The sequence below is a fragment of the Streptomyces sp. SYP-A7185 genome, from assembly GCF_046103685.1.
Lineage (GTDB): Bacteria > Actinomycetota > Actinomycetes > Streptomycetales > Streptomycetaceae > Streptomyces.
Genome location: NZ_CP122310.1, coordinates 688,233 through 745,697, shown reverse-complemented (window position 1 = coordinate 745,697; position 57,465 = coordinate 688,233). Strand labels below are relative to the sequence as shown.

The following is a 57,465-nucleotide window of genomic DNA, read 5'->3' as shown; positions in this document are numbered from 1 at the left end:
GTCCACACCTCGCCCAGCGGCAGGCTGCGGTAGCCGCCCGGTGCGCGCCGGTGCCGCGCCCGGTCCGGCGCCTCCGGTCCGCCCCCGCGCCCGTCGTCGGGGGAGGTCGCGATGCGGGCCGCCTCCGCGGGCGGCACGCCTTGGCCGGTCAGGTGGCACATGCGCTCGAGCCGGGAGATGTCCTCGGGGCGCCAGCGGCGGTGCCGCCCCTCCTCGCGGCGGCTGGGCCCGATGCCGTAACGGCGCTCCCACGTGCGCAAGGTGCCCGGGGCCACGCCGAGCTTGCGCGCCACGGCGCCGGTCGTCAGCGAGGCGTGCTCCGGTCCGGGCCGACGCGTGTCGACGGCGATCACGTCGTGACCACTCTGGGCGTTCATGAGCGCCTGCCTTGGATCCGCGGGGGAGAGGTGATCTTGGTCATCATATCGCTGCACAAACGGCTCATCCTGCGGTGGGCGCGGGCCGGGGCGACGGTGAGAGTCCCACTGGTGCCTAGCGGGAGGAGCAGGCCATGGACCTGCGGGACGAACTACCGGTCGATCATGGGCTCAACCGTGTCTATCGCGTCGGCGCGGCCCTGTGCGGTCTGATCCTGATCGTCTTCGGCTGCCTGGGCCTGGCCGACCAGCTCGCCTTCTTCGACACCGACGGCGCCGAGGTGGCGGCGATGAGCACCAACGGACTCCTCAGCGTCCTGTCGCTCGCCTCCGGTGGTGTCCTGATCACCGGTGCGGTGATCGGCGGCAACACCGCGTCGACGATCAACATCGCCGTAGGGGGCCTCTTCGTCCTCAGCGGCTTCTACCACTTGTTCGTCCTGGACCGCCCGGCGAACTTCCTGGACTTCAGGATGTCCAACGTGATCTTCAGCTTCGTCGTGGGACTGCTCGTGGCGACGTTCGGCATGTACGGACGCGTCAGCGGCGGCCTGCCCCACGACAACCCGTACTGGCGCAGCCGGCACGGCAACGCACGCGACACCGGGGCCCGTCTGGCCCTGCCCGAGTGAGGGTGCGCGAGGCGCCCTTCGTTCAGTCGCTCTCCGGCCGCCCGGCCCGTCCCATGGTCCGCTTGACCACCGACCAGACGCGCTCGGGCGGCCGACGCGGAATGTCCGCCGGTGAGCCGGCGCGCGCGCCGGCGACCACTCTCATGAAGGCGTCGAGCTCCGCGGCGCAGACACGGCAGTGTGCCAGGTGCGGTCCGCAGTCCTCGCGGCCGTCCTCGCCCAGCGCGATCGCCGCGAGCACCTGTTCCTCGATGTGCTGCACGTCAGCCCTCCGTTCCGGTGATCCTGCCGGCCGCGGGCGCGTCCCCGCGTGCGGTTCGCGCACGGACGCCGATGGTGACCGGCAGACACTATTCCGCCGCTCGGGGCCGCTCGGTTGCACCTGGATCTCCCCGGCCGGCGGCAAAACGCCGCACTAACGATTCAAGTTGGCCCGGGGCCGGCAACGCTTCGAGACTCCCCTTGTCGAGACGCCGCCCGCGCGCCCTTCGGGGCGCCGTGGGCGCGCTTCAGCCACCGAGGAGTGACTCCCATGTCCACGTCGGCTCCCGTATCGAGCGCCGCGAGCACTGTGGAGGGTGCAGGAAAGCACGTGCCGCACAGGGAATCCGACCACGACGACGAGGCGTTCGTGTACGCGCTCTACGAACGCTGGTCCTCACTCGTCTACACCACCGCCTGGCGGACGCTGGGGGACACCTTCGAGGCAGAGGACGTGACCCAGCAGGTGTTCCTCGCCGCCTGGCGCGGCCGCAGCGGCTACAGCGCCGAACGGGGCAACCACGGCGCATGGCTGGTGGGCATCACCCGGCACAAGATCGCCGACGCCCTCACGGCCAGGACGCGCCGCGCCAACGTGATCGCGGCCCTTCAGCAGCGCCACGACCCGGCCATCGGCCCGCGGAGCACCACCCAGACCCAGGAGACACTCGACCGGGTACTTCTCCAGCACGAGCTGAACCTTTTGCCGCCCGTCCAGCGCGAGGTCCTGCGGATGGCCTTCTACTCCGACCTCACCCACACCCAGATCGCCGTGCGGACGGGCATGCCGCTGGGCACGGTCAAGAGCCACGCCAGGCGGGGACTGATGGCCTTGCGCGGCCGGCTGGAGCCCGTCGCCGACTGACCGGACACGGCGATCCTCGGCCACCGGCGAGCGGTTCGCGCGGGGCAAGTGGTGGGATGGGCCCCAGGGCATGACCACGGCGTCAACCCATGTGCGTCCCCGTGCATCCACGGGCGCCGTGCGGCCCGAAGAGAACCGAACGAACAAGTCCTCTCCACCAGAGCTCCGGAGTGAGCGTGAACACCGACTGCCCGCGTGCCGCGCTAGCGCGTACGACCTCCGACGGGACGCCGGCCTCCGAACGGCCCGCCCGGTGAACCGGCCCGCACCCGGCCGCCCCACGTCCGACGCGTCCGACGTGGCCATCGTCGGCGGCGGCGCGGCCGGCCTCAGCCTCGCCCACCGCCTGGTGGACACCGACGTGTCGGTGACCGTCGTGGAACCGCCCGAGGGCCACCACCGCCCGCCGGAGCGGACCTGGTGCTACTGGGAGCAAGGCGCCAGCGACTTCGAGGCGGCGGTCACCGCCGAGTGGTCACGGCTGCGGATCCGCGGCGCCGACGGCGGCGACGTCACCGTCGAACCGGCGCCGTTGCGCTACCGCATGCTGCGATCCCCCGAATTCGAACGACTCGTGCACGCCCGGCTGGCCCGTGCCCCGGGCGTGCACGTCCTGCGCGCGACTGCGCACGCGGTGCGCGGCGTGCCCGAAGGAGCGGAAGTCCACTGCGAGCAGCCCGACGGCCGTCAGGTGACGCTCCGCGCCCGGCACGTCTTCGACTCCCGGCCGCTGCGCGCCCAGCCGCCCGCCCGCACGCATCTGCTCCAGCACTTCCGCGGATGGTTCGTGCGCACCGCCGCGGACCGCTTCGACCCCGAGGTCGCCGAGCTGATGGACTTCCGGGTGCCCCAGCCGCGCCACGGGCTCGCCTTCGGCTACGTGCTCCCGCTGGCCCCGGACCGCGCCCTGGTCGAGTACACCGAGTTCTCCGCCCGGCCGCTGACCACCGAGGCCTACGAGGCGGCGCTGGACCACTACTGCCGCGACATCCTGGGCCTCGGCGCGTTCGTCGTGGAGCGAACGGAGCAGGGAGCGATCCCCATGACCGACGCACGCCACCCCCGGCGCGTGGCGCCCGGCGTCTTCCGGATCGGGGCCGCGGGCGGCGCCACCCGCCCGTCCACCGGGTACACCTTCGCCGCGGTGCAGCGCCAGAGCAGCGCCATCGCCGCCGCGCTGGGGCAGGGGCGCGCCCTCGCGCCCGCCCCGCACGGGCGGCGGTCCATGGCCATGGACTCGGTGCTGCTGCGGGCCCTGGACACCGGACGGATCGATGGCCCGTCCTTCTTCACCGACCTGTTCCGGCGCACGCCCGCGGAACGCCTGCTGCGCTTCCTCGACGGCGCCACCTCCCCGTGGGAGGAATGGGGCATCGGTCTGCGCACGCCCGTCGGCCCGATGCTGCGGACCGCCGTCGAACTGCCCTTCCTGCCCCGCCGTGCACGCCCTTCACCATGAATCGGAGACAGCCACCGATGACGCTCCTGCGCGACCACGAACTGGCCCGCGCCTTCGACCACGCCTCTCGTTCCTACGATCGCCTCACCGCCCTCAACCCCGGCTACCGCAGGGACTTGCTCCGCTCGGCGCGCCGGCTCAGGCTGCCGGACGACGGGGCCGGACTCCAGCTGCTCGATCTGGGGTGCGGCACCGGCGCCTCCACCCGGGCCCTGCTGCGGGCGGCGCCCCGCGCCTGGATCACCGCGGTTGACGCCTCGGCGGGCATGCTGAAGCGAGCGCTCGAAAAGCCCTGGCCCGCCCGCGTGCGCTTCGTCCACCTCGCCGCCGAGGACGTGCTGAAGGCCGGGGAGGGGCCCTTCGACGCGGTGTTCGCCGCCTATCTGTTCCGCAACGTCACCGAACCCGACCGGGTGCTGTCGAGCGTCCAGAGCCTGTTGCGGCCCGGCGGGCGCCTCGCCGTCCACGAGTACAGCCTCAGCGGCTCACCCGCGCACCGCGCGCTGTGGACGGCCGTGTGCCGGGGCGTGATCATCCCGGCGGGCACGGTCAGCGGCGACGCGGACCTCTACCGCCACCTGTGGCACAGCGTCCTCGCCTTCGACACCGCACCTGATTTCACCGAGCGCCTGACGCGGGCCGGGTTCACCGGCGTGCGCTCCGCCCCGATGCCCGGATGGCAGACCGGCATCACCCACACCTTCCTCGCCCGCAAGGCCCTGGCCGGCGCGACCGGAGGTGCCTGGTGACCGCGCCCGCACGGCCCGGCGTCCGCCGTGGACGCGACCGTAAGGCCGAAGTCTTCATGCCCCGGCCCGGCCTGGCCAGGTTCAAGCCCGGCCAGGCGCCGTCCGTCGCCGTCGTCGGGGGCGGCATCGCCGGACTCGCCGCGGCCACCTCGCTGGCCGAACGCGGCGCCCGCGTGACCCTCTACGAACAGCAGGACGCGCTCGGCGGCCGCCTGGCCGGCCACCGCACCCGCCTGGCCGACGGCTCCCCGGCCACCATGAGCCGCGGATTCCACGCCTTCTTCCGCCAGTACTACAACCTGCGGGGCCTGCTGCGGCGCACGGACCCCGGCCTCGACCGGCTCACCCCGCTGCCCGACTACCCCCTGCGGCACAGCGGCGGCCTGACCGACAGCTTCGCGCGCGTGCCGCGCACACCCCCGCTCAGCGCGCTGGGATTCGTCGCCCTGAGTCCCACCTTCGGCTGGCGGGACCTCGCCGCGATGGACCCCCGGGCGGCGCTGCCGCTGCTCGACGTCCGGGTGCCCGAGGTCTACGAACGCTTCGACCACATCAGCGCCAAGGACTTCCTGGAAAGCGTCCGCTTCCCCGAGGCCGCCCACCATCTGGCGTTCGAGGTGTTCTCCCGCAGCTTCTTCGCCGACCCCGGCGAACTCTCGGCCGCGGAACTGCTCTTGATGTTCCACATCTACTTCCTCGGATCGTCCGAAGGCCTGCTCTTCGACGTGCCCAACGAGCCCTTCCCGCAGGCACTGTGGGAGCCCCTGGGCGCCTACCTCCAGCGGCTCGGGGCGGACGTGCGCACCGGCGCACCCGTGCACGGCATCCTTCCGCGCGACGGCGAAGACGGTGCGGACGGCGAAGGCGCCGACCTGCTCACCGACGCGGGAGTGGACCGCCACGACGCGGTGGTGCTCGCCCTCGACCCGGGAGGCCTCAGCCGCCTCGTCGCCGCGTCCCCGGGCCTGGGCACCTCCGCCTGGCGCGAGGACATCGCCGCGCTGCGCACGGCGCCGCCGTTCCTCGTCTCGCGGCTGTGGCTCGACCGGCCCGTCCGCGCCGACCGCCCCGGATTCCTCGGGACGAGCGGCTACGACGGCCTGGACAACATCAGCGTCCTCGACCGGTACGAGGGCGAGGCCGCGCGCTGGGCCGGCGCGCACCACGGCGCAGTGGTGGAACTGCACGCCTACGCCGCCGACGCCCAGCAAGAAACGATGCAGGACCGGCTCGTGGAGCAGCTGCGGCAGGTGTACCCGGAGACCCGCGAGGCGCGCGTGGTCGACGCCCGCCACGAATGGCGCGCGGACTGCCCGCACTTCCCGGTCGGCTCCCACCACCGGCGCCCGACGGTGGAGACACCGCACCCCTGGCTGGTCCTCGCCGGGGACGGGATCCGCTGCGATCTCCCCGTCGCCCTCATGGAACGCGCCGCCACCACCGGCTTCCTGGCGGCCAACTCCCTGCTCGCCGACCGCGGCGTGACGGGCCAGGTGCTGTGGACGGTGCCCCGGGCCGGCCGCTCCTCGATGCTGCGGGCCGTCAGCGCCCTCGACCGACGCCGAGGGCGCCCCTGAACAGACCGGGGGCGCCGACGGGGACGGGGGAAGGGGCGCGTCAGCCGGGGAAGCGGCCCGTGCTGCGCAGCGCCCAGCGGCGCTCGGCGTAGGCCAGGTCGTCGCGCCACAGCCGGCCCGCCGTGCGGCGCATGAACGGGCGCAGCACGGGAGCGGCGGCGCGGGCGACCTGGAAGCCGCGCCGGTCCGAGGTCGCCACCACGGCCTCGACGACCGCCGTGCGCGGGCGCTGGTCGGATGCCCGCGTCAGGGGCGTGGCATGCGTTTCCACCACCGAGGTGGCGCCCTCGCCGTCGGTGATGCGCATGACGATCGTGCGCGGCTCCGGCGCGGTGAACTCCGCTCGCACCGGCACCACCAGACGGTCCGTCACCCGGAAGGAGACGTCGACGACGAACGCGTCGTCCTCATCGCCCTGCGGCTCACGCGTCACGGTCAGATCCACGAACGAGTACGGGTGGAACCACGAACCGTGCCAGGGGTCGAGCCGGTTGGCGATCACGTCCTGCGGTTCGCACCGGCCCATCGCGGTGAACACCGCGTCCACCGCACCGCCCGGAGCGGGCCGCTCCGGCACCACGGGGCGCTCCAGCGGCTCTTCGCCGCCCACCTCGTCCAGGCGCACCCACACCAGCACGCCGTCGTCGTGCACGGGATAGGGCGCCCATCCGGCGAAGGGGGAGCCGGTCAGGGCCAGGCCGTGCCAGTGACACACCAGCGTGCCGCACACCACCCGGCTGTCGCGCAGGGGAGCGCCGAGGTGCGGGCAGGCACCCGGCCCCGCGCGCAGTTCGCCCTCCTCCGAGCGCCACAGCACGACCTCGGTGCCGCCCACGGTCCTGCCGTACGGCTTCGCGCCCACGCGGACGTCGCGTGAAGCGCCCACGACGAACCAGTTGCCGGAGGGACGCGCGCACGCCCGCTTGAGCGCGTCGGCGATCAACGCCGGCCGCGCCTGACGCCACGTGGACCCCTGCTCCGCCCAGCCCGGACCGCGCCGCCGGCGCAACGGCGGCCGCCAGCCGGGTCGGTTGCCTCGCTCGCTCACTGCTCTCGTCCCCTCAACTCTCGTGCGCCGCCCGGCAGCGGCCGCGGCAGCGGGCGGCGCGCACCCCACCGGGCGCCGATGACCCGGACCAGCCCGGCCCCGGCGGTCGCGGCCCGCCGCCTGCGCGGCACCACCGCGCGCCGATGCAAGACGGTGTAGTCGTGCTGTGCGATCGCGTCGAGAATGCCGCCGTAGAGGGTGAACGCGGTACGGATGCAGGGGCGCACCCGGGGGTCCAGCATCTCGATGCCGGGCTCCGCCGCCCGGTACACGTCCCGGGTCATGGCCTCGGCCGCGACGAACGCCGCGCGGATGCGCCGGTCACCGCGCCCGGTGCGCCGGCTCCATTCCATCAGCTCCCGGTCCACGCCGTGGGCGGCGAGCAGATCCGCCGGCAGGTACACGCGCCCCCGGTCCAAGTCCTCGCCCACGTCCCGCAGGAAGTTGGTGAGCTGGAACGCCACGCCCAGGTCCGCCGCGTACGGAGCCGCCTCCTCCTGGGGGACGACCGTGCCGAGCACCGGCAGCATCTGCAGGCCGATGACCGCGGCCGAGCCGTGCATGTACGACCGCAGATCGGCGTAGGTCGGATAGTCCGTGACGGTCAGGTCGTCGCGCATCGAGGCCAGGAAGTCCGCGAAGAGCGCGCTGTCGATGTTCAGCCGCTCGGCGGTGTCGGCCACGGCACGGACCACGGGCTCGTCACCGCCGCCGATCTTCAGCTGCTGGACGAGATCGCGCTCCAGACCGCTCAGGAGCCGGTCGCGCTCGTCCGGTGTCCTGCCCCGGTCCAGGTCGTCGACGATGTCGTCCGCCCAGCGCGCGAAGCCGTACAGGGCGTGGACGGCCGAACGGCGCTCCAGCGGCAGCAGACGGGTGGCCAGGAAGTAGGTCTTGCCGTGCCGCGCGTTGAGCCGACGGCATCGCGTGTAGTCGGCGCGGAGCCCGGGATCCGAGATCCCGGCCGCGTCCAGCTCACGACGCGTCATCGGCACCTGCCAAGGACGTGCCGACGCGCGGGGGAGCGGTGGCCGTGCCCGTGGGCCCGCGTGCGCCGCGGCGCAGGTCCCGGCCACCGGTGATGCGCAGGGCGGCGAGCTTGCCGCTGATGAGCACCGTCGGTACGCCCACCCCGGGGGTGGTGCCGCAGCCCGCCAGGACGGCGTTGTCCACGCCGCGCACGAGGTTGCGCGGCCGGAAGGGTCCCGTCTGGGCGAAGGTGTGCGAGACGGAGAAGGGGCTGCCCGCCGCGTGCCCTTGTGCCGTCCAGTCCAGGGGTGTCACGAGCATCTCCTCCTCGATGCTGTCCGCGAACCCGTCCAGACCGCGCCGCTCCAACTGGGCCACCAGACTGTCGCGGTAGCGCGGACCCAGATCCCGCCAGCTGGGCGCGGAGGGCCCGACGGTGGTGTTCGGGCAGGGGGCCAGGACGTAGTGGAGATGGCGGTTTCGCGGCGCGAGCGTGGTGTCGTGGGCGGTCGGGCGGGTGATCAGCAGGGAGGGGTCGCTCATCAGCGCTCCCGTGCGCGTGAGTTCGTCGAAGGTGCGCTCCCAGGCCGCCCCGAAGGACAGCGTGTGGTGGGCCAGGCCCGGCCAGGTGCGGTCGGTCCCGGCGTGCAGGATCACCGCGGACGGCGAGTGGCGCAGGCCCACCGCACGGCGCGGAGCGCGCCCCAGGAGCCGGTGCGCGGTGGACAGCTCACAGCTCAGGACGGCGGCGTCGCAGCTGATGCGCTCGCCCGAGGCCAGGTGCACGGCCCGCACCCGGCTGCCGGATCGCTCCAGCGAGGTCACCTCGGAGGCCCACCGGAAGTCGGCGCCGGCGTCGGCGGCCGCATCGGCCATGGCGCGCGGCAGGGCGTTCATGCCGCCCTTGGGGAACCACACGCCGGCGACCGTGTCCATGTAGGCGATCACCGCGTAGGCCGCGAGGGCGCGGGCCGGGGCGACCCCGGCGTACAGGGCCTGGAAGGAGAAGACGCGGCGCAGGCGTTCGTCGGAGAGGAAGCGTCCGATCCGGGTGTCCAGGCGGCCGAAGCCGCCCAGCGCCGCCAGGCGGGCCAGGTCCGGGTGGAGCAGTTGCAGGGGCGAGTCGAAGTTGGTGTCGATGAAGCGTCGCATCTGGGCCTGGTACAGGCGCTCCAGCCACTGCCTGAGCCCGCGGTATCCGGCCGCTTCGGCGGGTCCGGCGAAGCGGCGCACCTCCGCTTCCATCGCCTCGCCGTCGGTGTGCACGTCGAGCGAGGTGCCGTCGGCGAAGTTCGCGCGGTAGGCGGGGTCCAGGGGCAGGAGCTCCACGCGGCTGGCGAGGCTGTCGCCCACGGCGGCGAACGCTTCGTCGGCCAGGTGAGGCATGGTCAGCACGGTGGGCCCGGTGTCCACCTGGTATCCGCCCAGCTGTGCGCGGCCGGCCCGGCCGCCGGGTCCCTCGTCGCGCTCGACGACCGTGACCCGTCGCCCGGCGCCCAGCAGGTGCAGGGCGCAGGCCAGGCCGGACAGTCCCGCGCCCACCACGACGACATGATCGGTCGGTCCCGGTACCGCCTTCACGAAAGACTCCCGTCGGTGGGGACTTCGACGCCGGATGCCTGTGTGACCAGGGCGGCGAACTGTCTGCGGACGACGGGTCCGGCTCCGGTGGCCTCGAAGTGCCGCAGGCTCGCGGCCGCCAGTTCCATGATCTTGGCTTCCACCATGGCCTGGGCTCCGGTGCTCGCGAGCGCCGATCGCATGCGCTCGACCGTGCGTTCCGTGCGTGTGCTGGGGCCCGGGGCCAGGACGGCTGTCGCCATGGAGTCGTCGGCGTCGTCGGCCAGTTGCAGCGCGATCGCGAGGAGGTAGGTGAGCTTGCGCGACCGGAGGTCGTCACCGGCGGGCTTGCCGGTCAGTGCCGGGTCGCCGAACGCCCCCAGGAGGTCGTCGCGCAGCTGGAAGGCCAGCCCGGCGCACCGCCCGGCCGCCCGCAGCGCGGCCAGTGTGCCCTCGTCCGCCCCGGCCAGCGAGGCACCGAGGGCCAAGGGCCGCTCGACCGTGTAGAGGGCGCTCTTGAGGGTGGCGATGGTCAGCGCCTCGTCCGCGCCCGACGAGCCGTTGGCCTGCGCGTACAGGTCGCGGTACTGCCCGGCGACCATCTCCCCGCGCATCGCCTGCCACTCGCGGTACAGCCGCATGCCGTGCGGCGAGTCCAGCGCGGTCTCCGTCAGCAGGTCGTCGGCCCATGCCAGCGCCAGGTCACCGGCGAGCACGGCGGCGGACGTCCCGAAGGACTCCGCCGATCCGTTCATTCCCGCCGCCCAGTGCCCGCGGGCGAAGTCCACGTGCACCGCGGGGGCGCCCCGGCGCTGCACCGAACCGTCCATCACGTCGTCGTGTATCAGGGCGCACGCCTGGAGCAGTTCCAGCGCCGCGCCGATGTTCAGGGCCGCCGTGGCGTCGCCGGTACCGCCCGAGGCGCGCCAGCCGCACCACACGAACGCGGTCCGCAGCCGCTTGCCTCCGCGCCGCACGAAGGCACTGACGCGCGCGGCCACGTCACGCGCGAACACCGGATCCACGCCGTGGGCGCGGACCAGAGCGGTGTCGAGGACGTGTTCCAGGACGAGGTCCGTCGCCCTGACGACGTCCGTGATCGCGAGCGGGTCGTCCACGGGTGCGGTCGGCCCGCCCGATGTCGGCCGCAGTCCAAGCATGCGCAACCCCTTCTCACATCCGATCAACTGCACACCAGTGCTTCTGCCGGGTGCGCGGATACGGATGCGCTGATTTCTGCCCGGTGCGCGCCGGTTCCAGCGCCCGCTCACTCCGACGGCCCAGCGGCGCGCGGCCGCTCACGGGGGCGCGTCACCGCGGGCGCGCTCCTGTCGCAGCGCCTCGGGCAGGTCGGCGATCCGGTCGAGCTGGTGCACCGCCCGGGCCGTGCGGTGGTTGCCCGCCAGGCGCTTCTGGTGCCGGTCGATGAACATCCAGTAGCCCGCGGTGTAGGGGCAGGCGTACTCGCCCGTACGGTCCCCGGGCCGGTAGGCGCAGGGCCCGCACAGGTCGCTCATGCGGTTCACGTAGGCGCCGCCGGAGGTGTAGGGCTTGGTCGTCATGCGGCCGCCGTCGGCGTACTGGGACATGCCGACCACGTTCGGGACCATCACCCAGTCGTAGCCGTCCACGAAGCAGCGGTGGAACCAGTCCGTGACCGCGGCGGGGTCCCAGCCCCGCTGGAGCGCGTAGCCGCCCAGGATCATCAGGCGCGGGATGTGGTGGGTCCAGCCCGTGTCGCGTACCTGGGCCAGCGTGGTGCGCAGGCAGCGGGCCTCCAGTGCGTCGGCGTCCAGGTCGTTCCACCAGTCGGGCAGCGCGCCGGTGTGGCGCAGCACGTTGGAGTGCCGGTAGTCGTCGCCGAAGTACCAGTACAGCTGCCACACGTACTCGCGCCATCCGGCGATCTGCCGGACGAAGCCCTCCACGCTGTTGAGCGGGGCGTTCCCGGCGCGCCAGGCGGCCTCCGCCCGCTCGACGCACTCGGCGGGATCGAGCAGCCCCAGGTTCAGGGCGGCGGACAGCAGGCTGTGGCTCATGTGCGGGTCGGCGGCGAGCATGGCGTCCTCGTAGGCGCCGAACGTGGTGAGCCGGTGTGTGACGAAGCGTCTGAGGGCCGCTGTGGCCTCGTCGCGCGTGGCGGGGAAGAGGCGCGGCCCGTCCCGGCCCACGAAGGAGACGTCGCCGTCCTTCTCCCACCGGTCGAGGTCGTGGCGTACCTCGTCGTCGATCTCGCTCTCCCGCGGCCGGTACGGGCGGCCGATGTCCAGGACGGTGGCCTTGCGAGGAGGCGGTTCCCGGTTGTCGGCGTCCAGGTTCCACCGCCCGCCCACGGGCTGGTCCCCGTCCATCAGCAGGTCGTGGTCGCGCCGCACCCGGCGGTAGAAGTCCTCCTGCCGCAGCGACGTGCCGCCGTGGCCGTCCGCCCACGCGGTGAAGTCCGCCATGGGGGTCAGGAATCCGCGCGCCGGTGCGACCGTCACCTGCGGCAGGGAACGGACCAGGCGCAGGGCCGCGTGCGAGGTGGGGTGGTGCACGGAGACCGCACGTCCGCCGGCCGCGCGCTTCAGACCCTCGGCGTAGGTGTCGGCCCGGACGTAGGTGAGGCGATCGCCCAGTTCGGCCGCCCGGTGGCGCATCGCCGACAGCACGAGATGGGCCTTGGCCCGGTGGAAGCGGCGGCGGCGGAACACCGAACGCGCCTCGATCATCAGCAGGGGAGTGTCACGCCCGGGACCGCCCTCGCCCGGGGTCAGGAAGTGCGGACCGAGCTGGTCGCCGAAGAGCCAGTGCACAGCGAGGTGTCTCCTCCGTCAGATGAGTCGATTGAGATGAGTGATGAGCGAGGTGAGTGAGCCGGGGCCGCAGGCGTCACTTCTGGAGCGAGGGCGCCGGGGAGGTCGGTGCGGGGTCGGCCTTGGCGGCGGCCTGGGTGATGTTGCGGGCCATGCCGCCGAAGACGACGGAGTGGAACGGCCACACGGACCACCAGTAGGCGTGACCGAACAGGCCGCGCGGATGGAACAAGGCGCGCTGCCGGTAGCGCAGGCCGCCGTCGGGGTCCTTCTCGACGTGCATCTCCAGCCACGCCAGGCCCGGCAGTCGCATCTCGGCCCGCAGCCGCAGCAGACGCCCCGGCTCGATCTCCTCCACCCGCCAGAAGTCCAGCGAGTCACCGACCCTCAAACGGGCGGCGTCGCGCCGTCCGCGGCGCAGACCGACACCGCCGACGAGCCGGTCGAGCCAGCCCCGCACGGCCCAGGCCAGCGGGAAGGAGTACCAGCCGTTGTCCCCGCCGATGCCTTCGACGACCTTCCACAGCGCCTGGGCGGACGTCTCGACGGACAGCTCCCGTTCGTCCTGGTACAGGCTGCCGCCGGCCCAGTCCGGGTCGGTGGGCAGCGGATCGCTCGGCGCTCCGGGCACCGCCGCCGACGACCAGCGGGTGGCCACCTGCGCGTCGCGCACCTTCCGCAGGGCCAAGGCCAACGCCTCGTCGAAGGGCAGCGGCCGGCCCGGCAGGTCGGGCACGTAGGCGGCGATGTCGTGCTCGCGGCAGACGACTTCGTGGCGCAGCGACTCGGTCAGCGGCCGGGCGATGGACGCCGGGACCGGCGTGACCAGCCCCACCCAGTGGCTCGACAGCCGCGGGGTGAGGACCGGCACCGGCACGATCAGCCGACGCCGCAGGCCCGAGACCGCGGCGTACCGGCGCATCATGCCCTGGTAGGTCAGGACGTCGGGGCCGCCGACGTCGAAGGCGCGGTCGACGTCGGCGGGCATCGTGGCGGAGCCGACGAGGTAGCGCAGCACGTCGCGCACGCCGATGGGCTGGGTCCGGGTGTTCACCCAGCTGGGAGTGACCATGACGGGCAGCCGCTCGGTGAGGTAGCGCAGCATCTCGAAGGACGCCGAGCCCGAACCGATGACCACCGCGGCACGCAACACGGTGGCGGGTACCGGGGATTCGAGGAAGATGCGGCCGACCTCGGCGCGGGAGCGCAGATGCGGCGAGAGCGTGGACTCGGGCACGCCCTGCGGGGTGAGACCGCCGAGATAGACGATCCGCCGTACGCCGGCGTCGTGCGCCTGCTCGGCGAAGACGCGGGCCGCGCGGCGGTCGGTGGCCTCGAAGTCGGAACCGCCGCCGAGGGAGTGCACCAGGTAGTACGCGACGTCGATGCCGCGCATGGCCCGGGCGACGGACTCGGCGTCCGTCACATCCCCCCGGACCACCTCCGTCCGTGCCGCCCAGGGGTGGTCACGCAGGTTGCTGGGGGAGCGGGCCAGACAGCGGACCCGGTGCCCGGCCTCCAAGAGCTCCGGGACCAGCCGGCCTCCCACATAGCCCGATGCCCCCGTGACCAGGCAGTGCAACCCTTCGGCGTCCGACGCCTCGTCCGTGCTCACTTCGCTTCCTCCGCCTGTTCGTCATGAGACCCCATCTGTCCGATGAGGCCGCCCCGTCGGCACGGGGCCGCTGGTCCCTCGCCTCCCGCGTCGGCCCGCATGCCGCTCACGGCTGTAGGAGGGCGACTGTGCCCGTCGCCACCACGCGACCTGCGGCCGTCACCAGGAAGCGGGAACCGCCGGGCTCGGTCGCCACCTCCACGACGGCCCCCCGCGCGGGCACCGGTGCCAGCAGCCGTACCCCGAGCCCGGTCACGGCACCGGCCGTCATCCCGGAGTGCAGCAAGGTCGCCTGCCGTCCGGCTTCCAGTACCGCCGCCGCGGGCAGCCACGCCGGTCGGCCAGGGAGCAGCACCGGGTGGCCGGGGTCGCGCGGATGCAGCACGAGCCGCCCCTGCGGCGCCCGCGCCAGCAGCACGTCGGTGTCGGCCGCTGCGCCCACGGCGGCGGCGGAGGGGAACAGGAGCGCGTGCGCCACCGCCTCGTCCGGGATCGGGGTTCCGCCCTCCAGCGGCCTGGCGAACCCGATGGTGCACGAGGCGAACGGCGTGCCCCGCTGAAGGAACTCCGTCGTCGCACGGTAGGAGGCGAACTGACCGGCGTAGGAAGCGAGGTCGCTGAGCACGAGCCGCGCCTCCACGTCGGTCGCGCTGCCGTGTTCCGTGGGCCCCGGGGGCGGGCGCAGGCCGAGGCTGAGCGAGAGGGGTTCGAGCGCGGGGCGCTCGTCGGCGTACAGGTGGGTGCGCTCCACGGCCAGAGCGAGCTGGCGGGCGGACTCCACCATGATCAGCGGGTGGTGCCGCACGGCGGTCGTGCGCTCGTTCAGGGGGTGGCAGCGGGGCCACTGGCAGTGGGCGACGAAGCTGCGGCTGCTCTCGCGGCCGAGGGAGACCACCAGCAGCGACGCCATCGTCTCCAGACCGAGTGTGCGCCAGGTGACCGGGGCGCTCGGGCTCTCGGGCCACTGTCGCTCGACCCGGCGGTCTTCGGGACGAGCCCGCGTCGTCCGTGTCCCGTCCGTCGTCACACCAGTCATGCGTCACTCCCGCCGAGGCCGGCGTGAGCCATGATCACACCGGCTCACGCAAGGAATTCAGGCGGGCGGGCGGTGACGGATGCACCAAAAGCGCCGGATCCACCCGATCGGCCGGGGCGCGGGCCGCCTGCGGCGGCGCGTGGGCAGCGCTGCGAGAGGCGAACGTCAGAGCGACGGTTGGACATCCCCGGGAGGCGTCTGGCAGGGTCGCCGGTCCGTTCCCCCGATCCCGAAGGGAGAGACGCGATGATCGAAGTGAGCACCCGCAGCGTCAAGGAAGCGGCTGCCGCCGAGCAGCTGCGCGCGAGCACCACCACCTTGGACATTCCGAAGGGTTTCGACCTGTGGACGGCCGAGGAGGTCTCGGAGTGGCTCGACCAGGTCGAGGACGATCCTGAGGTGTCCGACGCCGACTTCTACGCGGCGCAGCAGGCGGTGCAAAGAGCGCTCGGCGTCGAGCGCGTCTGAGCGGGCGGCGGCGTCGCCCGACCGTGCAGGCGGTGCCAGCGGTGCCGGCGGTGTCGGCGCCCTTGCGTGTGCGCGCCTTCGGGCAGGCCTGAGCCCCGGACACCTCAGGTGCCGGGGCTCAGGCCTGCTTGAAGGGGACGCGGCTCAGTACGGGCCGTTCACGTTGTCGATCGAGCCGTAGCGGTCGGCCGCGTAGTTGCAGGCCGCGGTGATGTTGGCGACGGGGTCGAAGCTGTCCAGCGAGGTGCCGGGCACGTGGTAGGCGTCGAACGTGGGGCCTATGACCTGCAGGAGGCCCTTGGACGGGGTCCCGGCCGCCGCGTTGGAGTCCCAGTTGTTGGTGGCCAGCGGGTTGCCGGAGGACTCGCGCATGACGTTGCGGTGGATGCCGTCGTAGGTGCCGGGGATGCCGCGCTGGGCCATGATGTCCAGCGACTCCTTGATCCAGCCGTCGAGGTCGTTGGTGTACGCCTTCTTCGCGGGGGCGGCGGCGGGCTCGGCGGTGAGGGTGTTCCCCCGCTCGGAGCGGTCCGCCCGCTCGGCGGACGCGGTCCGCGCGGAGCCGTCCTGCGCCTTCGCGCCGAGCGTCAGCTTCAGGCCGGGGTGGATCAGCTTCGGGTTGTCGCCGAGGGCGCCGCGGTTGTCCTCGTACAGCTTCTTCCAGCCGCCGTCCAGCGAGTGCTCGCGGGCGATCTTGGAGAGGGAGTCGCCCGCGACGACGACGTAGGTGTTCGGTGTCGCGGCGGGCTTGGCGGCCGTGGCGGCCGTCTCGGCCGGTGCCGCAACGGCGGCGCTCGCACCGAGCACGGGGAGCACGAGCACGGCCCCGCCCGTTCCTGCGGCGGCGATACCCCGGGTGAGCGAGCTGGACTTGGGGCGGCGGTGCTTTCCCTTTGCGGGCATGACGCATTCCTCTCCGTCGCCTGCGAGGTGAGCTGTCGGGTTCGGACGGGAGATGTCCGGTCGCGCTGGGCGCGCGACTTCACCCCGAGCCGTTCCGTCATCCGGATCGGCGGCTTACCTGGGTCCCCCGCTCCTGCCGGGCGTGAGTGAGTGATGGAAGAGGTTTCCGGACAGCGGCAGGATTCGGCGTTCCATCCGGATTGACGGTGACGTTAGGCGAGAAAGCCGGAATGGAACAAGAGAGGAATTCACACAGGGGAATGCGCGAAGGCGATGTCCGGCGCCGCGTACCCCGGTCGATCGTTGATCGACAACTCCCAACTTTCTCTGCCTGGAACGGAAATGCGCTCCACGCCTTCCGGAAAGCCGGGTTTCCGGTGTGACGCATTCCACTGAAAGGGAATCACGTCATTTCATGCGAGTGGGCTGTAATGCGCCCAGTTATTTATATATGGCATAAAGAAGCAGAAGAAGGTTTTTGCGGGGCAAGATGGACATGACTAAGGCCCCTTTTTATGGCAAAAGGGGCACTTGTGCGTGCGAACGCCCTGCCCGAGACCGCGTGGGTCCGTGCAGGCGGGTGTTCTCAGATCGACCGTGTTCCGGGGGCGCTGCTGTGCCGTGGTGCGATGCGGGAATCGTTCGCCTGGGCCACGGCAGACGTGAGGTGTTCCCGTACGCCCTCGGGGAGGCCGGTTCCGCGGGTGGTTCCGACCACCCGCTTGGCCAAGTGGTGCACGTCGGTGCCTGCATTCTGCGAGGCGGTTACCAGAACTTCCCAAGAGGCTTCAGGGCTCAGGCCGTAGGCGGACATCAGGATGCCGCGCGCCAGATCAATGGTCGGGCGGATCTGAACGGCCTTTTGTGACTGGCGTACGGCGGTTCGCAGACTCTCCTCGTATTTGTCGTCGCAATGCTCGTCGGAAACTCCGTCAGATACGGCTTCTTCCTTCATCGCGCGCATTGCGTCATCGCCTTTGCCGTCGGGCGATTCGGAGGGGGCGAACAGCTTCTGAGTGCCGGTCAGGTCGAACACCCGCGCAACCGCGATGCTGTTGGAGAGCACCGTCACGGTCTTGCCCTGCCGCAGCCCCAGCCGACGCAGGTCGAGCAGGAGGTGGAGCCCGGAGCAGTCGCAGAAGCTCACATCGCTCAGATGCAGGTCGACGCCGTCGGTGGAGCCGCCGAGGGCGCGGAGCAGCTCGGGCCACAGGTGTTCACCCGTGTCGAGGTCGAGTTCGCCGCGCAGGATCACGCTCACCCGGGCGCCGTTCGGCACGGTGTCGAGCGAGGCCGGCAGCGGGCGCCGGGGCGGCGACGGCCGACGGGGTGGTGAGGGGTGGAGGCCCGGTGCGTGTTCGCCACCCTCCCGGGCGAGGGGCTTGTCCGAGTGTGCAGGCTCCGGCATGGCCTCTCCCTCACGTATCGCCTAGCGCCGCTTCTTAGGCTGCACTCCGCACCCCAAGCACGTCAACTAATACATGAAAAGCAGTACGTGTTTCTGGAAACGTGAACACGTGGTCGCTAGGGTTGCCGTATGGATGAAGTGCCCGAGCCCCACACCGGATGGACGTTCCTCACCAACCACGCGCGGGTCCTGGCGGCCATCGCCGACAACCGCAACGCCCGCATCCGTGACATCGCCGCGCACTGCCGGCTCACGGAGCGTGCCGTGCAGAAGATCATTGCCGACCTCGAACAGGGCGGGTACCTCTCCCACGTCAAGGAGGGGCGCAGCAACTCCTACCGCATCGAGCCCGGTGAGGTGCTGCGCCACCCGGCCGAGTCCGGCCTGGCCGTGGCCTCGCTCCTGTCCCTGCTCGCGCGGAACGAGGCCGGTCGCGCCACGCCGCCGGATGCCGGCGGCCGACGCCAGGCCCGTGTGTGACGAGGGCGGTTCTGCTGCGGAAGGCCCCGTCCGGAGGTGGGCGACGCTTCAACTCGCCCCGGAAGACGGGAAAGCGGGGCGGGACGCCGTTCGGCCGCCGGGAGCGTCCGTGGCGGCCGCAGGCGGCGGCACGGAAAACCGCACATCTATGGCCGTATTACTGACGGGTCAGTACGGTGCTGACCAACCCCCTATGCGCACAGGAGAGTTGGGAGAGCCGCATGATGCCAGCTTCACGCAGACGACCGGTGGCCGCGAGTGCCGTTCTCGCGGTGGCGGTGCTCGGGCTCCCCGGGTCCGCCGCGGCGCAGAGCACCAGCGCCCCGGCCGCTGCCCCGGACGCGACCCCCGCGGCCCGCTCCGCGCCACAGCAGGCCGGTGACGCCCCCGGCGCCACGGGGCAGAGCGGGGACAAGCGCGCCGGGCAGGCCGGGAAGAGCAAGGGCAAGCACCCGGGCAAGAAGCCGGGGAAGAGGACCGGACCGGGCAAGATCCTCAGCTCGGCGCCGTCCTCCTTCCAGTACACGCCCGGCGTCCCGACCCCCACCAAGGCCTGGAAGATCACCTACCGGTCGACCTCCGCGGACGGTGGACGCAACGCCGTCTCCGGCACCGTGATCGTCCCCGACGACGGCAGGACCGGCCCCCGCCCCCTGATCACCTACGCCGTCGGCACGGTCGGCCTCGGCGACAAGTGCGCGCCGTCCGCCGGATTCCCCGGCGGTACGACGGCCGAGGCGCCGCTCGTCAACGCCGCGCTGGTCCGGGGCTACGCCGTCGTCGTCACCGACTACGAAGGGCTCGGTACGCCGGGCGACCACACCTACATGGTCGCCAAGGCGCAGGGCAGTGCCGTACTGGACGCGGCACGCGCGGCCCAACGGCTTCCGGAAGCCGCGAAGTACGGCGTCTCCGCGGGCGCGCCCGTCGGGATCATGGGCTACTCACAGGGCGGCGGCGCCAGCGCGAAGGCCGCCGAGATGGCCGCGGCCTACGCTCCCGAGCTGAAGGTCAAGGGAACGGCCAGCGGTGGCGTTCCGGCCGATCTGACCAAGGTCGCCGCATCGTTGGAGGGCGGGGACAGCGCGGGTTACCTGCTGATGTCCGCGATCGGCCAGAACGCCGCCCAGCCGTCCCTGGCGCTCGGCAAGTACCTCAACAAGGAGGGCCGCAAGCTCGCCGCGGTGGTGCGCAACGAGTGTGTCGGGACGGTCCTGGAGGCCGGGCGCGGCAAGCAGATCGAGGACGTCACCACGTCCAATCCGCTGGACCGGCCGAACTGGAAGAAGGCCATCGCCAAGCAGCTGATCGGCACCAAGCGTCCGTCGGCGCCGGTGTTCCTCTACCACGGGGACGCGGACGAGACGATCCCCTACGCGGTCGGGCAGAAGCTGCGGGCCGACTGGTGCGCCAAGGGGAACGCCGTGGAGTGGAAGTCCTTCCCCGGCCAGTCCCACGTGGGGACGGCCATCCAGGGCAACGGTCCGGCCCTTGAGTGGCTCGGCCGCCGCTTCGCCGGCGAGCCCACGTCGGGCAACTGCGGCGCCTGACCGGTCGCTCACCCCTGCCCCTCTCGCCGCCGTCCAGGGGCGGCGGCGAGAGGACATCCGTGCCGTGGGCCGGGCGGGCGCGCGAGGTGCGTGGGCCCCGCGGGCGCCTGCGTGATCGCGGTGCCGGGGGACGGAAACGTAAGCTGGCAGGCATGCGGACGCGACCCACGCTGACCTGGGAGCCCACCGGCGGCTCGCCCCCGGCCTCGACCGACCTCACGGCTGTCGTCGACGCGGTGCGCACGGGCGGGGTCGCGGTGCTGAGCGGCGCCGGGCTCTCCACCGAGTCGGGCATCCCGGACTACCGCGGGGAGCACGGCTCCCTGCGCCGGCACACCCCCATGACGTACCAGGAGTTCGTCGGCGCCGAGCAGGCCCGCCAGCGGTACTGGGCCCGTAGCCAGCTGGGCTGGCGGGCCATGACGCGGGCCCGGCCGAACGCCGGGCACCGGGCGGTGACCGCGCTGGCCGAGGCGGGTCTGGTCACCGGCGTGATCACACAGAACGTGGACGGGTTGCAGCAGGCCGCCGGAGCCCGGAACGTCATCGAGCTCCACGGGAGCCTGGACCGGGTGATCTGCCTGGCCTGTGGGCACCGCAGCGCCCGCGCGGAGCTGGACCGGCGGCTGCGGGAGGTCAATCCGGGCTTCGAGGCCGCAGCCGAGCGCTATCGCGCCGCGCGGGTCAATCCCGACGGTGACGTGGAACTGCCCGACGAGGCGGTGCGCGAGTTCCGGGTGGTGGCGTGCTCGGTGTGCGGTGACGGGGTGCTCAAGCCGGACGTGGTCTTCTTCGGGGAGAACGTACCCGTCGAGCGGGTCGCGGAGTGCCGGCGGCTCGTCGGCGGGGCCGCCGTCCTGCTCGTGCTCGGCTCCTCCCTCACCGTCATGTCCGGGCTGCGTTTCGTGCGCCAGGCGGCGGAGGCCGGCACGCCGGTCCTGATCGTCAACCAGGGTCCGACCCGGGGCGACCGCTGGGCCACCCAGCGCATCGAGCTCCCGCTCGGCGAGGCGCTGTCCGCCCTCGTGGCGCAGGTGGGCCCCTGAGGGGACGCCGTGCGGCGGGCACGGGAAAGCCCCGGCTGGACGGGGGAGACCAGCCGGGGCCGAAGGTGGTGACTGGCGGAGGGCGGTCGCCTCGCGGCGAGTGGCTCCATGGGGCTTCAGCTGAACGATCGTCCCCATGGGCTATGTGTGGGCCCGGGGACACTGTCCCCTCCGCAGCCACATACAGAAGAACGAAGACCTCCTCCTCTTTGTTCCGGCCGACCGCATCGTGCGAAGTGAAGCGGGCCACACCGGTTTCGAGGCTCCGGTGCGGGTCAGGCCGAGGGTGGACCGAGGCGCGGCGCGTCCGGGGCGCGCGCCTGGGGGCGCACGAAAAGCGAAGATCATTTCGAGAGTGCGCCCCCGGGTGAACTGGGCGTTTTCGTCCCGGCCGCTGGCTACCGTTACGCCTCGTGACAATTCCTTCACTTTCCGCAGCGGATGTACTTCCGCTGCCGGCTACCGCAGATTCGTTTCGGCCGGTCCTGTTCGACCCCTCGACCCCGCAGGGCCGCGACGGTCTTGGCGCACTGCGGTCCTCTGGCGCCGTGAGCGAGGTGCACGACGAGATCCGGGCCCAGATCGAGGAACTGGCCGGATGCCTCGTGCCCTCCTGCCGGTCCGACGCGTCTCACCTCGCCGACGCGGTGCGCGGGCTCACCGGAGGCCGTCCGCTCGACGCCTACGGCACCTGGGCGTGGTACCCGTGGTCCCGTCGGCTGGTGCACGTGCTGCCGCGCGAGGCATACCGCACCGTCCGCACCGACCGGAACCGGGACAAGATCACGCGTGCGCAGCAGGGCGACCTCCTGACGCGCCGGATCGGGATCATCGGGCTGTCCGTGGGCGCGGCCGGCGCCCTGGCCTGCGCGGCCGAAGGCGTGGGCGGTTCGTTCCTGCTGGCGGACTTCGACCGGCTGAGCCTGTCGAACCTCAACCGGCTGCGCGCCGGCGTCCACGAACTCGGCCTGGAGAAGACCGTGCTGTGCGCCCGGGCCATGGCCGAGCTCGACCCCTACCTCGACGTCCGCGTCTACCGGCGCGGGCTGGACGAGTCGTCCCTGGACGACTTCATGGCCGCAGGCCCCGATCTCGTGATCGAGGAGTGCGACACGCCCTGGGTCAAGGTCGCCGTACGCGACCATGCCCGTGCGCGCCGCGTGCCGGTGCTGATGGAGGCCAACGACCGCGGCCTGCTCGACGTCGAGCGCTTCGACCTGGAACCCGACCGGCCCCTGCTGCACGGCCGAATCGGCGAGCTGACGGCCGCGGCGGTCAAGGACCTGGACCCGGCTTCGGCGATCGCCTTCATGCTGCGGGCGGTCGGCGAAGACCGCCTCAGCGCTGCGATGAAGGAAGCGATCCCGCGCATCGGCGACACCCTGTCCAGCTGGCCGCAACTGGCCAGCGGGGTGCTCCTCGGCGGCGCCCTGGTCACCGACACCGCCCGGCGGATCCTCCTGGGTGAAGCGGTCGCGTCGGGCAGCCACTGCGTCGATCTGGCGGCCCTTGTCCCCGCCCCTCCGGGCGAGGCCGACGGCGGGGCGCCGTTGCCCGCCGCCCGCGAGCGGATCGCCGTCCGGGAGGTGCGGTGACCGCGCTTCCCGACCTGCACGGAGAGCACCTGCGGCTGCGCGAACTCCGCCTGGAGGACCGCGACGTGTACACCCGGATCTTCACCCACCGCACGCTGACGCGGTACCTGGGCATCGACAGCCTCGGCCCCGACGGCGCTGACGCCTCCTTCATCCAGGCCCTGGCGCAGCGCGTCCAGCCACGGCGCAGGCGCTACACACTGGCCGTCTGCCCGCCCGCTCCCGAGCCCGACACGATGGTCGGCACCATCGGTCTGCTGCTCGAGGACTTCGGCAGCAACGCCATGATCACCGGTCTGGTCGTCGTGCCCGGAGCGTCCGTCAGCGGCCACACGCACGAAGCCGGACGCCTTCTCATGGCCTACGCTTTCGGCCCGCTGGGGCTGCATCGCCTGTGGGCGGGCCACCGCAGCGACCACACCCACATGCAGCAGATCATGCGGGCGGCCGGCTTCCTTCCCGAAGCGACGCTGCGGCACCTCTTTCGCACCCAGGGGACCTGGCACGACGTCACGACGTACGCAGCCCTGGCCCATGAATGGACACAGGGCGCCAGCCCCGGCGAGACCGCCATCCTCAACGGCGCGACGGCGGACCTGACGCCCTCGGTATGAAGGCGCCGCCCGCGCACCGCGCTCGTCGCGGCTTGAGCAAGGCCGCCTCCACGCCGCTCAAGCCGCGACCAGCGTCCCGAGCAGGGCGAGCGACAAGACCACCTCCACGGCTCCGATCACCGGTGCCCGTACGGCGCCGCGCGTCGGCAGCCACACCGCCCGCAGGAAGCAGACGCCGAAGAAGACCACCGTCGCCCCGGGCAGGTGCAGCGCGTAGGCCGCCGCCGGCGCGGCGAGGTGCCACAGGGTTGAGGCCCAGCGGTACGGGGCGCTGCCCCGCTCCCGGATCATCGTCTTGACGTACAGGACCGTGCCGGCGAAGTAGAGCAGGCAGGCGAGCGTGGGCCGCCACGCGTCGCCGAGGTCTCCGCCGCCCATCAGCAGCGCGACCGGCAGCATCCCGCACGCGGGGAGGACGGCGGCGATGCCGTTGGCCAGGGCCCGCTCGCGGTTGCGCCACGCGTAGACGTAATTCACGCCCAGGAACGGCACCGCGCAGGCCCCGGCCAGGAGCAGCCACGGCGCGTGCAGGACCAGGGCCGCGGCCGGGGGCAGCAGGGCGAGGGCGAAGACGCGGGCCGGGAGCGCGTGCCGCCGTGCGGCCCGGGGGTTGCGGGAGTGCCGGCGCAGCCGCAGCCACTGCTGGGCGTGGTAGGAGGCCAGGTACCCAAGGAGCCAGGCGAGGAGCAGGAGGGCGTGCCAGGCAGTGGGGCCGCCCAGGAACATGCCGGCGAGGAACGGCACGACGAGCATGGCCCAGGCCCCGTGCTGATTGGGCAGCCAGCGCCGCACGGCACGCGATGCCATGACGCCCCCTTCTCGGTCTCCTCGGCGCCGCACCTGGGCGTCCCGGCCCCCTCGACGTCCCGCGTCGCGAGGTACCACCAGCCTGTCAGCGAACCCACCGCCCGGTTGCAGTCGTTGGTCCCGTCCGGCCGGGCGAACGTCCCGCGCACCGCCCCGAGATGACGCGCCGTCCGCCGCCCGGATCCGCGGTGTGCGGCGGGGGCGAGAAGTACGGGCCTTGGTCCCGCCCTCATGGGACCAATGCCGTGAAATCACCGCAGGGCACGCACATAGTGTCGTCGCGTACCGATCTTCGTACCGGTGCTCGCGCCACATCGGGCGCCGCGGCGCGCCCGATCCGTCGATGTCCATGAGGAGTCCGGGTGCAGCAGAAGCAGGGCGGCGACCCCGCCGACCTCCTGATCAGGGCCGGCCGTTTCTTCAGCCGGGATACCGTCTCCGACGATCTGCGGACGGTGACCCGCACCGGGGGCCGGGACGCGGAGTCGTTCTACCGGGACCGGTGGAGCCACGACAAGATCGTGCACTCGACGCACGGCGTGAACTGCACCGGTTCCTGCCGCTGGAAGGTGTACGTCAAGGACGGCATCATCACCTGGGAGACGCAGGCCACCGACTATCCGAGCGTCGGCCCCGACCGCCCGGAGTACGAGCCGCGCGGCTGCCCGCGCGGCGCCTCGTTCTCCTGGTACACCTACTCGCCCACCCGCGTGCGCTACCCGTACGTGCGCGGCGCCCTCGTCGAGATGTACCGGGAGGCGAAGTCCCGCCTCAAGGACCCGGTGCTGGCCTGGGCCGACATCCAGGGCGATCCCGAGCGGCGCCGCAGGTACCAGCAGGCGCGCGGCAAGGGCGGTCTGGTCCGCGCCACGTGGGACGAGGCCCTGGAGATCGTGGCCGCCGCCCACGTGCACACCATCAAGACGCACGGCCCCGACCGGGTCGCCGGGTTCTCGCCGATCCCCGCGATGTCGATGGCCTCGCACGCGGCCGGCGCACGGTTCCACTCGCTGATCGGCGCGCCCATGCTGTCGTTCTACGACTGGTACGCCGACCTGCCGGTCGCCTCGCCCCAGGTGTTCGGCGACCAGACCGACGTACCCGAATCGGGGGACTGGTGGGACGCGGCGTATCTGATGATGTGGGGCTCGAACGTCCCCGTCACCCGCACCCCGGACGCGCACTGGATGACCGAGGCCCGCTACCGCGGCCAGAAGGTCGTCGCCGTCTCCCCGGACTACGCCGACAACACGAAGTTCGCCGACGAGTGGATGCACCCGCACCCCGGCACGGACGGGGCGCTCGCCCTCGCGATGGGCCACGTCATCCTCAAGGAGTTCTTCGTCGACCGGCAGACGCCGTTCTTCACCGACTACATAGGCAAGTTCACCGACCTGCCGTTCCTGGTCACCCTCAAGGAGACCGACTCCGGGCTCGTCCCGCACAAGTTCCTCAACGCCGCCGACCTGGGCCAGGACGTCGAGAACGCCCGGTGGAAGCCGGTCCTGCTGGACGACGCGACCGGCGAGCCGACCGTCCCCAACGGGACCCTGGGCCACCGCTGGGGCAGCGGCGACAAGCCCGGGTGGAACCTCGACCTCGGCGACGTCGTCCCCCGCCTGAGCCTGTACGCCAGCGGCTGCGAGAGCGCCGAGGTGACCCTGCCGCGCTTCGAGGAGGACGCCCCCGGCACCGAGCGCCGCGGGGTGCCCGTGCGGCGCGTCGGCGGCCAGGACGGACCGCTCGTGACGACCGTGTTCGACCTGATGCTCGCGCAGTACGCGGTCGGCCGCCCGGGGCTGCCCGGCCGGTGGCCCTCCTCGTACGAGGACGCGGACACCCCCGGCACGCCGGGCTGGCAGGAGACCATGACCTCGGTGCCGGCCGCCCAAGCGGTGCGCGTGGCACGGGAGTTCGCCGACACCGCCGAACGCTCACAGGGCCGCTGCATGATCCTGATGGGAGCGGGCACCAACCACTGGTTCCACTCCGAGACCATCTACCGCGCGTTCCTGGCCCTGCTGACCCTGACCGGCTGCCAGGGCCGCAACGGCGGCGGCTGGGGCCACTACGTCGGCCAGGAGAAGTGCCGCCCGGTCACCGGCTGGGCCACCTTGGCCGCGGCGTCGGACTGGTCACGGCCCCCGCGCCAGATGATCGGCGCGGGCTGGTTCTACCTCCACACCGACCAGTGGCGCTACGACACGCTGCCCGCCGAGGCCCTGGCCTCACCGCTGGGCGACGGCCGCTTCCGCGGCATGACCGGCGCGGACTGCCTCGCGGCCTCGGCCCGCATGGGATGGATGCCCTCGTATCCGACGTTCGACCGCAACTCCCTGGACCTGGGCGAGGCCGACGACCCCGTCGCGCACACCGTGGAACAACTCAAGTCCGGCAAGCTGAAGTTCGCGACCGAGGACCCCGACGCCCCGGAGAACTGGCCGCGCGTGATGACCGTGTGGCGGGCCAATCTGCTCGGCTCCAGCTCCAAGGGCAACGAGTACTTCCTCAAGCACCTCCTTGGCACGCACTCCAACCTGCCCGAGGACGGGCCGCGCTGCACCCCGCGCGACGTGACGTGGCGCCAGGACGACGTCGAGGGCAAGCTCGATCTGCTGCTCTCGCTCGACTTCCGCATGACGTCGACGACACTCCTGTCCGACGTGGTCCTGCCCGCGGCCACCTGGTACGAGAAGCACGACCTCTCGTCGACGGACATGCACCCCTTCCTGCACGCCTTCACCCCGGCCATCGACCCGCCCTGGCAGGCCCGCTCCGACTACGACATCTTCCACGCACTGGCCCGCCGCTTCAGCGACCTGGCGGGCGACCACCTGGGCGTGCGCAAGGACCTGGTGGCCACCGCGCTCCAGCACGACACCCCGGGCGGCGAGATGGCGCAGCCCGGCGGCGTCGCCCTGGACTGGTCGAAGGGGGAGTGCGAGCCGATCCCCGGCCGCACGATGTACAACCTGACCGTCGTGGAGCGCGACTACGGCGCCATCGGCGAGAAGTTCGCCGCGCTCGGCCCGCTCGTCGACACCCTCGGCGTGACGACGAAGGCGGTCACCTTCGAGGTGGGCGAGGAAGTCGCCTACCTGCGCGGGAAGAACGGCGAGGTGCGCGGGGGAGTGGCCGACGGCCGGCCCCGCCTGGACACGGCCCAGCGGGCCTGCGAGGCGATCCTGCGCCTGTCCGGCACGTCGAACGGCCGCCTGGCCACCCAGGGCTTCCACACCCTGGAGGCCCGCACGGGCCAGGAGATGGCGCACCTGGCCGCCGAACACGAGGGCAAGCGCGTCACCTTCGCCGACACCCAGGCCGCGCCCGTCCCGGTGATCACCTCGCCGGAGTGGTCGGGCAGCGAGTCCGGCGGCCGGCGCTACACCGCCTTCACCGTCAACACCGAACACCTCAAGCCCTGGCACACCTTGACGGGCCGTCAGCACTTCTTCATCGACCACGACTGGATGCACGAGGTCGGCGAGGCGCTGCCCGTCTACAAGCCGCCGCTGAACATGCACCGGCTCTACGGCGAGCCGGAGCTGGGCACCGTGGGCGAGGAGCGTGAGGTCGCCGTGCGGTTCCTCACCCCGCACAACAAGTGGGCCATCCACTCCCAGTACCAGGACAACCTCTACATGATGACGCTCGGCCGCGGCGGCCAGACCGTGTGGATGTCGCCGCAGGACGCGGACGCCATCGGCGTCCGCGACAACGAGTGGGTGGAAGCCGTCAACCGCAACGGCGTGGTCACCGCCCGCGCGATCGTCTCGCACAAGATGCCGCCCGGCACCGTCTACATGAACCACGCCCAGGAACGCACGGTCGGCGTCCCCAAGACGCAGAAGAACGGCAAGCGCGGCGGCATCCACAACTCGCTCACCCGGATCATGCTCAAGCCCACCCATCTCGTGGGCGGCTACGCCCAGTTGACGTGGGCCTTCAACTACCTGGGCCCCACCGGCAACCAACGTGACGAGGTCACGGTCATCCGCCGCCGGTCGCAGAAGGTGGAGTACTGACATGCGTGTCATGGCACAAGTGGCGATGGTGATGAACCTCGACAAGTGCATCGGCTGCCACACCTGTTCCGTCACCTGCAAGCAGGCGTGGACGAACCGGCGCGGCACCGAGTACGTGTGGTTCAACAACGTCGAGACCCTTCCCGGCCAGGGCTATCCGCGCCGCTGGCAGGACCAGGACCGCTGGAAGGGCGGCTGGGAGCGCACCCGCTCGGGCCGGCTGCGCCTGCGGGCCGGCGGCCGGGCCAAGCGGCTCGGCACGCTCTTCGCCAACCCCGACCTGCCGACCGTCGACGACTACTACGAGCCGTGGACGTATGAGTACAAGAACCTCACCGAGGCGCCCGCGGGCGACGACATGCCGGTCGCCCGCCCCTTCTCGCAGACCACCGGCGAGCCCATCGACACGATCCAGTGGGGCCCCAACTGGGACGACAACCTCGGCGGCGCCCCCGAGCACGGCTCCAAGGACCCCATCGTCGAGCGCATCCGGGAGGAGGTCGGCGAGCGCATCCGCTTCGAGTTCGAGCAGAGCTTCATGTTCTACCTGCCGCGGATCTGCGAACACTGCCTCAACCCGGCCTGCGTGTCGGCCTGCCCCTCGGGCGCCATGTACAAGCGCGCCGAGGACGGCATCGTGCTCGTGGACCAGGACGACTGCCGGGGCTGGCGGATGTGCGTCAGCTCCTGCCCGTACAAGAAGGTCTACTTCAACCACTCCACCGGCAAGGCCGAGAAGTGCACGTTCTGCTTCCCGCGCATCGAGATCGGCATGCCGACCATCTGCTCCGAGACCTGCGTCGGGCGCATGCGCTACCTCGGCGTGATGCTCTACGACGCCGACAAGGTGACCCGGGCGGCGGCCGTCGAGGACGAACACGACCTCTACCCCGCCCAGCTGGAGTGCTTCCTGGACCCGCGCGACCCCGTGGTGATCGAGGCGGCCCGGGCCGGCGGCATCAGCGACGAGTGGCTGGACGCCGCGCGCCGCTCCCCGGTGTTCGACCTGATCCGCACCTACCAGGTCGCGCTCCCGCTGCGCCCCGAATACCGCACCATGCCGATGGTCTGGTACGTCCCGCCGCTGTCCCCGGTGGTGGAGGCGGTCGCCGCCAGCGGCCACGACGGCGAGAACGCGGGCAATCTCTTCGGCGCCATCGACAGCCTGCGCATCCCCGTCGAGTACCTGGCGGAACTGCTCACCGCGGGCGACACCTACCCCGTGGACGCCGTGCTGCGCCGGATGGCCGCCATGCGGGCCCACATGCGCAGCCGCAACCTCGGCGAGGAGCCGGACCCGGCGGTCGCCGCGTCCGTACGGCTGACCGGCCAAGAGCTCGAGGACATGTTCCGGCTCCTGGCCATCGCCAAGTACGAGGACCGCTACGTCATCCCCGGCGCGGCCCGCGCCGACGCCGACGCCCTGGCCGACTCCCATCCGCTGGACGCCGCCTGCCCGGTGGGGTCGGTGCCCGCCGAACCCGTCCTGCTCAACCTGCCCACCTTCCGGAGGCCCGCATGACACCGGACGCCGCCGTGCGGCTCGTGGCCGCGCGCCTGCTGGTCCACCCGGACGAGCGCCTGTACCAGCAGCTGCCGCTGCTCCGGGAGGTGTCCGATGGGCTGGACGGCGGACCGGACGGCCACCTGACGGCGTTCTTGGCCCACGTGGACCGGGAACGCCCCCTGGATCTGGCGGCGCACCACACCGCCGTCTTCGACACCCGCAACCGCCGCTGCCCCTACCTGACCTGGTGGACCGACGGCGACACCCGCAACCGCGGCCTGTCCCTCGTCCGCGTCAAGAGCGTCTACCGCGAGCACGGCCTGGAGTTCGGGAGCGAGGAGCTGCCCGACTACCTGCCCGTGATGCTGGAGTTCGCGGCACTGGAACCACAGGCCGGCACCGACCTGCTCCAAGAGCACCGCGCCGGGCTCGAACTCCTGCGCCTCGCGCTCACCGAGCACGCCACCCCCTACGCCCACCTCCTCCAGGCCGTCTGCGCCACCCTGCCCGGCCCCTCGCCCGCCACCCGCGAGGAGGCCAAGGCGCTGGCCCGCCAGGGACCGCCGCGCGAGAGCGTCGGCCTCGAACCCCTCGGCCCCGGCATCGAACTGCCCTGGCCGACCCTGCCCGAAAGGACACCGGCGTAATGGACCTGCTGCTGTGGGGCGTCCTGCCCTACGTCGTCCTCGTCCTGCTCGTCTCGGGCCTGGTGTGGAGGTCCCGCCACGACCGCTTCGGCCTGACGACCCACTCCTCCCAGCTGCACGAGTCACGGCTGCTGCGCATCGGTTCCCCGCTGTTCCACTTCGGCATGGCGTTCGTGGTGATCGGCCACGTGGTGGGCCTGCTGATCCCGCAGAGCTGGACCGACGCCGTCGGCGTGAACGACCACACCTACCACCTGGTCGCCGTCTCGACCGGCGCCCTGGCGGGCATCGCGGCGGTGACCGGCATCGCCATCCTGGTGTACCGCCGCTGCACCGTGCCCGGCGTGCGCAGGGCGACCCTGCGCAGCGACCACCTCATGTACACCGTGCTGATCGGCGCGATGCTCCTGGGGCTCACCGCGACGCTCCTCAACTCCGCCGGGATGAGCGGCGACTACAACTACCGCGAAGGGATCTCGGTCTGGTTCCGCTCGCTGTTCACGCTCCAGCCGGACTACGCCCTGATGACGGGCACACCCCTGGCCTTCAAGCTGCACATCCTCTTCGGCTTCGCGCTCATCACCCTCATCCCCTACTCCCGCCTGGTCCACATGTTCAGCGCGCCGGTGCGCTACCTCTTCCGGCCGTTCGTCGTCTACCGGCGCCGGGACCCGGGCCGCCAACCCGCCGCGCGCGCGCCCCGGCGGGGCTGGGAGCGTGTGCGGTGAAGACGGACCGGACCGTTCGCAGCCCGCGCCACGCCGTCGCGGAACGCCCCTTCATCGTGATCTGGGAATGCACCCGGGCCTGCCCGCTCGCCTGCCTGCACTGCCGCGCCACCGCGCGACCCGAGCGCGATCCGCACGAGCTGAACGGCGAGGAGGCGCGCGACCTCATGCGCCAGACCGCGCGGTTCGGGCGGCCCGCACCGCTGTTCGTGATCACCGGTGGCGATCCCTTCCAGCGCCGCGACCTGAACGACCTGATCGCCTACGGCACGTCGCTCGGCCTGCGTATCGCCGTGTCGCCGTCCGGGACGCCCACGCTGAACCGCGCCAACTTGACGGCGGTCCGCGAGGCGGGCGCGGTGGCCCTGTCGCTGTCCCTGGACGGATCGACCGCCGAGCGGCACGACGCCTTCCGCGGGGTCGACGGCGTCTTCGCCTGGACCCTCGACGGCTGGCGCACGGCCCGCGACCTGGGCCTCAAGGTGCAGATCAACACCACCCTCACCCGCCGCAGCCTGCCCGACCTCGCGGACATCGCCGCCCTGGTACGCCGCGAGGGGGCCATGCTCTGGTCCGGCTTCCTCCTGGTGCCCACCGGACGGGGCGCCCAACTGGACGCCCCGACACCGCAGGAGGTCGAGGACGCGCTGCACTTCCTGCACGACTGCGGCGCGGTGATCGCCACCAAGACCACGGAAGGGCACCACTTCCGGCGCGTGGCCGTGCAGCGCGCGATCCACGCCGAACGCGGCACCCGCCCCGAACTCGGAGCCCTGCACGCCGAACTCACCCGGCGCGCACACGAGGTGGGGTTGTTCGACGGGCAGCTCAGGGCCCGGCGCCGGCCGCCCATGGACGTGTCGTCGGCACGCGGCTTCGTCTTCGTGTCGCACACCGGCGAGGTGCACCCGAGCGGCTTCCTGCCCGTCTCCGCGGGCAACGTCAAGCACACCCCCCTGCCCGACCTCTACCGCACCTCCGAGCTGTTCACCTCCCTGCGCGATCCCGGCCGGCTGCGCGGGAAATGCGCGCACTGCGAGTTCAGCCGGGTGTGCGGCGGCTCACGCTCCCGCGCCCACGCGGTCACCGGCGACATGTTCGCCGCCGACCCTTCCTGCGCCTACCAGCCGGGCACCTTCCCCCACCAGGCCGAACTGCGGGCCGTGCTCGCACCGGCCTCCTTGCGAAGTGGATCCTCATGCGATCGGTAACCGTCATCGGCGCGGGCATCAGCGGACTCGCCGCCGCGTGGGCCCTGCGCGACACGGCACGCGTCACCGTGCTCGACGGCGCGCCCCGGGTGGGCGGCAAGATCCGCACCGGCCGGGTCGCGGGTGTCGAGGCGGACCTGGGCGCGGAGTCCATGGTCACGCTGGGGCCCGACGCCGCCCGCCTCGCGGAGGCCGTCGGCCTGGGCGACGCGCTGTGCGAGCCCGCCGAAGCGCCCGTCACCATCTGGACGCGCGACGGCCTGCGGCCCATGCCGCCGGGACACCTGATGGGCATCCCGTCCCGGCCCGAACTCCTCGCGCCCACCGGCCTGCTGTCCGAGGAGGGCCTGCGCCGCCTGCACCTGGGCGAAGACCTGGAGCCGCTCCCGCCGACCACGGACGTGACCGTCGGCGGCTATCTGGAGCCCCTCATCGGCCGGGAGGCGGTGGACCGTCTCGTGGCTCCGGTGCTCGGCGGCATCTACGGCGGCGACGCCTACCGCCTGTCGCTCGCCTCGGCACTGCCCTTCCTCAGCGGCATCACCGCGTCCGGCGAACCCCTCATGACCGCCCTGCGGCGCCGCGAGACGGCCCGCGCGGGCACGCCACGCACCGCACCGGTACGCGGCGTGCGCGGCGGCATGGAACGCCTGGCGCGAGCGGTGGCCAAGTCCTCCGGCGCCACGGTCCTGACCGGCACGAGCGCCCGCGCCCTGTCCCGGCGCGCCGAGGGCGGCGGTGCCTGGCGCGTGCACGCCGACACCGACGACGGGCCGCTCGCCCTCGACGGCGACGCCGTCATCCTCGCCGTGCGCTCCGACGCCGCCGCCCGGCTGCTGGCCCCGCACGCGCCGGGCGCCGCCGCGGCCCTCGCGCAGGTCGAGCACGCGAGCTCCGCGGTGGTCACCCTCGCGTTCCCCGCCGACGGTCCGGCCCGGGAAGCCGTCGCCGGACGCAACGGATTCCTCGTCCCGCCCGTGGACGGACGCCTCGTCAAGGGCGCCACCTTCCTGTCGGCGAAATGGCCCTGGTACGCGCAGGACACCCCCGACGTCTTCGTCGTCCGCGCCTCGCTGGGGCGGGCCGGAGCCGCATCGCCGCTCACATCCCCGGACGGCACGCTGGCCGCCGCCGCCCTGACGGAGCTCACGGCGGCCCTGGGCCCCCTGGGGGAGCCCCTGGCACGCCGCGTCACCCGCTGGGAGCGGGGGCTGCCGCAGTACCACGTGGGCCACGGGGCACGCATGGACCTGGTCAGGGACGAACTGGCCGCGCTGCCCGGACTCGACGTGTGCGGTGCGACCTACCAGGGCGTCGGGGTCGCGTCCTGCATCAGCAGTGGCCTGGCCGCGGCGCGCCGCACGGTGCCCGGGACCGAGCCGTTCGCCGGAGGGGAAGCCGACGATGAGCGATGAGAGGCGTGGTGAGCGGGGCGGGAGTCGCGCGACGAGGGGATCGGCGTCGGAGCGGCCGCGCTCCGAGCGGGAGAGCGGACTCAAGCGCGCACGCGTGCGCAAACGGGCCCTCATCGGTGGCTGCGCCGCCCTGGCCGTCGCCTTCGCGGCCGGCCTCGGCATCGCCACCGGGACCGCCACCGGCACCAGCTCGGCGGAGGAGACGGCGCACCGCCCGCTGAAGATCCCCGCCCACTCCCAGGGCACCGACGGGACGCTGATCGCCTATGGCCCCGGCGACGCGAAGACCACCCTCGAGGTGTACGAGGATCCGCGCTGCCCGTACTGCGGAGAATTCGAGCGGAAGCTCGGCCCGACCCTCAAGAAGATGGCCGAGTCCGGCACGGTCAGGATCGAGTTCCACCTGGCCGCCTTCCTCGACAAGAGCCTCGGCGGCCACGGCTCCACGACCGCGCTCGCCGCGCTCGGCGCGGCCCTGGACCAGAGCCCGGAGAAGTTCACGGCCTTCCACGACGTGCTCTTCTCCCACCAGCCCGCGAAAGAGACCGACGACGCCTTCGCCAGCACCGCCCACCTGCTCGAACTGGCCGGCAAGGTCCCCGGGCTGCGTACGCCGGCCTTCAACAAGGCGGTGAAGGAGAAGACCTACGCGCCCTGGGCCGACAAGGTCGCCGACGCCTTCTACGACAGCGACGTCACCGGCACGCCGACCGTGAAGGCCGACGACAAGAAACTCACCGTCATCGACGCGGACGGCAAGGCGGTCAGCCCCAAGGACTTCACCCGCCAGATCGCTGCGGCGGCGGACGGAGCGTAGATCATCCGGCCCCGCACGGGCTTCTACTGTTGGCCCATGCCGAAGACGCCGTCGCGAGTTGCCCTGCACCCGCTCACCCTCGCCGACCAGGACGAGTTCTGTGCGCTCGTGCGGGCCAGCTCCGAGCTGCACAGGCCATGGATGCAACTGCCCGCGAACGCGGCGGAGTTCACGGACTGGATGCGCCGCTTCGACGACGGCACCAACCAGGGCTTCCTGGTCTGCGTCCGGGACACCGGAGCGGCCGCCGGCATGGTCAACATCAACTCGATCACCCGGGGCCGCTACCAGGGAGCATCGATCGGCTACGCGGCCTTCGCCCCGTCCGCGGGACACGGGTACATGACCGAGGGACTCACCGCGACCCTTCAGTACGCCTTCACCGAGCTGCGGCTGCACCGGCTCGAAGCCGCCATTCAGCCGGGGAACAAGGCGTCCCTGGCCCTGGTCGAGCGCCTGGGCTTCCGGTACGAGGGGCTTTCACCCGCCTACCTCTACATCGACGGAGCCTGGCGCGACCACGAACGCTGGTCCATCGCGGCACCCGAGCCCTGGACACCGGACCCGTCACTGCCCGAGGTCTGAGGGCGGCGCAGTAGCGTCTGCGGGGTGAGCGAAGACGATGCGAACCGGCGGTGGACGCGGTCCATGCCCCAGGCGTACGAGCGTCATCTGGTGCCGGTGTTCTTCCGGCCCTTCGCCGTCGATCTGGCGGCCAGAGCGGCCGCGCTGCGGCCCCGTACCGTGTTGGAACTCGCCGCCGGCACCGGCGTGTTGACCTCGGCCCTGCTCGCCGAGGTGCCCGATGCCGCGGTGGTGGCCACCGACCTCAACGAAGCGATGGTCACGTGCGGGGCACAGCGGCAGCCGCGCGCGGCCTGGCGACAGGCGGACGCCCAGGAGCTGCCGTTCGACGACGGCGCCTTCGACCTCGTCCTGTGCCAGTTCGGCGTCATGTTCTTCCCCGACAGGCCCGGCGCCTACGCGGAGGCGGGCCGGGTCCTCACCTCGCGGGGGCGGTTCCTGTTCAGCAGTTGGGGGCCGGTGGCCTCCCACGGGTTCGGTGCGGCGTTCCAGGCCGCCCTGGAGCGCGCCATCCCCGCCGGGGCGCCCTCCTTCCTGCCCGACGTGCCGCACGGCTACAGCGATCCGGCCGCCGTGGCCGCGGACGTCGAGGCCGCGGGGCTGACCTTGGAGTCGGCCGAGGAGGTGACGCTGGAGGGCGTCGCGGAGTCGGCCGCATCGGTCGCCGCCGGATTCCTCACCGGTACGCCGGTGGGCGCGATGGTGGCGGCCCGCGAGGACGCGAAGGCCGTCCAGGCGCTCGTCGCGCGGGAGATGACGGACCGTCTGGGCCAGGGTCCGGTGACGGCTTCGATGACGGCGACGGTCTATACGGCACGCCGAACCGACGGCGGTTTCCCGGGTGCGGATGTTGGTTAGGGTGAGAAGGCCGCCGGCGGGTGACCGCCGGGCGGCCATGGTCGCTGGAGGGGAAGGCCGGACACCGCGGGGTGGTCGGACACGACGGGGGGCTCGCGTTGGATCGCCTGGCCGGAGCGAAGCCGCACGGCGGCCCTGACCACCGCGTGCGCGAGGGCGTTCTCGTCGACGGGCCGCTCTGCGGGGCTGATCGCCGCGGGTCCACCGGCGGGCGCGGATGACCGGCCGGTCGCCGGCGGTGTCGCCCCCCGCCTTACGTCCGTGGCTCGGGCTGCTCGGGGCCGCTGCCATGCTGGTGGTCGTCGTGCTCGGCGTCATGTACGCCGGCCACAGCGAGTCCGGCACGGTGGACAGGTGGTTCGTCCGGCCGACGGACGACAGTGTCCGGCCGCCGTGGCGGAACGTCGCTCTGGCCATCGACTTCCTGGGGGAGCCCGCCGGAGCGGCGGTGCTTGTCCTGGTGGCCGTAGCGGGCTGCCTGCTGCTGCGCCGCCCTCGCGCGGCGGTCTTCGTGGTCGCCGGGGTGGTCGTCACCGTGGGGATCGCGACCCTCGTCAAGTCCGTTGCGGGACGCACCATCCACGGTCCGGACAACCTGTCCTATCCGAGCGGGCACGCCGCCTTCCTCACCGCGCTCGCCTTCATGGCGGCGCTGCTCGCGGCGGGCCGGCTCGGTCTGGGGCGGGCGGCCGGCATGCTCCTCGTGCTGGCCGCGGCGCTGGTCGTCGGTGCCGCCATGGGCTGGGCCCAGGTCGCCCTGGGCGCGCACTACCCGACCGACGTGCTCGGCGGCTGGTGCACCGCACTGGCGGTGGTCCCGGCGACCGCGTGGCTGGTCGACCTGACCGCCGAACGGCTGGAGGACCGGACGGCCGACGCCGCCCGGCGCCGGCGTCCCTGACGCCGTGTCCGTCCCACCGCGTCAGGCCGTCAGGCCGAAGCGCCCCGTCTCTCGTAGCGCCCCCGCATCTCGTACCGCCCCGCGTCACGCCAAGGGACGGAACACGGGCTTCACCGGTCGCCCGCCCAGCCAGGGCGTGGGATCACCGGCGTCCAGGGCCTTCCGGTAGACCGCGCAAGCCTGGGCCACCACCTCGACGGTGTGGTCGATGTCGCCGTCGCTGAGCGCGCTGCTCACCACGAACGAGGGGGCCAGCACCCCGCCCGCGAGGAGCTGGCGCAGGAACAGGGTGCGGTACTGCTGCGAGGGCTGGCCGTTCTGGTCGAGGGTGGCGAACACCAGGTTGCTGGGCCGGCCCCGGACGACGATGTTGTCGCCGACGCCCATGCCGGCCGCGGCGGAGCGGACCCCTGCGGCCAACCGCTCGCCGAGAGCGTGCAGTTGCGCGGTGACGCCGTCCTCGACGTAGGTGGCCTGCACGGCCATGGCCGCCGCCAGGCAGTGGGTCTCCGCGCCGTGCGTGGTGGACAGCAGGAACACCCGCTCGTCGGAGTGGCGCAGTCCGCCCCGTTCCATCAGCTCGCGGCGCCCGGCCAGCGCGGAGACGGCGAATCCGTTGCCCAGCGCCTTGCCGAACGTGGACAGGTCGGGGACGACGCCGTACAGGCTCTGGGCGCCCGCCTCGGACCAGCGGAAGCCGGTGATCATCTCGTCGAAGATCAGGACGCAGCCGTGCCGGTCGGCCAGCTCGCGCAGGCCGGAGAGGTACCGGGGCGGGGGCTCGGTGTGGGTGGCGGGTTCCAGGATCAGGCAGGCGATCTCGTCGGGGTACCGGGCCAGCAGCTTCTCCGTGGCGGCCAGGTCCCCGTAGGGAAACGCCACGGTCAGCTCGTTGGTCGCCGCCGGGATACCGGCGGGCATCGGCGTGGTGCCGATGAACCAGTCGTCGACGGAGAAGAACGGATGGTCGCCGCAGAGGGCCACCCGCGGGCGCCCGGTGGCGGCGCGGGCCAGGCGCACCGCGGCCGTGGTGGCGTCGGAGCCGTTCTTGGCGAACTTCACCATGTCGGCGGTCGGCACCGTGGCCAGGAAGCGTTCGGCTGCCTCGACCTCCATGACGGACGGCCGCACGAAATTGCTGCCGCGGTCGAGTTCCCGCCGCACCGCCTCGATCACGCGTGGATGGGCGTGGCCCAGACTCACCGACCGCAGGCCGGATCCGTACTCGATGTAGCGGTTGCCGTCGACGTCCCACACATGGGCACCGCGGCCGTGGCTGATGACCGGGGCCAGGTGCTCGGGGTACTGGTCGTCACCCTTGGCGTACGTGTGCGCGCCTCCGGGGACCATGGCGTGCAGGCGTTCGTTGGCCGCGCGCGACCGCGGGAGGGCGAACCCTTCGGCGCTGTCGGCGGTGTCAGTGCTGTCGGTGCTTGCCCGGTACTGGGTGTGTGCGATGTCCACGCCGGCCTCAACTCTCCTTGTGCTTCAGGACGTCGGCGAGGCTCGGCGCCTCCCGGTCCCGCTGGGACATCGACGTGACCGGCAGCGGCCAGGGAATGGCGAGGTCCGGGTCGTCGAAGGCGATCGTCACGTCCTCGGCCGGGTCGTGCGGGCGGTCGATGCGGTACGAGGTGTCGGCGGTCTCGGTCAGCGCCTGAAAGCCGTGCGCGCACCCCGCCGGGATGTACAAGGTCGCCTGCGTCTCGCCCGACAGCTCGAAGAAGGCCCGGTTGCGGTAGGTCGGCGAGTCCGCCCGCAGGTCCACGACGACGTCGAAGACCTTCCCGTACGAGCAGCGCACCAGCTTGGCCTCGCCGGCGCCGGAGCGCAGGTGCAGGCCGCGCAGCACGCCCCGGACCGAGCGGGACAGGCTGTCCTGGATGAAGGCGTTCGGGTCGAGGCCCACCGAGCGGACCACGTCGGCGTCGAAGGTGCGGCAGAAGAAGCCGCGTTCGTCGGCGTACGGCGTCGGTTCGAAGAGGTAGGCGCCTTCGATCGCCGGGACTGCGGTCGCTTTCATGAAGACTCCTGCTGGGCGTGGACGGAGGTGCGCGCGGCCAGCGGGAACAAGGCCGCGGTCAGGGCGGCGAATTGGCGCTCCAGCTGCCGGGTGGCGGTGGCGTTGTGCTCGGCGAGGGTCTGGCGCAGCTGCGCCGATCGCCCCTCCAGTTCCCGGAACTGCTCCAGCAGCCGCTCGGCGTCGACCTCGCGGGCCGGATGGCAGTACGCGGCCAGGCCCATGCGGGCCATGAGCGCGTCGCTCTTGGCCGCGTAGCTGAGGGCGAGCGTGGGCGTGCCGACCTTCAGCGCGCAGACCAGGTTGTGGTAGCGGGTGGCCACCACGGTGTCGGCGGTCGCCATCTCCTTCATCAGGTCGGCCATCGAGTCGGCCTCGGCGGCGGTGACCAGGGGCGAGTCGACCGCGTCGAGGATCGCGGTGACCACCGCCGTGTCGCACGCGTCGCCGGTGACCAGCCGGACCGGCCTGCCCTCGGCGACCAGCGCGCGCACGAAGCGGGTCGTCCCGTCGAGGTAGCGCCGGTGGATCTCTTCGGCCCGGGCGCGGTCGTCGTCGCCGCCGTGGAAGTCCATGACGCCGACGCAGACCGGGCCGGGCGCGCCCGAGGGCGCGTCGGACGCCGGCGCGGGCAGGGCGAACGCCAGGTCGGGGTAGACCTCGTCGCGCGTGGTGTCCACGCCCATGTCGCGCATCGCGTCGCGGGACAGGGTGTCGCGGTAGGAGCGGTAGGTGGCCAGGCGTGCCGACCAGCGCACCAGGGCCCGGGTCGGCCGGCTGGCGATGTGGGCGGCGCCGACGCTGACCAGCGCGACGCGGGTGCGGAACAGCCGGCCGGACGCGCACAGCAGGAACAGCGAGTACGGGAAGCCCCACGGCCGCAGGGGCAGCGTGGCCTCCAGGACACCCATGCCCGGCACGATCACCACGTCGTGCCGGCGCACCCAGGCGGCGGTGCGCACGACGTCGACGAGTTTGCCCGCCGCCTTGGCCGCGACCGCGCCGGCCCGTGACGCGGTCCGGTACTCCCCGCGGTTCCAGTGCAGGCGTGTCGCGGGGATCCGGTAGCGGGCGGCGACCACCTCGGGGCCGCCGCACAGCGCGTCCACGACCGCCTCGGGGTGGTCGGCGCGCAGCTGGCCGAGCAGGGCCTCCAGCGACCCGTCGTTGCCGAGGTTGCCGGAGCCGAGCAGGCCGAACACCCCCACGCGCACCCGGGTGTCGTCCGTGGACGTCATGCGTGCCCGCCTTCGCGGCCCTCGCGGCCGGCGACCAGTTCGTCGACGGAGACGGTGAGCTGGGCCGGGTCCACCGGGGCGCGGTCCTCTATCCGCTCGCCGGCGCCCGGCCTGGCCCGGCTGGTCATCCACGCGGCCAGATGGCGATAGCACGCGCGCCGGTCGGCCGCGGACAGCGGCGCCCGCTGGATCGCGGAGGTGAAGCCCCAGACGTACTCGGCCAGGAGCCGGGGCGTCGGGTGCAGCGGGCCGGCCCGGCGCGGGTCCAGGTTGACGCACCTCGCGCGCTTGCCGGGGTTGGCGCGCTCGGCGCGGGTGGGGTGGTCGCGGCGGAAGTACAGCAGTTCGGGCACCTGGTGGAAGGGCCCGTGCAGGACGATCTCGGCGACGAACGTGCGGTCCGCGTGGTGGTAGCTGTCGTGCGGCTTGACCCGGCGCAGCACGTCGGCCCGCATCACCCCGTAGAAGTCGTCGCCCCCGGGCTCGAACAGGAAGCTGCGGAAGCGTTCGGGCGCGTGCGGCGCGTCGGTGGCGATGCCGTACTCGTAGGGGACCTTGACCTGGCCGTCGCCGTCGATGACCGCCTGGCCGGAGTGCGCGAGGACCACGTCCGGCCGCTCGTCCAGCGCCTCCACGCAGCGGCGCAGCAGGTCGCGGGCGTAGAGGTCGTCGTGCGACGCCCACTTGAACAGTTCGCCGTGGCACTGGGTGAACACGTAGTTGTGGTTGGGCGCGGCGCCGATGTTCCTCAGCAGGCGGATGTAGCGGACGCGGGAGTCCGCCGCGGCGTACTTCTGGCAGATCTCCTGGGTCCGGTCGGTCGATGCGTTGTCGGAGATGACGAGTTCGAAGTCCTCGTAGGTCTGACCGAGCAGCGCGTCGAGTGATTCGGCCAAGTACTCCTCGCCGTTGTAGACGGGCAGGCCGATGCTCAGTCGGGGATGGGCGGTCATTGCGTCCTCACTTCGGGAATGGGGGGTTTGTGGTGGTGCTCACGCAGGGCGGAGCGCAGCTGCAGCCACCACACGGCCGAGCCGCACAGGGTCGCGGCGGCGACGCCCCAGGCCGAGCCGAGCGTGCCGGCCACGACCGCTCCGCCCAGCCCGCCCGCGACATAGCAGGCGGAGGCGAACAGCTGGCTGCGCAGGCTGCGCCGGGCCGCGGCGAGCGCGCGCAGACCGGCCGCCGCACCGGTGCCCAGGCCCGCGCCCGCGACGCCCAGCGTGACGGGCACGATCAGCTCCGACGCGGAGCTCCAGACGTCGCCCAGGACGAGCTCGCCGAGCCGCTCGGGCATCAGCAGCAGCGCCGCGCCCCACAGCAGCGCCGCGACGGCCTGCGCGCCGCCGAGGAGCAGGCAGAACACACCCAGGCGGTGCGGGGCCCGGCGCAGGACCCGGGCCGCCTCCGCGACGGTGACCAGCGAGAGGCCCATCAGCACGGCCATGAACGGGCCGAGCAGGAGTTCGGCGCCCCGGACCACGCCCACCGCGCTGACGCCGACGATCGCGCCGAGCCCGTAGGCCCGCAGCTGGCTCGCGCCGCTGACGCCGACGTTCTCGACCAGGTAGCGGTAGCTGAGGTCGTGGTGCTCGCGCAGCCACGCGCGGGCTCCGGTCGGCCGGGGCCGGATGCCGGACTGGAAGCAGCCGTACACCGCGGCCACGGCGGCCGACGCGCCCCAGGCGAGCACGAAGGCGGACACGCTGCCCACGTGCGCGGCCACCACCATGGCCGGGACGAGCGCGACGCCCCACACGACGTCGTTGACGAACGCCTTGCGCCCGGTGCCGGCGGCGAAGAAGGCGTAGCGCCAGGCGTCTTGCAGCAGCAGCCCCGGCAGCATGACGCCCAGGCAGGCGAACGCGGGCCCCACGCGTCCGCCCACGGCGAGGCCCACCACCAGGCAGGCCGCGCCGATGGCGGTGCCGACGCCGAGCGCGGTACCCGACGACCGGGCCACCGCGCCGCGCCAGGACGCGTCGGACACACCGCTGAAGCGCACCACGAGCGGGTCGGTGGCCAGCCCGCGGGAGACGCTGAGCACCACGCCGTACGTCACCCAGGCCAGGCTGAACACACCGAACGCGGTCAGCCCCAGGGAGCGGGCCACGTAGATGCCGACGACGAAGTTGGACAGGCTGGAGGCCGCCTGGTCGGCCAGCCCCCAGGACAGCCGCCCGACGATGCCCCGCCGGGCCTGCCCGGACGCTGCCGCCGGTGTCGTCGTCTTCTCCCCCTCGATGGTCATCGGCGTCAGGCCTTGATCAGTCCGGCGCCGTGCAGGGCGTCGGCCGCCGCGGCGACGGTGTCGAACGGCAGCCCCGAGCGCTCGGCGACGTCCAGCAGACCGTGCTCGCCGTCGCAGAGGCTGAGCACCCAGAGCATGGCCATCTGGGCCTGCTTGGTGTCGCTGCGCCCGCCGAGCGCGTCGTACAACCCGCGGCGTCCCAGCTGGGGTTCGCCGTACGGGCTGAGGTTGACGTAGCGCCGGTTGCGGTCGAGCACGCCGAACGCCTCGCGGCAGACGGCCAGCGTGTCCGCCATCGCCTCCGGGGAGACGAAGTCCGGGTTGTCCGCCGAGGTGTGGTACTCGGGATAGCCGGCGTAGGGCGTCCGGCTCAAGGAGCCCACACCGAGGTCGAACCCGGGGGAGCAGTACTGCCGCTCGTCGTAGCCGTACGGAGTGAACTCGTTGACCTGGTGGGGGCGTTCGGAGGTGCGCAGCACGTGCCGCATCACCCGGTCGATCTCCGCGTCGCCACGCCTGCTCTGCTTGTACGTCAGCTGTCCCGAGTCACCGGCACAGGCAAGGACCAGCCCGTGCTTGACCCGGTCGATGCGCTCCGCGTTGCGGGCCAGCCAGGTGATCGCCCCGATGGTGCCGGGCGCGAAGATGAACCGGTAGGTGTAGTACGGCGTTTCCTGTGCGAGCGCCCGGGCCAGGTACGTCGCCACCGCGATGCCGGCCAGGTTGTCGTTGGCCAGCGACGGGTGGCAGACGTGGCAGGAGACGATCACCTCGTCGGACACCTGACCGGGCACCACGTGCTCGGCGTAGGTGAGGTGCCCGTCGGCGAGCGTGGAGTCGATGCGCACCTCGTACTCGCCGTCCGGCATCGCGTCCAAGGTCTCCTGGGCCAGGCAGAAACCCCACTCCGGTGCGTAGTAACTGGTGCGGTAGGGCACCCAGCTCGGATGGTCCGGCAGGGTGTGCAGGTGCTCGCGGAGCTCGGCGAGCGGCAACGTCGCCGCCACCGGCACGCTGTAGCCGAGCACGTGCAGGCTGGACGCGGCGAAGTCGACGACCCGGCGACCGGTTCCATCGGCGACGTAGGCGTCGCGGATGTTCCACTCCTGCGGGACCGTCCAGTCGAGCACCTGCGTCCCCGTCGGCACCTCGTGCGTCTGGAGGGGGAGGTACTCGCCGACGATGTCCAGGGTGGCGCGCACCCCGTCGCCGGTGATGCTCCGGCACAGCGGGTACAGCCGCCGCACCAGGGCGTGCATCTCTTCGCCGGCAGAGCTCATCGGCGCCACCGCAGGGTCTCGTCGACGGCACCGGTCTCGGACGCCGTGCGCAGCACGGCCAGGCGGGTGAAGCGCCGCTCGAAGTCCTCGCGGGTCAGCCCGTGCGTGCGGTAGGCGTCGGCGAGTTCGAGCGCGCCCTGCTTCACGGTCCACTCGCAGTCGAAGCCGGGGATCGCGGCACGGAACCGGGAGAAGTCCACACGGTAGGACCGCGGGTCGGCGCCGGTCTCTCCGGTGATCACGACCTTCGAGCCGGGCACGGCCGCGGCGACCTGCTCGGCGATCTCGGCGACGGTGACGTTGTTGACCTCGCTGCCGATGTTGAACGCCCGGTCGTGGACCGCCTCGCGCGGCGCGTCCAGGGCCGCGGTGAAGGCGCGCGCGATGTCCGCGGCGTGCACCAGCGGACGCCAGGGGGTGCCGTCGGAGAGGACGAGCACCTCCCCGGACAACAGCGCGTGGCCCACCAGGTTGTTCAGGACGATGTCGGCGCGCAGCCGGGGCGAGTAGCCGAAGGCGGTGGCGTTGCGCATGTACACCGGGCTGAAGTCGCCGTCGGCCAGCGCGTGCAGGTCGCCTTCCACGCGCACCTTGGACTCCGCGTAGGGGGTCACCGGGCGCAGCGGGGCGTCCTCGGTCACCAGGTCGCCGCCGCCGGCGGCGCCGTAGACGGAGCAGGTCGAGGCGTACAGGAAGCGGCGCACGCCGGCCTCGCGGGCGAGCCGGGCCAGGCGTACGGACGCGTGGTGGTTGATGTCGTAGGTGAGTTCCGGCGCCAGTGATCCCAGCGGGTCGTTGGACAGCGCGGCCAGGTGGATCACGGCGTCCACCCCGGCGAGGTGGTCGGCCGTGACGTCACGCAGGTCCACCCGCGGACCCGGCGGGTCGGCGGGCGGCGGTCCGAGGACACAGTCGGCGAACAGGCCGGCGTCGAGGCCGGTGACCTCGTGTCCGGCGGCCGTGAGGACCGGGGCCATGACGGTGCCCAGGTACCCCTGGTGTCCGGTGAGCAGTACGCGCAAGGTTCATTCCCCCAGGGTGAAAGTGCTCAGGTCGAGCGTGAGTTTGGTGACGGCGAACGCCTCGGCGTAGCGCGCGTGGCATTCGATGCCGCGGATGCGGGCGAGCCCCAGGAAGGCCTCGCGGTCGTACCAGGGCCGGTGCCGCTGCGAGGGGTAGTGCTCCTGCAGCAGCCGCACCTTCTGTTCGGCGATCTCCGGCGCCAGCGGCTGGTACGCGGCCGGCCGGCCGAGGTCGCCGTCCCACTTGACGATCTCGTAGCCGAGGACGAGGTGGTCGCGGAACGCGGTGGGCATCAGCTGTGCCAGGCCCCGGTGGTCCTGGTGCGCGTCGTCGGTGCGCGGGGCCAGGATCAGGTCCGGCTCGGTCTGCGCGCGCAGCTCCTCCACCGCGGCCTTGGCCTCCTCCCAGTGCACGGGCATCCGGCCGTCCGGCAGCTTGAGCACGGTCAGCCGCAGGTCGGCGCCCGGGCAGAAGGCGGCGAGCGCGGCGCGCTCCTCCTGCTCGCGCTCGCTGCCGCCGCCGGAGAGCACCAGCGCGTCGACGCGGAGGCCCGGGTGCGCCTGGCACAGCGTCAGCAGGGTGCCGCCGGCGCCGATGGCGATGTCGTCGCAGTGCGCGCCCACCGCGACGATCCGCTTCAGGGGCCCGGCCCCGAGCCGGATCATGCGCCCACCTTGGCGCGGTCCCGCTCCCACACGGCCCACGGGCGGTCGCCCCGGGCGTAGGCCTCGTCCAGCGCGGCCCGTTCCTTGACGGTGTCGGTCGGCTTCCAGAAGCCGCGGTGCTGGTGCGCGACCAGGCGGCCCTGCTTGGCCAGCTGGGCGCATCCGTCGGCGACCAGGTCGCCGTTCTCGGGGATGTGGTCGAAGACCTCCTGGCGCAGCACGAAGTACCCGCCGTTCTCCCACATCGGCAGTTCGCTCACCGGGGTGATGCCCCCCACCAGACCGTCCTCGCCCAGCTCCACGCAGTGGAAGGAGGACTGCGGCGGCACCACCATCATCGACGCGCCGGCGTCACGCCGGGCGAACCGGTCGATCATCTCCGGCAGGGGTGCGTCGGTGAGCACGTCGGCGTAGTTGGCGAGGAACATCTCGTCGCCGTCCAGGTGGTGGCGCACCCGGCGCAACCGCTCCCCGATGGGGGACTCGATGCCGGTCTGCGCGAAGGTGATCGTCCAGTCCGATATGTCGGTGGACAGTAACTCGGTGCGTCCGCCCCGCAGGACGAAGTCGTTGGACGTGGTCTCCTCGTAGTTGAGGAAGAAGTTCTTGATGTGGTGGGCGCCGTAGCCCAGGCACAGGATGAACTCCGTGTGGCCGAAGTGCGCGTAGTAGCGCATGACGTGCCAGATCAGCGGGCGCGGGCCGACCATCGCCATCGGCTTGGGCACGTCGTCGGCCGCGCCGCTGCGCATCCGCATCCCGTAACCGCCGCAGAACAGGACGACCTTCATGCTGTGACCTCCTTCGGGGACGCGCCTTCGACGACGCTCAGTTCCGGGATGGGAAAGACCAGGCGGCCGCCCCACTCGTGCACGAAGGCCAGCTGCTCGATCAGCTCGGCCCGCAGGTTCCACGGGAGGATCAGGACGTAGTCCGGCTTGTCGGCGGCGATCTGCTCGGGCGGCAGGATGGGGATACGGGTGCCCGGGGTGAACCGGCCGTGCTTGTAGGGGTTGCGGTCGACCGTGTAGGCGAGCAGATCGGGCCGGATGCCGCAGTGGTTGAGCAGGGTGTTGCCCTTGCCCGGTGCGCCGTAGCCCACGACCGTCTGGCCGCGCTCGGCCGCCGTGATGAGGAACTTCAGGAGGTCCCGGCGCACCTTGGCCACGCGCGCGGAGAACTCGGTGTAGCCCGAGAGCTCCTGCAGTCCGGCGGCCTTCTCCCGGTCGAGCACGTCGGCCACGCGCTGCGAGGGCTCACCGGCCACCTCGGTGGGCCGGGCCCACAGCCGGATCGAGCCGCCGTGCGTGGGCAGCAGCTCGACGTCCACGAGCGAGAGCCCGCCGCTCGCGAGCGCCCGGATCGCGGAGGCGACCGTGTAGTACTGGAAGTGCTCGTGGTAGATCGTGTCGTACTGGTTCTCCTCGATCAGGGTCAGCAGGTGCTGCACCTCGATGGAGACCCAGCCGTCGTCGGCGACCAGGGCGCGCAGCCCCTGGGTGAAGCCGACGACGTCGGGGATGTGCGCGTACACGTTGTTGGCCACGACCAGGTTCGCCGGGCCGTGTTCGGCCCGGACGGCCGCGCCGGTCTGCGGGCTCAGGAACTCGGTGACGGTGGGCACGCCCGCGTCCCGGGCCGCCGCACCGACGTTCACCGACGGCTCGATGCCCAGGCAGCGGATCCCCCGGTCCACCACGTGCTTGAGCAGATAGCCGTCGTTGCTCGCGACCTCGACGACGAAGGCGTCGGAGCCCAGGCCCACCCGCTGTACGGCGTCGGCGACGAACGTGCGCGCGTGCTCCACCCAGGAGGTGGAGAAGGAGGAGAAGTAGGCGTACTCGCTGAACGTCTCCTCCGGTGTGATCAGCGGCGGAATCTGTGCGAGCCAGCACTCCGTGCACACCTGAAGGTGCAGCGGGTAGGCCGGTTCGGGCTGGTCGAGCTGGTCCGCGGCGAGAAAGCTCTCGCACGGCGGGGTCGCCCCCAGGTCGACGACGCTCGCCAGCGCCGCCGAGCCGCACAGTCGGCATCGTGTCATGTACTGCCCCCATCCCTGCCCGCGCGGATGCCCCAGCGCGAGCCAGCGTTTCCATTGCGTGACGGCGGCGGGCTTGCCCCGCCGCCCGACCGCCCCGCGATCGCGGTGCGGTACCCCTCCTCCAGGCGCGCCAGGCCGACGGCCGGGCTGAAGCCCTGCTCGTAGCGGAGCCTGGCCGCCCGGCCCATGTCCCGGTTGCGGGACGGATCGGCCGTGACCCGGCGGATGCAGGAGGCGAGCGAGTCAGGCTCGCCCGGCCGGTGCAGCAGCCCGGCCACGCCGTCCTGGACCAGTTCCACGAAGGCGCCGTGGCCCGCGGCGACGGCGGGAACCCCCGCCGCCATCGCCTCCACGACCACCAGACCGAATGCCTCCAGCCAGGTCGAGGGCGCCACCACGGCCACCGACCGCGCGATGACCTCGCGGCACTGGGCCGGGTCGTACAGGCCGACGTACCGCACGTCGTCGCGGCCCGCGGACCAGGCGCCCACCTCCTGCTCCAGCGGCCCCGTGCCGGCGATGACCAGCGGGACGCCGACCCCGCCGGCCGCGGCGAGCCGGTCCCACGCGGTCATCAGCAGCCGTACGCCCTTGGCTTCGGCGAGGCGGCCGAGATAGAGCACGTGCTCGCCCTCGCCCGTCCGGCGCGCCGCCGGTTCGGGCACGAAGTTGTGCTTGACCACCAGGCGTTCGGCCGGCATGCCCGCGTCCACCAGGACCTCGCGCTGTGCGGCGGAGATGCAGAAGAACCGCTCCACGCCCGACCACCAGCGCCGCCGGTTGACCGACAGGCTGACCGCGAGCGGCACCGTGGCCAGGCGCGAGCCGCGATAGCAGCCGTGCCGCACGGCGGGCAGCGGTGTCGTGCCCACGCACTCGGTGCACGGCTTGCCGTCCCGTTGCAGGGTGCCGGGCGGGCAGACCTGGGTGTAGTTGTGCAAGGTGGCGACGGCGGGCACGTCGGCGTCGGCGCAGGCGGCGAGCACCGCGGGCGACAGGAGCGGGAAGACGTTGTGCACGTGCACCACGTCCGGCCGCTCGGTGCGCAGCCGTGCGGCCAGCTCGGAGCGCACCGCCGGGTTCCACGGCACGAGCAGCGGCACGGCGGCCTTGGCGAGCAGGGAGCGGTCGGCGATGGTGTCGCTGCGCCGCTCGAACACCTCCACCCGGTGGCCGGCTTCGCGCAGCAGCGCCACCTCTTGGTCGACGACGTTGTTCTCGCCGCTGGGCTGCGCCGAGTTGTAGCGGTTGTGCACCACGAGGACATGCATGGTCAGAGCACCTCCGATCTGCGGGCCCAGCGCGGAACGTGTCGCTGTGGGACGTCGGGCGCCGGCGGGGGAGCGGCCGGGGCGGGGGCGGCCAGCAGCGAGGCGGCCAGGGCCAGATGCAGCAGGTAGGGCGAGGCGTCGCCGAGACCGGCCTCGGTGTAGGAGGCGATCGCGCAGTAGCTGATCAGGAAGATCGCGCAGGCCCTGGACAGCGACGGCGGCCGCAGCAGCGCGACGCCGCCGAGGACCACGAAGACCGACGCCACCAGCGTGATGCCGACCCAGCCCTGCTCGTGGTAGACGGCCAGCCAGCTGTTGTCGATGGGCAGTCCGCCGAAGGACTTGTCGCCCAGGCCCACGCCGAACAGCTCCTCCGCGGTCGAGCGGGGCGCCGCGAGCAGCGCGTCCCAGACCTTGGCCCGGCCGGTGAGGCTGGACAGGCCCTCCTCGGTCTGGCCGCGCAGGAACCACACTTGGAGCGCGGAGGCGAATCCCACTCCGGCCACCACGGCGCACACCACCGTCCAGGTGAAGAACCGGCGGGCGGCGGCGCTGGTCAGCAGGAGCGAGCCGACCGCCAGCGTCAGCCCGATGAGCAGGCCGAGCGTGGCCGTGCGGGTGTGGGTCAGCGCGAGCAGGACGAGGGACGGCACGATGACCACCGTCGCGCCGGCCGCGTCCGTGCGGCGGCCGATCACGAGCAGCACCGTGAGCCCGACGATCACCGCGGCGTACTGGCCGATCTGCGGCGGGGTCAGCGGCCACAGCGCGCCGACGAGCCGCCCGCCGTAGAGCTCGGGCAGGGCCGCGCCCGGTGAGATGACCAGGCCGGCGGCCACCGAACCCAGCACCGCGAAGTACATCCGGATGTGGTGTCTGACGAAGGTCAGGCTGCCGTCCCACCAGCGGCCGAGCAGCCACAGCGTGGCGACGAACAGCGCGAGGCGGGCGCAGCGGAACAGCGCGCCGAGGCCCGACTCCAGGTGCACGCTGGAGATCACGCTCGGCACGATCAGGAGGGTCAGCAGGAGCAGGAAGGCGCTGGGGCGGATGCGCAGGCGCACGTTGACCGCGAGCGCGAGTGCGAACGCGGCGACCAGCGCGCCCATGGTGACCATCTGGATCAAGGAGCGGGGCAGCGGCACGATGGTCTTCGCCCCGGCGGAGCCGAGGGTGTTGAGGACCAGCAGCCCCCAGGCGGTCCCGACGAGCTTCGACGTGTGGTCCGCGGTCATCTCAACCACCGCCCCGTGCGCGGAAGGTGCTGCCCGCGTCCTGTCGGTAGGGCCTGCCCCGCCACTGCCCCGAGTCGAGCACGCGGCTCGGGTCGTGGGCGACGAACTTCCACGGCCCGACGTACACGTTGTCGTGCCAGCGGTTGCGCTGCTCGTGGGTGATCGCCTCGGCGACCCGCTCGCCCTGGTAGGGCGACCAGTCGGGATAGGTGCCGTAGTTGGCCAGGACCGCCATGCGGTCGCACTTCACCGTGCACTCGACGACGGACTTGTCCAGGACGAAGCGGTTGTCGTGGATGTCCACCCGCTGAGTCTTCCACCGGCAGTCGGAGTAGAGCGGCTTGTCGGCGATCTTCGGCTGGGCGCAGCGGTCGGTGTCGGGCACCAGCAGCGTGCAGTCGCCGGACGAGGTGTTGGCCGGGCTGTTGCAGAACCGGTCGGCGTTCTCCCACAGGGTGATGCCGGACCAGTTGTTCTCCAGGACGTTCCGGTCGATCTCGATCTTGTCGGTGCGTGCCTTGACCCGCGGTTCGCCGCCGGACTCGGACAGGTAGACCGTCGCGAAGGGGAAGTTGTCCCCGCGCTCGGCGTACCTGCGGCCCTCGACCCAGTTGTTGCGCCGGATCGTGTTCTTGCGGATGACCGCGTTGTAGCTGGTCTCGTAGATCAGCGCGGCGCCGTCATTGGTCTCCAGGACGTTGTTCTCGATGCGGAAGTCGTTGTTGTTGGTGTCCGCCCACAGGCCGGTCCCGCGGTTGTCGTGCACCCAGTTGCCGCGCACGTCGGCCCCGTCCACGGCCCAGAACTTGATGCCTCCGGTGCAGCCGCAGCCCTTGCGCCGCCGCTCCCAGTCGCCGGTGTTGTTGCCCACGATCTCGTTGCCCTCGACCACCAGACCGCTGATGCGGCCCTTGGCCTTGTAGGCGTTCATGCCGTACTGGCCGTTCTTGCGCAGGCAGTTGGCGCGGACCTCCTGGCGGGCGCCGGCCATCAGCCCGGCCCCCGAGTTGTTCTGGATCGTCGCGTGCTCGATGACCCATCCGTCGGCCGAGTCGTGGTTGACCACGCCCTCGTCCGGCGGCGCCACGAACCGCTGCACCGTCAGATGGCGGATGGTGACGTCGGGAGCGGTGCCGCCGAACGCGTACTGATTGGTCTTGCCCCCGTCGAGCACCGCGCCCGGCGCACCGAGGTAACGGTTTCCCTTCTTGGGGATGACCTGCGCGTACCGGTCCGGGTCGAGCCGGTGCTTGCCCGGCCGCAGCCAGAACGTGGTCTTCGCCGGGTGGCTCTTGGTCTTGTCGACCAGATCACCGACCTTCGCCGGGTCGACCGTCACCGCGCCCTTCGGCGCCTTCGCCGGTCCGGCCGCGGGCTTGGCGCACACCCGCGCCACCGGCTGGGCCCCGGACGTGGAGGGCGCCACGGAAGGCTGTGCCGCCGGGCCGTCCGACGAGCTCTCACAGCCGGTCACCGCCATCAGGGCCAGCGCCAGCGGTGCCGCCGGCAGCGCCCAGTGCCGCCACTTCATCCCCACACCTCCTCCCTAGCCACGGAACCTGAGTACGGTGGTGAAGCCCTCCGAACTGTCGGCGAACCCGGTGCCGATCAGCGTGGTGGAGGGTTCCTTGCGCCCGAAGCCGGGGGAGTACCAGCCCAGCGGCGGCTCGCTCTCGCCGCGGTGGGCCTGCCAGCGCAGCTGACCGGGCAGGTCGAGCACCGCGAAGCGGTCCTCGCCCTCGCGGGTCCAGGTGAGCATCGCCCAGTTGCCCACCAGGTCCACGGCGATCGCCGGTCCCAGGTGGAAGGCCAGCCGCACCGCGCGGCGCGGGCCGCGCACCTCGTCGTGCACCTTCAACTCCTGGCTCTGTACGTCCAGGTCGACCCGGCGGCGGTGCACCGACGGCTCATAGCCGTGGTGTTCGGCCCACCAGCGGGTCACCTGCTCGCCGGAGGTGTCCGCGAACAGGACGCGGCTGCGGGCCTGGCGCGTCCACAGGAACGGACCGCCGGAGACCGACTGGTCGGCGCCGTCCAGTTCCAGGGTGTTGTGGCCCAGGGTCGACCGGAAGTACTGACGCCACTCGGGCTGTCCGTGGTAGCAGAACGTCCCCGGGTCGGCCAGCACGTCGACGCCGTCGTGCCGCACCTCCACGGACAGCGCGTCGGCGTGGGCGTGCGCGGCGATGGACAAGAAGCCGTGCGGGCCGCCGTCGCAGCGGCACCAGATCCCTTCCGGACCGCGCAGGATGGTCATGCCCGCGTCGGCGAAGTGGCCCGGCCGGTCGGCGGGGCGGGGCACGGCCGGTACGGTGCCGTCGTGCGCGTAGGGCCGGATGAGCGCGGCGAGCAGCGGGGTGCGCACGTCGGTGCCGGTCACCGTCGGCCACCAGGCCAGGCGGCCGAACACGGCGTCCCCGGTGGCGAGCAGCGAGCCCCAGCGGTCGGTGCCCGCGCCGTCCAGGACCAGGCCGTGCCCGTCGTCCGCGTCGCCCTGGCGCGGCGGCCGCAGCCGGTCGTCCACGACGGCGGCCAAGGCGTCGGTCATCCGCAGCAGCACCAGACGCACCGACGCGGGAATCGGGACCCGTGCGGCGTCGGCCTCGGCCACCGCGGCCAGGCCCAGCTCCAGGACCAGTCCGTGGTACTCGGTGGCCAGCTCGCGGTTGAGCCCGGATTCGAAGGTGTTGGCGTGCAGGTGCCGCTCCAGCGACCGCAGCGCGTCGGCCCGCCAGCGCGCCGACGTGGGGAACCAGCCGAACGCGCAGGCCGCGGCGAACTGCCCGGCGGCCTCGGCGATGACGTGGTTGTTCGCCGACGAGCCCCGGCTGGGGAAGGCGGCCAGCCAGCGCTGGTGGTGCCAGATCTGGTTCAGCGCCACCGGGTTGTGCTCGAAGAGCTCGCCCACGCCCTGCCAGCCGTCGAGCAGCCGGCGGATCCACACCCACGACAGCAGCCGGATCCCCAGCTCGATGCCGCTGATCCAGTGCACGCCGCGCAGCGGCGGGTTGGCCGCCCACCACGAGCGCAGGTGCTCGGCCACGCGCTCGGCGTACCGCTCGTGCCCGGTGAGCGCGTAGGCGGCGGCGAGCACGGTGAGGTACTGGTGCCGGGACGGCTCCCAGATCTGCTTGATGTCGCCGACCGCGTCCTCGTTGCGGTAGGGCACGTCGAAGGCGTAGCCCCACGGCGCCCGGCGGCCGGTCTTGGGGTCGAGCCACCAGTCCGGGTCGATGAGGTCCTCGCGCTCCACCCCGAAGAACTCCGCGTGCCCGGCCATCAGCCGGTCCGCCTCGGCGACCAGGCGCTTGGTGGCGTCCGGCGGTACCTGGGCGAGCGCGTCCGCGGGCAGGACCGCGGTGAACCGCGCACCGGTCACGCCCGGGCAGTTCGGCCGCGCCGAGCGCCACCGCCGCCTGCGCGCCGCGTCACCGACCCGGCCGCCGACCTCCCGCGGCCCCATCCGGGACAGCCGCCGCAGGTACCAGACCGCGCTCATGGTCATCGAGGCCCCGCCAACGTCACCGGCGCACCGCCGACCAGGCCGCTCTGCACGGCGAGGGTGGCCGCCGTGGTGGCGACCAGGGACTCCAGCGGCACCGGCATCGGGCCCCCGGTCCGCACGGCCTTGACGAACGCGGCCAGTTCGGCGTTCTGCCCCTTGTCCCGGGCCTTGGGCAGCCGCGAGCTGACCCAGCGCTTGGGGCCGTACACCGAGGCGCGCACGAAGTCGTCAAGGCGCAGCGCCCGGCCGTCGGCGACCATGTCCAGCGTCTCCTTGGGGAAGCCGGCCGGACCGGTGGTGACATAACTGATGGTGGCGGTGGACCCGTCCGGGTAGCGCAGGACGACCTGAAGGTCTTCGTTGCCGGAGGTGGCCAGCGCGTACACCGAGACGGGGTCGGCCCCCAGCAGCCAGCCGGCCGTGTCGATGAAGTGCCCGCCCTCACCGGCGAACCGTGAGCCCTCGGTGCTCTGCTGGAGGTACCAGCTGCCGTGGCCCAACTGGCCCGCGTTGACCAGGTAGCGCAGGCTGGCCGGTCCGGTGCGGGCGCCGAACCGCTGCTTGGCCTCGCGCAGCAGCGGCGCGAAGCGGCGGTTGAAGCCCACCTGGAGCCGGTCGTTGCCGGACTCCTCCACCGCGGCGAGCACGCCCGCCAGGTCCTCCTCGGTGAGGGCCAGCGGCTTCTCCACGAACACCGCCTTGCCGGCGAGCAGCGCCCGGCGGGTCAGTTCGGCGTGGGAGCTGTGCCGGGTGACCACGAACACCGCGTCGATCGTCTTGTCGTCGAGCACGGCGTCGAGATCGGTGGTGGCCTCGGCGAAGCCGAACTTGCGCTGCGCGTTGGCCGCGGACAGCGCCGTGGTGGTCACCACGGTCGACAGCTCGACGCCCTCGCGCTGGGCCAGATGCGGCAGCAGCATCGACGTCGCGTAGTTTCCCGCGCCGACGAACGCCAGCCGCACCGGCGTGCCGGTGGCCCGGGCGGGGGCGGGCGCCGTGCCGGCCCGCCGCTTCACCGCGGGTACGGCCACCTCGGGGGCCGGCGCCTCCTCCTTGTGGCCGGGGTAGCGGAACAGCACGGCCACGGCTTTGAGTTCGCCGTCCTTCAGCCGCTGGTAGGTCTCCACCGCGTCGTCGAAGTCGGCTACGTGGGAGACCAGCGGCTCCACGTCGACGCTGCCGCGCGCGACGAGATCGAGGAAGCACGCCAGGTTGCGGCGCTCGGTCCAGCGCACATAGCCGATCGGGTAGTCGCGGCCCTCCAGCTCGTACTCCGGGTCGTAGCGCCCTGGGCCGTAGCTGCGGGAGAAGCGGACGTCGAGTTCCTTCTCGTAGTACGCGTTCCAGGGCAGGTCCAGGCTGCACTTGCCGATGTCGACGACCCGGCCGCGGTCCCGGCTCAGCCGGGCGGCCAGCTCGACGGGCTGGTTGCTGCCGCCGCCGGCGGCCAGATACACCTGGTCGACGCCGTGCCCACCGGTGAGTTCGGCGACGGCGCTCTCCACGGTCGCAGACGCCGGATCGCCGCAGGCCGCGGCGCCCAGACGCGTGGCCAGCTCGCAGCGCGCCGGGTCGGGGTCGGCCCCGACCACGCGCACTCCCGCGGCGGTCAGAAGCTGCGCCACCAGCTGTCCGATCAGGCCCAGGCCGATGACCAGGGCCACGTCGCCCAGTTGCGGCTCGCCGCGGCGGACGCCCTGCATCGCGATCGACCCGACGGTGCCGAAGGCCGCGTGCCGGGGCGCGAGGCCGTCGGGCACCGGGGCGTAGAGGTTCTTGGGCACCCAGTTCAGCTCGGCGTGCAGCGCGTGCTCGTTGCCCGCGCAGGCCACCAGGTCGCCGACCGCCACGTCGTCGATGCCCGCACCGACCTGCTCGACCACCCCGCACAGCGAGTAGCCGAGCGGCGTGTACGAGTCGAGCTTGCCCATCACCTTGCGGTAGGTGGCGGGCACCCCCTGGGTGGTCACGCTCTGCATGACCTTGGCCACCTGGTCCGGCCGGGAGCGGGCCTTGCCCACCATCGACATGCCGGCCTCGGACACCTTCATGAGCTCGGTTCCGGTGGAGATCAGCGAGTAGGCGCTCCGCACCAGTACACCGCCCGGCTTGCACCCCGGTACGGGCACGTCGAGCAGCGTGAGCTCGCCACTCTTGTAGTTCTGAACGACCTGTTTCACCCGAGCTCCTCTTGTTTCAACTTCCAACGCGGTCACGCCGCTTGTCTCTGGCCGGAGCCGGAGGTCGCGCCGCGATACCAGTACTCCAGGGTCAGCACGTGCCACAGGTGCTTGGAGAAGTCCCGCTGCCCTGAGGCGTCCTCGGCGACCATCCGCGCCAGCGCGTCACGGCGCAGGAACCCCGATTGGACGAGCACGCCGTCGTTGACCACCTCGCGCACCAGCGGCGCCAGATCCCGGCTCATCCAGGCCCGCAGCGGGGCGCTGAACAGGCCCTTGGGCCGGTACACGATCTCCTTGGGCAGGATCGAGGTGGCCGCCTCCTTGAGGACGGCCTTGCCCTGCCGCCCGACGATCTTGCGGTCGCCGGGCACCGCGAACGCCGCCTTGACCACCTCGACGTCCACGTACGGCACCCGGACCTCGGTCGACGCGGCCATGCTCGACCGGTCGGTGTACGCGAGGTTCAGGCCCGGCAGGAACATCCGCGCGTCGCCCAGGCACATGCGGTTGACGAAGTCGTCGAGTTCGTTGTCCTCGTAGACGTCCGCGTGCTCCGTCAGCACGTCCCCGACCGTCCCGGCCAGGTCCGGATCGACCAGCGAGAGCAGCTCCTGCTGGTCGTACATGGTGTAGCTGCGCCGGAACGCGGTCTCCTCGGGCAGATCGGCGAAGGACAGGAACCGCTTGGCGAAGCGCACCGACCGGTAGCCCCGGCGGGCGGTGGCGACCGGCAGCCGGTCCACGGTGGCGGACACCCCGCGCCGCACGGTCCGCGGCACGCGCTGGTAGCGCAGGGCGAGCAGGTTGGCCAGGTGCTTGCGGTACCCGGCGAACAGCTCGTCGGCGCCCATCCCCGAGAGCATCACCTTCACCCCGGCCTCCCGGGCGGCCGTGCAGATCAGATAGGTGTTGATCGCGGCGGGGTCGCCGATCGGCTCGTCCAGGTGGTAGGTCATCTGCGGCAGCAGGTCGAGCACGTTGGGCGCGATCTCGATCTCGTGCAGGTCCACGCCGAACTGCTCGGCCACCCGCCGGGCGTAGTGCAGGTCGTCCGGCATCGCCTCGAACTTGGCGTCCTCGGCGCGGAACCCGATCGTGTAGGCGGAGATCCCCGGCTGGTGGCGGGCCGCGAGCGCGGTCAGATAGCTGGAGTCGAGCCCGCCGGAGAGGAAGGTCGCCACCGGCACGTCCGACAGCAGGTGCCGGCGGGTCGACTCCTCGACGATGGCGGCGAGGTCCGGCCGCTCGCCGGCGCGCGCCCGGTCTTGGCCCTCGGCGGCGACGTCCTTCAGGTTCCAGTACCGGCCGCGCTCCACGCGGCCGTCGGGCCGGCAGCGCAGCCAGCTGCCCGGCGGCAGCTTCTCCGCTTCGCGGAACGCGCAGCGCGAGTCCGGCACCCAGTAGTACAGGAGGGAGGCCACCAGCGCCGCGTGGTCCACCTCCAGGGATCCGCCGGTCACGGCGGCCAGCGCCTTGAGCTCGGAGGCGAACACCAGGCCCTCGCCGCGCCGCAGCAGGAACAGCGGCTTGATGCCCAGCTGGTCGCGGGCGAGCACCAGTTCCCCGGTGCGCTCGTCGAAGACCCCGAACGCGAACATGCCGCGCAGCCTGGGCAGGCAGTCGGTGCCCCAGCGCCGCCAGGCCTCCAGGAGCACCTCGGTGTCGGAGGTGCCGCGGAAGCGCACCCCGGCCGATGCGAGCTCGGCCCGCAGCTCGGGCGCGTTGTACAGCTCGCCGTTGTAGGTGAGGGTCAGGCTGTCCTTGACCATCGGCTGGGCGCCGGTCTCGGACAGGTCGATGATGGACAGCCGGCGGTGGCCGAGGTGCACTTCCCCGTCACCGGCGGGATGGCTGTAGCGCCCCGCCGCGTCCGGGCCGCGGTGGGCCAGGATGTCCGTGAGCCGGTCGGCCACGGCCTTGCCGTCCGGCCATCTGTACGTGCCTGCGATGCCACACATGTCTAGCGGGCCTCCTGGTCGCTGTCCGGGACGCGTGCGGCCCACATCGGCTGCCGCTCCGTCCGCTGTTGGCCCATGCCGTTCTGCCGGGCCAGCCGCTCGCCGTGGCCCCGCAGCGCGATGTGCAGCCCGTCCCACAGCGTGCCGTCGGTCCGGTCCCGCGGGTCGGGGTCGATCAGCACCACACCGAGCACGGGGATGCGCTGGTCCGCGAGCTGCCGTGCCACGGTGTGCAGCCATGCGGCGCTGCCGTGCCCGGCCCGCACGACGAGCACCGTCTGACCGCC

General features: G+C 72.4%; 50 protein-coding genes and 1 riboswitch (2 of these 51 running past the window's edge). Of the genes, 21 read left to right on the top strand and 29 right to left on the bottom strand.

Features of this window, described 5'->3' with window-relative positions; translation table 11 throughout:
* Positions 1-377, bottom strand: partial view of a MerR family transcriptional regulator gene (locus QBL25_RS03145; protein ID WP_409055407.1) — the beginning only. It extends 661 nt beyond the left edge of the window; the window shows 377 of its 1,038 coding nt (coding positions 1-377); its start codon is at positions 375-377; the stop codon falls past the left edge of the window.
* Between the two features lie 134 nt (positions 378-511).
* Here QBL25_RS03145 and QBL25_RS03140 point away from each other — a divergent pair, with 134 nt between their 5' ends.
* Positions 512-1,009: a DUF4383 domain-containing protein gene (locus QBL25_RS03140; RefSeq protein ID WP_409055406.1), complete on the top strand. Its 498-nt coding sequence runs from the start codon at positions 512-514 to the stop codon at positions 1,007-1,009.
* Between the two features lie 22 nt (positions 1,010-1,031).
* Here the strand turns inward: QBL25_RS03140 and QBL25_RS03135 are convergent, their stop codons facing one another.
* On the bottom strand, positions 1,032-1,271 hold the full coding sequence (locus tag QBL25_RS03135) for a hypothetical protein (protein WP_409055405.1): 240 nt from the start codon (positions 1,269-1,271) through the stop codon (positions 1,032-1,034).
* Between the two features lie 261 nt (positions 1,272-1,532).
* Between QBL25_RS03135 and QBL25_RS03130 the strand changes: the two genes are divergently transcribed.
* From QBL25_RS03130 to QBL25_RS03115, 4 genes are all read left to right on the top strand, one after another.
* Positions 1,533-2,135, top strand: a complete 603-nt coding sequence (locus QBL25_RS03130; protein WP_409055404.1) for an RNA polymerase sigma factor — start codon at positions 1,533-1,535, stop codon at positions 2,133-2,135.
* 253 nt (positions 2,136-2,388) lie between these two features.
* Positions 2,389-3,594 (top strand): lycopene cyclase family protein, encoded by a 1,206-nt coding sequence (locus QBL25_RS03125; RefSeq protein ID WP_409055403.1) that lies wholly within the window; start codon positions 2,389-2,391, stop codon positions 3,592-3,594.
* Between the two features lie 17 nt (positions 3,595-3,611).
* Positions 3,612-4,343 (top strand): class I SAM-dependent methyltransferase, encoded by a 732-nt coding sequence (locus QBL25_RS03120; protein ID WP_409055402.1) that lies wholly within the window; start codon positions 3,612-3,614, stop codon positions 4,341-4,343.
* A gap of 56 nt (positions 4,344-4,399) precedes the next feature.
* Positions 4,400-5,920 (top strand): FAD-dependent oxidoreductase, encoded by a 1,521-nt coding sequence (locus tag QBL25_RS03115; RefSeq protein ID WP_409062532.1) that lies wholly within the window; start codon positions 4,400-4,402, stop codon positions 5,918-5,920.
* 40 nt (positions 5,921-5,960) lie between these two features.
* On the opposite strand, the gene QBL25_RS03110 is transcribed toward QBL25_RS03115, so the two are convergent.
* From QBL25_RS03110 to QBL25_RS03080, 7 genes are all read right to left on the bottom strand, one after another.
* Positions 5,961-6,968, bottom strand: a complete 1,008-nt coding sequence (locus QBL25_RS03110; protein WP_409055401.1) for a DUF5914 domain-containing protein — start codon at positions 6,966-6,968, stop codon at positions 5,961-5,963.
* The gene (locus tag QBL25_RS03105; protein ID WP_409055400.1) at positions 6,965-7,957 is read right to left on the bottom strand and encodes a phytoene/squalene synthase family protein; all 993 of its coding nucleotides are present in this window, start codon (positions 7,955-7,957) and stop codon (positions 6,965-6,967) included. The genes QBL25_RS03110 and QBL25_RS03105 overlap by 4 nt, the downstream gene beginning before the upstream one ends.
* Entirely contained in the window at positions 7,944-9,518 is a 1,575-nt protein-coding gene (gene crtI / locus QBL25_RS03100) for a phytoene desaturase family protein (RefSeq protein WP_409055399.1), read from the bottom strand. Before crtI ends, QBL25_RS03105 begins: the two co-directional genes overlap by 14 nt.
* Complete coding sequence (locus tag QBL25_RS03095) at positions 9,515-10,657, bottom strand: polyprenyl synthetase family protein (protein ID WP_409055398.1); 1,143 nt, start codon at positions 10,655-10,657, stop codon at positions 9,515-9,517. The genes crtI and QBL25_RS03095 overlap by 4 nt, the downstream gene beginning before the upstream one ends.
* A gap of 138 nt (positions 10,658-10,795) precedes the next feature.
* Entirely contained in the window at positions 10,796-12,292 is a 1,497-nt protein-coding gene (locus QBL25_RS03090; RefSeq protein WP_409055397.1) for a cryptochrome/photolyase family protein, read from the bottom strand.
* Positions 12,293-12,368: 76 nt separating this feature from the next.
* Entirely contained in the window at positions 12,369-13,907 is a 1,539-nt protein-coding gene (locus tag QBL25_RS03085; RefSeq protein ID WP_409055396.1) for an SDR family oxidoreductase, read from the bottom strand.
* Positions 13,908-14,013: 106 nt separating this feature from the next.
* Positions 14,014-14,943 carry a hypothetical protein gene (locus QBL25_RS03080; protein WP_409055395.1) on the bottom strand — a complete coding sequence of 310 codons (930 nt, stop codon included), beginning with the start codon at positions 14,941-14,943 and terminating at the stop codon, positions 14,014-14,016.
* A gap of 246 nt (positions 14,944-15,189) precedes the next feature.
* Between QBL25_RS03080 and QBL25_RS03075 the strand changes: the two genes are divergently transcribed.
* A complete protein-coding gene (locus QBL25_RS03075) occupies positions 15,190-15,411 on the top strand; it encodes a hypothetical protein (RefSeq protein ID WP_409055394.1) in 222 nt (73 codons plus the stop codon).
* Between the two features lie 144 nt (positions 15,412-15,555).
* Here the strand turns inward: QBL25_RS03075 and QBL25_RS03070 are convergent, their stop codons facing one another.
* Together QBL25_RS03070 and QBL25_RS03065 are read right to left on the bottom strand one after the other, a co-directional pair.
* The gene (locus tag QBL25_RS03070; RefSeq protein WP_409055393.1) at positions 15,556-16,314 is read right to left on the bottom strand and encodes a transglycosylase SLT domain-containing protein; all 759 of its coding nucleotides are present in this window, start codon (positions 16,312-16,314) and stop codon (positions 15,556-15,558) included.
* A gap of 4 nt (positions 16,315-16,318) precedes the next feature.
* Positions 16,319-16,473: riboswitch (cyclic di-AMP (ydaO/yuaA leader) on the bottom strand.
* 427 nt (positions 16,474-16,900) lie between these two features.
* Entirely contained in the window at positions 16,901-17,575 is a 675-nt protein-coding gene (locus QBL25_RS03065; RefSeq protein WP_409055392.1) for an STAS domain-containing protein, read from the bottom strand.
* 276 nt (positions 17,576-17,851) lie between these two features.
* Between QBL25_RS03065 and QBL25_RS03060 the strand changes: the two genes are divergently transcribed.
* From QBL25_RS03060 to QBL25_RS03040, 5 genes are all read left to right on the top strand, one after another.
* Positions 17,852-18,202, top strand: coding sequence for a helix-turn-helix transcriptional regulator (locus QBL25_RS03060; RefSeq protein WP_409055391.1), 351 nt, complete (start codon positions 17,852-17,854; stop codon positions 18,200-18,202).
* Positions 18,203-18,423: 221 nt separating this feature from the next.
* The gene (locus QBL25_RS03055) at positions 18,424-19,752 is read left to right on the top strand and encodes a lipase family protein (protein ID WP_409055390.1); all 1,329 of its coding nucleotides are present in this window, start codon (positions 18,424-18,426) and stop codon (positions 19,750-19,752) included.
* A gap of 152 nt (positions 19,753-19,904) precedes the next feature.
* Positions 19,905-20,798 (top strand): NAD-dependent protein deacetylase, encoded by an 894-nt coding sequence (locus QBL25_RS03050; RefSeq protein ID WP_409055389.1) that lies wholly within the window; start codon positions 19,905-19,907, stop codon positions 20,796-20,798.
* Between the two features lie 548 nt (positions 20,799-21,346).
* Positions 21,347-22,393: a ThiF family adenylyltransferase gene (locus QBL25_RS03045; RefSeq protein WP_409055388.1), complete on the top strand. Its 1,047-nt coding sequence runs from the start codon at positions 21,347-21,349 to the stop codon at positions 22,391-22,393.
* A complete protein-coding gene (locus QBL25_RS03040; RefSeq protein ID WP_409055387.1) occupies positions 22,390-23,007 on the top strand; it encodes a GNAT family N-acetyltransferase in 618 nt (205 codons plus the stop codon). The genes QBL25_RS03045 and QBL25_RS03040 overlap by 4 nt, the downstream gene beginning before the upstream one ends.
* Positions 23,008-23,064: 57 nt before the next feature.
* Here the strand turns inward: QBL25_RS03040 and QBL25_RS03035 are convergent, their stop codons facing one another.
* On the bottom strand, positions 23,065-23,814 hold the full coding sequence (locus QBL25_RS03035; RefSeq protein ID WP_409055386.1) for a YwiC-like family protein: 750 nt from the start codon (positions 23,812-23,814) through the stop codon (positions 23,065-23,067).
* Between the two features lie 362 nt (positions 23,815-24,176).
* On the opposite strand from QBL25_RS03035, the gene QBL25_RS03030 reads away from it, so the two are divergent.
* From QBL25_RS03030 to QBL25_RS02985, 10 genes are all read left to right on the top strand, one after another.
* Positions 24,177-27,839: a nitrate reductase subunit alpha gene (locus QBL25_RS03030; RefSeq protein WP_409055385.1), complete on the top strand. Its 3,663-nt coding sequence runs from the start codon at positions 24,177-24,179 to the stop codon at positions 27,837-27,839.
* Between the two features lies 1 nt (position 27,840).
* On the top strand, positions 27,841-29,361 hold the full coding sequence (gene narH / locus QBL25_RS03025) for a nitrate reductase subunit beta (RefSeq protein ID WP_409055384.1): 1,521 nt from the start codon (positions 27,841-27,843) through the stop codon (positions 29,359-29,361).
* Positions 29,358-29,993: a nitrate reductase molybdenum cofactor assembly chaperone gene (gene narJ, locus QBL25_RS03020; protein ID WP_409055383.1), complete on the top strand. Its 636-nt coding sequence runs from the start codon at positions 29,358-29,360 to the stop codon at positions 29,991-29,993. Before narH ends, narJ begins: the two co-directional genes overlap by 4 nt.
* Complete coding sequence (narI, locus tag QBL25_RS03015; RefSeq protein WP_409055382.1) at positions 29,993-30,721, top strand: respiratory nitrate reductase subunit gamma; 729 nt, start codon at positions 29,993-29,995, stop codon at positions 30,719-30,721. The genes narJ and narI overlap by 1 nt, the downstream gene beginning before the upstream one ends.
* A complete protein-coding gene (locus tag QBL25_RS03010; RefSeq protein WP_409055381.1) occupies positions 30,718-31,932 on the top strand; it encodes a TIGR04053 family radical SAM/SPASM domain-containing protein in 1,215 nt (404 codons plus the stop codon). Before narI ends, QBL25_RS03010 begins: the two co-directional genes overlap by 4 nt.
* Positions 31,920-33,347, top strand: a complete 1,428-nt coding sequence (gene hemG, locus QBL25_RS03005) for a protoporphyrinogen oxidase (RefSeq protein ID WP_409055380.1) — start codon at positions 31,920-31,922, stop codon at positions 33,345-33,347. The genes QBL25_RS03010 and hemG overlap by 13 nt, the downstream gene beginning before the upstream one ends.
* On the top strand, positions 33,337-34,164 hold the full coding sequence (locus QBL25_RS03000) for a DsbA family protein (RefSeq protein WP_409055379.1): 828 nt from the start codon (positions 33,337-33,339) through the stop codon (positions 34,162-34,164). The genes hemG and QBL25_RS03000 overlap by 11 nt, the downstream gene beginning before the upstream one ends.
* 36 nt (positions 34,165-34,200) lie before the next feature.
* A complete protein-coding gene (locus QBL25_RS02995) occupies positions 34,201-34,749 on the top strand; it encodes a GNAT family N-acetyltransferase (RefSeq protein WP_409055378.1) in 549 nt (182 codons plus the stop codon).
* 63 nt (positions 34,750-34,812) lie between these two features.
* A complete protein-coding gene (locus tag QBL25_RS02990) occupies positions 34,813-35,607 on the top strand; it encodes a class I SAM-dependent methyltransferase (RefSeq protein ID WP_409062531.1) in 795 nt (264 codons plus the stop codon).
* A 217-nt stretch (positions 35,608-35,824) separates the two neighbouring features.
* Positions 35,825-36,508 carry a phosphatase PAP2 family protein gene (locus QBL25_RS02985; protein WP_409055377.1) on the top strand — a complete coding sequence of 228 codons (684 nt, stop codon included), beginning with the start codon at positions 35,825-35,827 and terminating at the stop codon, positions 36,506-36,508.
* Positions 36,509-36,592: 84 nt separating this feature from the next.
* On the opposite strand, the gene QBL25_RS02980 is transcribed toward QBL25_RS02985, so the two are convergent.
* The 17 genes in view from QBL25_RS02980 to QBL25_RS02900 are tightly spaced (at most 32 nt apart) and all read right to left on the bottom strand, a layout consistent with a single transcriptional unit that may run on beyond the window.
* Complete coding sequence (locus QBL25_RS02980) at positions 36,593-37,966, bottom strand: glutamate-1-semialdehyde 2,1-aminomutase (protein ID WP_409062530.1); 1,374 nt, start codon at positions 37,964-37,966, stop codon at positions 36,593-36,595.
* A gap of 13 nt (positions 37,967-37,979) precedes the next feature.
* Entirely contained in the window at positions 37,980-38,531 is a 552-nt protein-coding gene (gene rfbC, locus QBL25_RS02975; RefSeq protein ID WP_409055376.1) for a dTDP-4-dehydrorhamnose 3,5-epimerase, read from the bottom strand.
* The gene (locus tag QBL25_RS02970) at positions 38,528-39,766 is read right to left on the bottom strand and encodes a polysaccharide pyruvyl transferase family protein (RefSeq protein WP_409055375.1); all 1,239 of its coding nucleotides are present in this window, start codon (positions 39,764-39,766) and stop codon (positions 38,528-38,530) included. Before QBL25_RS02970 ends, rfbC begins: the two co-directional genes overlap by 4 nt.
* A complete protein-coding gene (locus QBL25_RS02965; protein ID WP_409055374.1) occupies positions 39,763-40,719 on the bottom strand; it encodes a glycosyltransferase family 2 protein in 957 nt (318 codons plus the stop codon). Before QBL25_RS02965 ends, QBL25_RS02970 begins: the two co-directional genes overlap by 4 nt.
* Complete coding sequence (locus tag QBL25_RS02960; protein ID WP_409055373.1) at positions 40,716-42,017, bottom strand: hypothetical protein; 1,302 nt, start codon at positions 42,015-42,017, stop codon at positions 40,716-40,718. Before QBL25_RS02960 ends, QBL25_RS02965 begins: the two co-directional genes overlap by 4 nt.
* 5 nt (positions 42,018-42,022) lie before the next feature.
* A complete protein-coding gene (locus tag QBL25_RS02955; RefSeq protein WP_409055372.1) occupies positions 42,023-43,297 on the bottom strand; it encodes a DUF4910 domain-containing protein in 1,275 nt (424 codons plus the stop codon).
* Positions 43,294-44,319: an NAD-dependent epimerase/dehydratase family protein gene (locus QBL25_RS02950; protein WP_409055371.1), complete on the bottom strand. Its 1,026-nt coding sequence runs from the start codon at positions 44,317-44,319 to the stop codon at positions 43,294-43,296. The genes QBL25_RS02955 and QBL25_RS02950 overlap by 4 nt, the downstream gene beginning before the upstream one ends.
* Positions 44,320-44,322: 3 nt before the next feature.
* On the bottom strand, positions 44,323-44,985 hold the full coding sequence (locus QBL25_RS02945; protein WP_409055370.1) for a PIG-L deacetylase family protein: 663 nt from the start codon (positions 44,983-44,985) through the stop codon (positions 44,323-44,325).
* Positions 44,982-45,776, bottom strand: coding sequence for a glucose-1-phosphate cytidylyltransferase (locus QBL25_RS02940; protein ID WP_409055369.1), 795 nt, complete (start codon positions 45,774-45,776; stop codon positions 44,982-44,984). The genes QBL25_RS02945 and QBL25_RS02940 overlap by 4 nt, the downstream gene beginning before the upstream one ends.
* Positions 45,773-47,026, bottom strand: coding sequence for a class I SAM-dependent methyltransferase (locus tag QBL25_RS02935; RefSeq protein WP_409055368.1), 1,254 nt, complete (start codon positions 47,024-47,026; stop codon positions 45,773-45,775). The genes QBL25_RS02940 and QBL25_RS02935 overlap by 4 nt, the downstream gene beginning before the upstream one ends.
* Complete coding sequence (locus QBL25_RS02930) at positions 47,023-48,297, bottom strand: glycosyltransferase (protein WP_409055367.1); 1,275 nt, start codon at positions 48,295-48,297, stop codon at positions 47,023-47,025. Before QBL25_RS02930 ends, QBL25_RS02935 begins: the two co-directional genes overlap by 4 nt.
* 2 nt (positions 48,298-48,299) lie before the next feature.
* Positions 48,300-49,532, bottom strand: coding sequence for an O-antigen ligase domain-containing protein (locus QBL25_RS02925; RefSeq protein ID WP_409055366.1), 1,233 nt, complete (start codon positions 49,530-49,532; stop codon positions 48,300-48,302).
* Between the two features lies 1 nt (position 49,533).
* Positions 49,534-51,069, bottom strand: a complete 1,536-nt coding sequence (locus tag QBL25_RS02920) for a right-handed parallel beta-helix repeat-containing protein (protein ID WP_409055365.1) — start codon at positions 51,067-51,069, stop codon at positions 49,534-49,536.
* Positions 51,070-51,078: 9 nt separating this feature from the next.
* Entirely contained in the window at positions 51,079-53,037 is a 1,959-nt protein-coding gene (locus QBL25_RS02915; protein WP_409055364.1) for an alginate lyase family protein, read from the bottom strand.
* The gene (locus QBL25_RS02910; protein ID WP_409055363.1) at positions 53,034-55,217 is read right to left on the bottom strand and encodes a bi-domain-containing oxidoreductase; all 2,184 of its coding nucleotides are present in this window, start codon (positions 55,215-55,217) and stop codon (positions 53,034-53,036) included. The genes QBL25_RS02915 and QBL25_RS02910 overlap by 4 nt, the downstream gene beginning before the upstream one ends.
* Positions 55,218-55,249: 32 nt before the next feature.
* On the bottom strand, positions 55,250-57,178 hold the full coding sequence (gene asnB / locus QBL25_RS02905) for an asparagine synthase (glutamine-hydrolyzing) (protein ID WP_409055362.1): 1,929 nt from the start codon (positions 57,176-57,178) through the stop codon (positions 55,250-55,252).
* Between the two features lie 2 nt (positions 57,179-57,180).
* Positions 57,181-57,465, bottom strand: the final stretch of a protein-coding gene (locus tag QBL25_RS02900) for a Wzz/FepE/Etk N-terminal domain-containing protein (protein WP_409055361.1). 1,245 nt of this gene lie beyond the right edge of the window; 285 of the gene's 1,530 nt are visible here — the last part of the coding sequence; the start codon falls outside the window, past its right edge; it ends in the stop codon at positions 57,181-57,183.

Bases quoted from the DNA above. Each gene is read 5' to 3' on its own strand.
- QBL25_RS03140 (WP_409055406.1), top strand. From the start codon at position 512: ATGGACCTGCGGGACGAACTACCGGTCGATCATGGGCTCAACCGTGTC.
- QBL25_RS03120 (WP_409055402.1), top strand. From the start codon at position 3,612: ATGACGCTCCTGCGCGACCACGAACTGGCCCGCGCCTTCGACCACGCC.
- QBL25_RS03115 (WP_409062532.1), top strand. From the start codon at position 4,400: ATGCCCCGGCCCGGCCTGGCCAGGTTCAAGCCCGGCCAGGCGCCGTCC.
- QBL25_RS03105 (WP_409055400.1), bottom strand. From the start codon at position 7,957: ATGACGCGTCGTGAGCTGGACGCGGCCGGGATCTCGGATCCCGGGCTC.
- QBL25_RS03095 (WP_409055398.1), bottom strand. From the start codon at position 10,657: ATGCTTGGACTGCGGCCGACATCGGGCGGGCCGACCGCACCCGTGGAC.
- QBL25_RS03080 (WP_409055395.1), bottom strand. From the start codon at position 14,943: ATGACTGGTGTGACGACGGACGGGACACGGACGACGCGGGCTCGTCCC.
- QBL25_RS03075 (WP_409055394.1), top strand. From the start codon at position 15,190: ATGATCGAAGTGAGCACCCGCAGCGTCAAGGAAGCGGCTGCCGCCGAG.
- QBL25_RS03070 (WP_409055393.1), bottom strand. From the start codon at position 16,314: ATGCCCGCAAAGGGAAAGCACCGCCGCCCCAAGTCCAGCTCGCTCACC.
- QBL25_RS03060 (WP_409055391.1), top strand. From the start codon at position 17,852: ATGGATGAAGTGCCCGAGCCCCACACCGGATGGACGTTCCTCACCAAC.
- QBL25_RS03055 (WP_409055390.1), top strand. From the start codon at position 18,424: ATGATGCCAGCTTCACGCAGACGACCGGTGGCCGCGAGTGCCGTTCTC.
- QBL25_RS03050 (WP_409055389.1), top strand. From the start codon at position 19,905: ATGCGGACGCGACCCACGCTGACCTGGGAGCCCACCGGCGGCTCGCCC.
- QBL25_RS03035 (WP_409055386.1), bottom strand. From the start codon at position 23,814: ATGGCATCGCGTGCCGTGCGGCGCTGGCTGCCCAATCAGCACGGGGCC.
- narH (WP_409055384.1), top strand. From the start codon at position 27,841: ATGCGTGTCATGGCACAAGTGGCGATGGTGATGAACCTCGACAAGTGC.
- narJ (WP_409055383.1), top strand. From the start codon at position 29,358: ATGACACCGGACGCCGCCGTGCGGCTCGTGGCCGCGCGCCTGCTGGTC.
- narI (WP_409055382.1), top strand. From the start codon at position 29,993: ATGGACCTGCTGCTGTGGGGCGTCCTGCCCTACGTCGTCCTCGTCCTG.
- hemG (WP_409055380.1), top strand. From the start codon at position 31,920: ATGCGATCGGTAACCGTCATCGGCGCGGGCATCAGCGGACTCGCCGCC.
- QBL25_RS03000 (WP_409055379.1), top strand. From the start codon at position 33,337: ATGAGCGATGAGAGGCGTGGTGAGCGGGGCGGGAGTCGCGCGACGAGG.
- QBL25_RS02995 (WP_409055378.1), top strand. From the start codon at position 34,201: ATGCCGAAGACGCCGTCGCGAGTTGCCCTGCACCCGCTCACCCTCGCC.
- QBL25_RS02990 (WP_409062531.1), top strand. From the start codon at position 34,813: ATGCCCCAGGCGTACGAGCGTCATCTGGTGCCGGTGTTCTTCCGGCCC.
- QBL25_RS02985 (WP_409055377.1), top strand. From the start codon at position 35,825: ATGACCGGCCGGTCGCCGGCGGTGTCGCCCCCCGCCTTACGTCCGTGG.
- rfbC (WP_409055376.1), bottom strand. From the start codon at position 38,531: ATGAAAGCGACCGCAGTCCCGGCGATCGAAGGCGCCTACCTCTTCGAA.
- QBL25_RS02970 (WP_409055375.1), bottom strand. From the start codon at position 39,766: ATGACGTCCACGGACGACACCCGGGTGCGCGTGGGGGTGTTCGGCCTG.
- QBL25_RS02965 (WP_409055374.1), bottom strand. From the start codon at position 40,719: ATGACCGCCCATCCCCGACTGAGCATCGGCCTGCCCGTCTACAACGGC.
- QBL25_RS02960 (WP_409055373.1), bottom strand. From the start codon at position 42,017: ATGACCATCGAGGGGGAGAAGACGACGACACCGGCGGCAGCGTCCGGG.
- QBL25_RS02955 (WP_409055372.1), bottom strand. From the start codon at position 43,297: ATGAGCTCTGCCGGCGAAGAGATGCACGCCCTGGTGCGGCGGCTGTAC.
- QBL25_RS02945 (WP_409055370.1), bottom strand. From the start codon at position 44,985: ATGATCCGGCTCGGGGCCGGGCCCCTGAAGCGGATCGTCGCGGTGGGC.
- QBL25_RS02940 (WP_409055369.1), bottom strand. From the start codon at position 45,776: ATGAAGGTCGTCCTGTTCTGCGGCGGTTACGGGATGCGGATGCGCAGC.
- QBL25_RS02935 (WP_409055368.1), bottom strand. From the start codon at position 47,026: ATGACACGATGCCGACTGTGCGGCTCGGCGGCGCTGGCGAGCGTCGTC.
- QBL25_RS02930 (WP_409055367.1), bottom strand. From the start codon at position 48,297: ATGCATGTCCTCGTGGTGCACAACCGCTACAACTCGGCGCAGCCCAGC.
- QBL25_RS02925 (WP_409055366.1), bottom strand. From the start codon at position 49,532: ATGACCGCGGACCACACGTCGAAGCTCGTCGGGACCGCCTGGGGGCTG.
- QBL25_RS02915 (WP_409055364.1), bottom strand. From the start codon at position 53,037: ATGACCATGAGCGCGGTCTGGTACCTGCGGCGGCTGTCCCGGATGGGG.
- asnB (WP_409055362.1), bottom strand. From the start codon at position 57,178: ATGTGTGGCATCGCAGGCACGTACAGATGGCCGGACGGCAAGGCCGTG.